The sequence below is a fragment of the Rhizobium sp. Root274 genome, from assembly GCF_001429245.1.
Classification (GTDB): domain Bacteria; phylum Pseudomonadota; class Alphaproteobacteria; order Rhizobiales; family Rhizobiaceae; genus Allorhizobium.
Genome location: NZ_LMJE01000007.1, coordinates 1,009,313 through 1,062,971, shown reverse-complemented (window position 1 = coordinate 1,062,971; position 53,659 = coordinate 1,009,313). Strand labels below are relative to the sequence as shown.

At 61.5% G+C, this 53,659-nt stretch carries 60 protein-coding genes and 1 pseudogene (2 of these 61 cut by a window edge); 33 read left to right on the top strand and 28 right to left on the bottom strand.

All coding sequences use genetic code 11. The features are described 5' to 3' along the window. From ASE36_RS22620 to ASE36_RS14055, 6 genes and pseudogenes are all read left to right on the top strand, one after another. A pseudogene (locus tag ASE36_RS22620) lies at positions 1 to 76 on the top strand (short-chain fatty acyl-CoA regulator family protein); its annotated part reaches 79 nt to the left of the window's first position; the annotation flags it as partial. Positions 77 to 261: 185 nt separating this feature from the next. After that, positions 262 to 486 (top strand): antitoxin MazE-like protein, encoded by a 225-nt coding sequence (locus ASE36_RS14075; RefSeq protein WP_082511079.1) that lies wholly within the window; start codon positions 262 to 264, stop codon positions 484 to 486. Further along, the gene (locus ASE36_RS14070; RefSeq protein ID WP_320410152.1) at positions 471 to 809 is read left to right on the top strand and encodes a type II toxin-antitoxin system PemK/MazF family toxin; all 339 of its coding nucleotides are present in this window, start codon (positions 471 to 473) and stop codon (positions 807 to 809) included. Before ASE36_RS14075 ends, ASE36_RS14070 begins: the two co-directional genes overlap by 16 nt. Positions 810 to 1,212: 403 nt before the next feature. Then, complete coding sequence (locus ASE36_RS14065; protein ID WP_062280537.1) at positions 1,213 to 1,542, top strand: ArsR/SmtB family transcription factor; 330 nt, start codon at positions 1,213 to 1,215, stop codon at positions 1,540 to 1,542. After that, on the top strand, positions 1,539 to 2,003 hold the full coding sequence (locus ASE36_RS14060; protein WP_062280534.1) for an SRPBCC family protein: 465 nt from the start codon (positions 1,539 to 1,541) through the stop codon (positions 2,001 to 2,003). The genes ASE36_RS14065 and ASE36_RS14060 overlap by 4 nt, the downstream gene beginning before the upstream one ends. Positions 2,004 to 2,048: 45 nt before the next feature. Continuing rightward, positions 2,049 to 2,465 carry a GFA family protein gene (locus tag ASE36_RS14055; RefSeq protein ID WP_062280532.1) on the top strand — a complete coding sequence of 139 codons (417 nt, stop codon included), beginning with the start codon at positions 2,049 to 2,051 and terminating at the stop codon, positions 2,463 to 2,465. A gap of 18 nt (positions 2,466 to 2,483) precedes the next feature. Here the strand turns inward: ASE36_RS14055 and ASE36_RS14050 are convergent, their stop codons facing one another. The 5 genes from ASE36_RS14050 to ASE36_RS14030 all read right to left on the bottom strand — a co-directional run bounded on the left by ASE36_RS14050 (position 2,484) and on the right by ASE36_RS14030 (position 6,241). Continuing rightward, positions 2,484 to 3,557, bottom strand: a complete 1,074-nt coding sequence (locus ASE36_RS14050; protein ID WP_062280529.1) for an enoyl-CoA hydratase/isomerase family protein — start codon at positions 3,555 to 3,557, stop codon at positions 2,484 to 2,486. Positions 3,558 to 3,628: 71 nt separating this feature from the next. Beyond that, complete coding sequence (locus ASE36_RS14045) at positions 3,629 to 4,585, bottom strand: D-2-hydroxyacid dehydrogenase (protein WP_062280526.1); 957 nt, start codon at positions 4,583 to 4,585, stop codon at positions 3,629 to 3,631. Between the two features lie 59 nt (positions 4,586 to 4,644). After that, positions 4,645 to 5,271 (bottom strand): glutathione S-transferase family protein, encoded by a 627-nt coding sequence (locus ASE36_RS14040; RefSeq protein WP_062280523.1) that lies wholly within the window; start codon positions 5,269 to 5,271, stop codon positions 4,645 to 4,647. Beyond that, positions 5,271 to 5,936 (bottom strand): Rieske (2Fe-2S) protein, encoded by a 666-nt coding sequence (locus ASE36_RS14035; RefSeq protein ID WP_062280520.1) that lies wholly within the window; start codon positions 5,934 to 5,936, stop codon positions 5,271 to 5,273. The genes ASE36_RS14040 and ASE36_RS14035 overlap by 1 nt, the downstream gene beginning before the upstream one ends. Next, positions 5,933 to 6,241, bottom strand: coding sequence for a hypothetical protein (locus ASE36_RS14030; protein ID WP_244474749.1), 309 nt, complete (start codon positions 6,239 to 6,241; stop codon positions 5,933 to 5,935). Before ASE36_RS14030 ends, ASE36_RS14035 begins: the two co-directional genes overlap by 4 nt. A gap of 89 nt (positions 6,242 to 6,330) precedes the next feature. Between ASE36_RS14030 and ASE36_RS14025 the strand changes: the two genes are divergently transcribed. Further along, positions 6,331 to 7,185, top strand: coding sequence for an aromatic ring-hydroxylating oxygenase subunit alpha (locus ASE36_RS14025; protein ID WP_062280517.1), 855 nt, complete (start codon positions 6,331 to 6,333; stop codon positions 7,183 to 7,185). 60 nt (positions 7,186 to 7,245) lie between these two features. Here ASE36_RS14025 and ASE36_RS14020 read toward each other — a convergent pair whose 3' ends face one another. Further along, a complete protein-coding gene (locus ASE36_RS14020; RefSeq protein WP_062280516.1) occupies positions 7,246 to 7,443 on the bottom strand; it encodes a CsbD family protein in 198 nt (65 codons plus the stop codon). A 251-nt stretch (positions 7,444 to 7,694) separates the two neighbouring features. Between ASE36_RS14020 and ASE36_RS14015 the strand changes: the two genes are divergently transcribed. Continuing rightward, positions 7,695 to 8,060, top strand: a complete 366-nt coding sequence (locus ASE36_RS14015) for a DUF883 family protein (RefSeq protein ID WP_062280512.1) — start codon at positions 7,695 to 7,697, stop codon at positions 8,058 to 8,060. Between the two features lie 2 nt (positions 8,061 to 8,062). Further along, positions 8,063 to 8,509, top strand: a complete 447-nt coding sequence (locus tag ASE36_RS14010; protein ID WP_062280509.1) for a hypothetical protein — start codon at positions 8,063 to 8,065, stop codon at positions 8,507 to 8,509. Positions 8,510 to 8,564: 55 nt separating this feature from the next. Here the strand turns inward: ASE36_RS14010 and ASE36_RS14005 are convergent, their stop codons facing one another. Next, complete coding sequence (locus tag ASE36_RS14005) at positions 8,565 to 8,756, bottom strand: NepR family anti-sigma factor (RefSeq protein ID WP_062280506.1); 192 nt, start codon at positions 8,754 to 8,756, stop codon at positions 8,565 to 8,567. Between the two features lie 159 nt (positions 8,757 to 8,915). Here ASE36_RS14005 and ASE36_RS14000 point away from each other — a divergent pair, with 159 nt between their 5' ends. The 5 genes from ASE36_RS14000 to ASE36_RS13980 all read left to right on the top strand — a co-directional run bounded on the left by ASE36_RS14000 (position 8,916) and on the right by ASE36_RS13980 (position 12,565). Further along, complete coding sequence (locus tag ASE36_RS14000; RefSeq protein ID WP_062280503.1) at positions 8,916 to 9,710, top strand: response regulator; 795 nt, start codon at positions 8,916 to 8,918, stop codon at positions 9,708 to 9,710. 99 nt (positions 9,711 to 9,809) lie between these two features. Further along, positions 9,810 to 10,790, top strand: coding sequence for a sensor histidine kinase (locus ASE36_RS13995; RefSeq protein ID WP_244474748.1), 981 nt, complete (start codon positions 9,810 to 9,812; stop codon positions 10,788 to 10,790). A 45-nt stretch (positions 10,791 to 10,835) separates the two neighbouring features. Continuing rightward, entirely contained in the window at positions 10,836 to 11,921 is a 1,086-nt protein-coding gene (locus ASE36_RS13990) for a putative zinc-binding metallopeptidase (RefSeq protein ID WP_062280497.1), read from the top strand. Between the two features lie 96 nt (positions 11,922 to 12,017). After that, a complete protein-coding gene (locus ASE36_RS13985; protein ID WP_244474747.1) occupies positions 12,018 to 12,344 on the top strand; it encodes a hypothetical protein in 327 nt (108 codons plus the stop codon). Next, entirely contained in the window at positions 12,341 to 12,565 is a 225-nt protein-coding gene (locus ASE36_RS13980; RefSeq protein WP_062280492.1) for a hypothetical protein, read from the top strand. The genes ASE36_RS13985 and ASE36_RS13980 overlap by 4 nt, the downstream gene beginning before the upstream one ends. A gap of 95 nt (positions 12,566 to 12,660) precedes the next feature. Here the strand turns inward: ASE36_RS13980 and ASE36_RS22250 are convergent, their stop codons facing one another. Then, a complete protein-coding gene (locus ASE36_RS22250; RefSeq protein ID WP_082511077.1) occupies positions 12,661 to 12,825 on the bottom strand; it encodes a DUF1328 domain-containing protein in 165 nt (54 codons plus the stop codon). Between the two features lie 217 nt (positions 12,826 to 13,042). On the opposite strand from ASE36_RS22250, the gene ASE36_RS13975 reads away from it, so the two are divergent. Continuing rightward, positions 13,043 to 13,204, top strand: coding sequence for a NepR family anti-sigma factor (locus tag ASE36_RS13975; RefSeq protein WP_244474746.1), 162 nt, complete (start codon positions 13,043 to 13,045; stop codon positions 13,202 to 13,204). Continuing rightward, positions 13,201 to 13,767 (top strand): RNA polymerase sigma factor, encoded by a 567-nt coding sequence (locus ASE36_RS13970; protein WP_062280489.1) that lies wholly within the window; start codon positions 13,201 to 13,203, stop codon positions 13,765 to 13,767. The genes ASE36_RS13975 and ASE36_RS13970 overlap by 4 nt, the downstream gene beginning before the upstream one ends. Here ASE36_RS13970 and ASE36_RS13965 read toward each other — a convergent pair. Then, positions 13,735 to 14,136 (bottom strand): response regulator transcription factor, encoded by a 402-nt coding sequence (locus tag ASE36_RS13965; protein ID WP_062280485.1) that lies wholly within the window; start codon positions 14,134 to 14,136, stop codon positions 13,735 to 13,737. The genes ASE36_RS13970 and ASE36_RS13965 overlap by 33 nt on opposite strands. A gap of 112 nt (positions 14,137 to 14,248) precedes the next feature. Here ASE36_RS13965 and ASE36_RS13960 point away from each other — a divergent pair, with 112 nt between their 5' ends. After that, positions 14,249 to 15,004 (top strand): Crp/Fnr family transcriptional regulator, encoded by a 756-nt coding sequence (locus ASE36_RS13960; RefSeq protein WP_062280482.1) that lies wholly within the window; start codon positions 14,249 to 14,251, stop codon positions 15,002 to 15,004. Between the two features lie 73 nt (positions 15,005 to 15,077). Here the strand turns inward: ASE36_RS13960 and ASE36_RS22245 are convergent, their stop codons facing one another. After that, entirely contained in the window at positions 15,078 to 15,242 is a 165-nt protein-coding gene (locus tag ASE36_RS22245) for a DUF1328 domain-containing protein (RefSeq protein WP_082511118.1), read from the bottom strand. A gap of 258 nt (positions 15,243 to 15,500) precedes the next feature. Between ASE36_RS22245 and ASE36_RS13955 the strand changes: the two genes are divergently transcribed. Both ASE36_RS13955 and ASE36_RS13950 read left to right on the top strand, forming a co-directional pair. Continuing rightward, a complete protein-coding gene (locus tag ASE36_RS13955; protein ID WP_062280480.1) occupies positions 15,501 to 17,072 on the top strand; it encodes a Re/Si-specific NAD(P)(+) transhydrogenase subunit alpha in 1,572 nt (523 codons plus the stop codon). Positions 17,073 to 17,093: 21 nt separating this feature from the next. Further along, complete coding sequence (locus tag ASE36_RS13950) at positions 17,094 to 18,593, top strand: NAD(P)(+) transhydrogenase (Re/Si-specific) subunit beta (RefSeq protein ID WP_062280476.1); 1,500 nt, start codon at positions 17,094 to 17,096, stop codon at positions 18,591 to 18,593. Positions 18,594 to 18,680: 87 nt separating this feature from the next. Here the strand turns inward: ASE36_RS13950 and ASE36_RS13945 are convergent, their stop codons facing one another. After that, complete coding sequence (locus tag ASE36_RS13945) at positions 18,681 to 19,844, bottom strand: serine hydrolase domain-containing protein (RefSeq protein ID WP_062280474.1); 1,164 nt, start codon at positions 19,842 to 19,844, stop codon at positions 18,681 to 18,683. A 163-nt stretch (positions 19,845 to 20,007) separates the two neighbouring features. Between ASE36_RS13945 and ASE36_RS13940 the strand changes: the two genes are divergently transcribed. Continuing rightward, positions 20,008 to 20,580: a TetR/AcrR family transcriptional regulator gene (locus tag ASE36_RS13940; protein ID WP_062280473.1), complete on the top strand. Its 573-nt coding sequence runs from the start codon at positions 20,008 to 20,010 to the stop codon at positions 20,578 to 20,580. A gap of 75 nt (positions 20,581 to 20,655) precedes the next feature. Here the strand turns inward: ASE36_RS13940 and ASE36_RS13935 are convergent, their stop codons facing one another. Further along, entirely contained in the window at positions 20,656 to 21,498 is an 843-nt protein-coding gene (locus ASE36_RS13935; protein ID WP_062280470.1) for a fumarylacetoacetate hydrolase family protein, read from the bottom strand. Positions 21,499 to 21,595: 97 nt separating this feature from the next. Beyond that, the gene (locus tag ASE36_RS13930) at positions 21,596 to 22,327 is read right to left on the bottom strand and encodes an SDR family oxidoreductase (RefSeq protein WP_062280467.1); all 732 of its coding nucleotides are present in this window, start codon (positions 22,325 to 22,327) and stop codon (positions 21,596 to 21,598) included. 212 nt (positions 22,328 to 22,539) lie between these two features. On the opposite strand from ASE36_RS13930, the gene ASE36_RS13925 reads away from it, so the two are divergent. Together ASE36_RS13925 and ASE36_RS13920 are read left to right on the top strand one after the other, a co-directional pair. Further along, positions 22,540 to 23,337: an IclR family transcriptional regulator gene (locus tag ASE36_RS13925; protein ID WP_062280461.1), complete on the top strand. Its 798-nt coding sequence runs from the start codon at positions 22,540 to 22,542 to the stop codon at positions 23,335 to 23,337. Positions 23,338 to 23,376: 39 nt separating this feature from the next. Beyond that, positions 23,377 to 24,216 carry an amidohydrolase family protein gene (locus ASE36_RS13920; RefSeq protein WP_062280452.1) on the top strand — a complete coding sequence of 280 codons (840 nt, stop codon included), beginning with the start codon at positions 23,377 to 23,379 and terminating at the stop codon, positions 24,214 to 24,216. On the opposite strand, the gene ASE36_RS13915 is transcribed toward ASE36_RS13920, so the two are convergent. From ASE36_RS13915 to ASE36_RS13880, 8 genes are all read right to left on the bottom strand, one after another. Continuing rightward, a complete protein-coding gene (locus tag ASE36_RS13915) occupies positions 24,213 to 24,890 on the bottom strand; it encodes a TetR/AcrR family transcriptional regulator (protein WP_082511073.1) in 678 nt (225 codons plus the stop codon). The genes ASE36_RS13920 and ASE36_RS13915 overlap by 4 nt on opposite strands. 5 nt (positions 24,891 to 24,895) lie before the next feature. Further along, positions 24,896 to 26,569, bottom strand: a complete 1,674-nt coding sequence (locus ASE36_RS13910; protein ID WP_062280447.1) for an amidohydrolase — start codon at positions 26,567 to 26,569, stop codon at positions 24,896 to 24,898. Between the two features lie 24 nt (positions 26,570 to 26,593). Further along, positions 26,594 to 28,276, bottom strand: a complete 1,683-nt coding sequence (locus tag ASE36_RS13905) for an amidohydrolase (RefSeq protein WP_062280444.1) — start codon at positions 28,274 to 28,276, stop codon at positions 26,594 to 26,596. A 24-nt stretch (positions 28,277 to 28,300) separates the two neighbouring features. After that, entirely contained in the window at positions 28,301 to 29,482 is a 1,182-nt protein-coding gene (locus ASE36_RS13900) for a serine hydrolase domain-containing protein (RefSeq protein WP_062280442.1), read from the bottom strand. Between the two features lie 72 nt (positions 29,483 to 29,554). Then, entirely contained in the window at positions 29,555 to 30,589 is a 1,035-nt protein-coding gene (locus tag ASE36_RS13895) for an extracellular solute-binding protein (RefSeq protein WP_062280435.1), read from the bottom strand. Positions 30,590 to 30,624: 35 nt separating this feature from the next. Next, a complete protein-coding gene (locus tag ASE36_RS13890; protein WP_156378651.1) occupies positions 30,625 to 31,434 on the bottom strand; it encodes an ABC transporter permease in 810 nt (269 codons plus the stop codon). Then, on the bottom strand, positions 31,427 to 32,350 hold the full coding sequence (locus ASE36_RS13885; protein ID WP_062280431.1) for an ABC transporter permease: 924 nt from the start codon (positions 32,348 to 32,350) through the stop codon (positions 31,427 to 31,429). Before ASE36_RS13885 ends, ASE36_RS13890 begins: the two co-directional genes overlap by 8 nt. 2 nt (positions 32,351 to 32,352) lie before the next feature. Next, a complete protein-coding gene (locus ASE36_RS13880; protein WP_062280430.1) occupies positions 32,353 to 33,453 on the bottom strand; it encodes an ABC transporter ATP-binding protein in 1,101 nt (366 codons plus the stop codon). 447 nt (positions 33,454 to 33,900) lie between these two features. Between ASE36_RS13880 and ASE36_RS13875 the strand changes: the two genes are divergently transcribed. The 7 genes from ASE36_RS13875 (at position 33,901) to ASE36_RS13845 (ending at position 41,796) form a co-directional block, all read left to right on the top strand. Beyond that, the gene (locus tag ASE36_RS13875; protein WP_082511071.1) at positions 33,901 to 35,340 is read left to right on the top strand and encodes an amidase; all 1,440 of its coding nucleotides are present in this window, start codon (positions 33,901 to 33,903) and stop codon (positions 35,338 to 35,340) included. Positions 35,341 to 35,481: 141 nt separating this feature from the next. Further along, positions 35,482 to 36,534: a dipeptidase gene (locus ASE36_RS13870; protein WP_062280425.1), complete on the top strand. Its 1,053-nt coding sequence runs from the start codon at positions 35,482 to 35,484 to the stop codon at positions 36,532 to 36,534. Positions 36,535 to 36,579: 45 nt separating this feature from the next. After that, positions 36,580 to 38,217, top strand: a complete 1,638-nt coding sequence (locus ASE36_RS13865) for an ABC transporter substrate-binding protein (RefSeq protein ID WP_062280421.1) — start codon at positions 36,580 to 36,582, stop codon at positions 38,215 to 38,217. A gap of 6 nt (positions 38,218 to 38,223) precedes the next feature. After that, a complete protein-coding gene (locus tag ASE36_RS13860) occupies positions 38,224 to 39,291 on the top strand; it encodes an ABC transporter permease (RefSeq protein WP_062280418.1) in 1,068 nt (355 codons plus the stop codon). Next, complete coding sequence (locus ASE36_RS13855; RefSeq protein WP_062280415.1) at positions 39,288 to 40,220, top strand: ABC transporter permease; 933 nt, start codon at positions 39,288 to 39,290, stop codon at positions 40,218 to 40,220. Before ASE36_RS13860 ends, ASE36_RS13855 begins: the two co-directional genes overlap by 4 nt. After that, entirely contained in the window at positions 40,217 to 41,050 is an 834-nt protein-coding gene (locus ASE36_RS13850) for an ABC transporter ATP-binding protein (RefSeq protein ID WP_062280414.1), read from the top strand. The genes ASE36_RS13855 and ASE36_RS13850 overlap by 4 nt, the downstream gene beginning before the upstream one ends. Further along, the gene (locus ASE36_RS13845; protein ID WP_062280411.1) at positions 41,047 to 41,796 is read left to right on the top strand and encodes an ABC transporter ATP-binding protein; all 750 of its coding nucleotides are present in this window, start codon (positions 41,047 to 41,049) and stop codon (positions 41,794 to 41,796) included. The genes ASE36_RS13850 and ASE36_RS13845 overlap by 4 nt, the downstream gene beginning before the upstream one ends. Positions 41,797 to 41,802: 6 nt before the next feature. On the opposite strand, the gene ASE36_RS13840 is transcribed toward ASE36_RS13845, so the two are convergent. The 4 genes from ASE36_RS13840 to ASE36_RS13825 form a co-directional block, all read right to left on the bottom strand. Beyond that, complete coding sequence (locus tag ASE36_RS13840) at positions 41,803 to 42,996, bottom strand: alpha-D-ribose 1-methylphosphonate 5-triphosphate diphosphatase (RefSeq protein ID WP_062280408.1); 1,194 nt, start codon at positions 42,994 to 42,996, stop codon at positions 41,803 to 41,805. A gap of 79 nt (positions 42,997 to 43,075) precedes the next feature. After that, entirely contained in the window at positions 43,076 to 44,251 is a 1,176-nt protein-coding gene (locus ASE36_RS13835) for an acetate/propionate family kinase (RefSeq protein WP_062280405.1), read from the bottom strand. Continuing rightward, complete coding sequence (locus ASE36_RS13830; protein ID WP_062281404.1) at positions 44,248 to 45,612, bottom strand: bifunctional enoyl-CoA hydratase/phosphate acetyltransferase; 1,365 nt, start codon at positions 45,610 to 45,612, stop codon at positions 44,248 to 44,250. Before ASE36_RS13830 ends, ASE36_RS13835 begins: the two co-directional genes overlap by 4 nt. A gap of 369 nt (positions 45,613 to 45,981) precedes the next feature. Next, positions 45,982 to 46,980 carry a P1 family peptidase gene (locus ASE36_RS13825; protein WP_062280401.1) on the bottom strand — a complete coding sequence of 333 codons (999 nt, stop codon included), beginning with the start codon at positions 46,978 to 46,980 and terminating at the stop codon, positions 45,982 to 45,984. Between the two features lie 384 nt (positions 46,981 to 47,364). Here ASE36_RS13825 and ASE36_RS13820 point away from each other — a divergent pair, with 384 nt between their 5' ends. Then, positions 47,365 to 48,054, top strand: a complete 690-nt coding sequence (locus ASE36_RS13820) for a phosphatase PAP2 family protein (protein WP_062280398.1) — start codon at positions 47,365 to 47,367, stop codon at positions 48,052 to 48,054. A gap of 99 nt (positions 48,055 to 48,153) precedes the next feature. On the opposite strand, the gene ASE36_RS13815 is transcribed toward ASE36_RS13820, so the two are convergent. Then, on the bottom strand, positions 48,154 to 48,636 hold the full coding sequence (locus tag ASE36_RS13815) for a hypothetical protein (protein ID WP_062280395.1): 483 nt from the start codon (positions 48,634 to 48,636) through the stop codon (positions 48,154 to 48,156). Positions 48,637 to 48,754: 118 nt separating this feature from the next. Then, positions 48,755 to 50,704 carry an AI-2E family transporter gene (locus ASE36_RS13810; protein WP_082511069.1) on the bottom strand — a complete coding sequence of 650 codons (1,950 nt, stop codon included), beginning with the start codon at positions 50,702 to 50,704 and terminating at the stop codon, positions 48,755 to 48,757. Between the two features lie 205 nt (positions 50,705 to 50,909). Here ASE36_RS13810 and ASE36_RS13805 point away from each other — a divergent pair, with 205 nt between their 5' ends. Beyond that, positions 50,910 to 51,698: a carbon-nitrogen hydrolase family protein gene (locus tag ASE36_RS13805; RefSeq protein ID WP_062280393.1), complete on the top strand. Its 789-nt coding sequence runs from the start codon at positions 50,910 to 50,912 to the stop codon at positions 51,696 to 51,698. A gap of 76 nt (positions 51,699 to 51,774) precedes the next feature. Then, positions 51,775 to 52,488, top strand: coding sequence for a sulfate transporter family protein (locus ASE36_RS13800; RefSeq protein ID WP_062280390.1), 714 nt, complete (start codon positions 51,775 to 51,777; stop codon positions 52,486 to 52,488). Here the strand turns inward: ASE36_RS13800 and nth are convergent. Further along, entirely contained in the window at positions 52,477 to 53,271 is a 795-nt protein-coding gene (nth, locus tag ASE36_RS13795) for an endonuclease III (RefSeq protein WP_062281398.1), read from the bottom strand. The genes ASE36_RS13800 and nth overlap by 12 nt on opposite strands. Before the next feature lie 25 nt (positions 53,272 to 53,296). Here nth and ASE36_RS13790 point away from each other — a divergent pair, with 25 nt between their 5' ends. Beyond that, on the top strand, positions 53,297 to 53,659 hold the 5' portion of the coding sequence (locus ASE36_RS13790) for a DUF2244 domain-containing protein (RefSeq protein WP_062280388.1). The gene runs 132 nt beyond the window's last position; 363 of the gene's 495 nt are visible here — the first part of the coding sequence; it begins with the start codon at positions 53,297 to 53,299; its stop codon lies beyond the right edge, outside the window.

Sequence of the window (53,659 nt, the reverse complement as noted above, 5' to 3'; positions counted from 1 at the left end):
GCGCCGTGCGCCGCTGAGGCGGAAGCTGGTGGTGGATCATCGGGTGAGGAACATGATGCCGTATGAGATTGAGTGAGGGGGTGGTTCTTTGATTGTTGTAGGACAAAATCTTCTTCTGCATTCGGCCCGAACCGGTCATCCCGCGCTCGGCGAAATGGCAGCGTGAATCCTAACATTCGCGCTGTTCGTAACCAGAGCCGGATTCATTAGGTAGCGCGCGACTAATGTGTTAGGGTTGCGCGCGACCTAATGGAGGATGCTATGCCGAGACCTAAGAGCGCCGATGACGGCCTGACCAAGTTTCAACGCTACCGGCAACAGCAGCAGCACCGGGGCATGAAGCAACTACGCATTTGGGTGCCGGATCCTCACAAGCCCGAATTTGCCGCTGAAGCCCAGCGGCAAGGTCTGCTCTTGCGCGGCCGCCCCGAGGAAGCCGAAGCCCTGGATTTCATCGCGGCGGCTACTGAATGGCCAGCACCGTGAAAAGAGGTGATCTCGTCACCGTTTCGGCACCGGGCGATTATGGAAAACCTCGCCCGGCGATCGTCATTCAATCTGATTTTCTCAATGCGGCAGACAGCGTGCTGGTCGTTTTGCTGACCAGCACGATAGCTGATGCTCCACTTTATCGGTTCACTATCGAGCCAACGACGGGGAACGGTCTCAATGTCGTTTCACAGGTCATGGTGGACAAGGTTATGGCCTATCCGCGCGCCAAATGCGGCCCGGTGATCGGTCATCTTTCCGGTGCCGACATGCTGGCTCTCAACAACATGCTTTCGGTGATGATAGGCCTTGCTGACTGAAATGTTTGTCGCACAAATCGGTCGCGAAACTCTGACTATAGCACCCGAGTTTCGCGACATCGTGTCGCCTTAAAATCCAGGGGCGACAGCCGCAATGGACGCTCCTGGCGTGAAACGGCAGAACCTTCACGGCTTATGGTAGGCCGCGATCGTCATTGTTGGTTGCAGCCAGTCGCTCGCGAACTCTCGCAATCTCCAACCCTACCCAAACAACCGCTCATCCCTTGCCGCAAAGAACGCCTCGACACGCTCCGGCGTCGAATGCTCCACTTCGCCGGCGCCGATTTCGGGGTCCTGTCCTTGTCGATGATCGCCGCGTGGTGCGTCGTCACGTCTTCGCGCAAAAGGCCAATCTAAAATCATTAGTGTTGACTGATCGAATAGTCCACGCTAATGATTTTCCATGATCGAAACAACAGCCGTCAACACCGTCATGCGCGCACTCGCCGATCCCACCCGGCGGGGCATCTATGAGCGCATTGCCGATACGAATGAAATCTCCGTCGTCGAGCTGACGCGGGGAAGCGGGGTCACGCAAGGCGCGATCTCCCAACATCTCAAGACGTTGAAGCAGGCCGGGCTCGTCGTCGAGCGTCCGGAAGGGCGGAGCACCTTTTACCGTATCCGCCCGGAGGGTCTCGAACCCCTGTTCGACTGGATGAGCCATTACGGCATCTTCTGGCGGGAACGCTTCGGCAATCTTCGCACCCTTCTCAAGGACATTGACCCATGACCGACGCCGCTCAAGTTTCTTCCCGACAGCAGATCGTCGTCGACGAGGTTTTTCCGCATGCGCCGGAAGTGATCTGGCGGGCGCTGACGACAGGTGAGATCATGGCGCGCTGGTTGATGGAGCCGAAAGGCTTCGAGCCGGTTGTCGGCAATCGCTTTACCTACCAGACCAAGCCGGCGGGTGCCTGGGACGGCACCATCCACTGCGAAGTGCTGGAGGTGGTCGAAAATCGGCGGTTTTCCCACGCTTGGCGCGGTGGCGATGCCTCCAACACGGGCTATGGATCGAAGCTTGATACGGTCGTGACCTGGGCGCTGGAACCAGTTGCAGAGGGCACGCGTGTCCGCCTCGTCCATTCTGGTTTCGAGCTCCCGAAGAACGAGGTCGCCTTCCGCAATATGGGAGATGGCTGGAAAGTGGTCGTGCCACGCCTTGAGGCGACAATCCGGCAACCCGATTAGGGCGCGCCGTTACTCAGACTGCGTCATCAAACAAGGAGTACAGCGATGTCCAAGCCCTTTCGTGGCGGATGCGCCTGTGAAGGCGTGCGTTATGAGGTGGTCGGGGAACCGGTCGCCATGGTCGATTGCCAGTGTCGGCAGTGTCAGATCGACAGCGGAACCGGCCATGCGTCGCATGTGGTCTTCGCTGGTGCCGAGGTAAAACTCGAAGGCGAGGCGCGGACCTGGGATCTGGTGGGGGATGCCGGAACGCGCAAACGCCGCGGCTTTTGCCCGGTCTGCGGATCACCGGTCTTTCTGGTATTCCCCGATGCTCCTCAGATCTTTTCCGTTAGAGCGGCAAGCCTCGACGAACCTGAGCGATATGCGCCACAGTTTGTCACCTGGACCGCCTCGGCCCAGCCATGGGATTGCATAGATCCGGCGCTTGAGCGTTTCGAGCGCATGCCTCCCGGCCAGTGAGACGTCTGCGGCTTGCGGTTATTCGAACAACCGCTCATCCCGTGCCGCAAAGAACGCCTCGACACTCTCCGGCGCCACATCCTCCAGCGTCGCCGGGGACCATTTCGGGTTCCTGTCCTTGTCGATGATCGCAGCACGTATGCCTTCGTAGAAGTCGGGGACTTTCACCACTTGGCAGGTGCCGGCGAATTCGCGTTCGAGGCAGGTTTCGAGGTCTTGGGAGAGGCGGGCCTCGCGCAGCATCCTGAGCGTCACCTTCAGGCTGGTCGGCGATTTCGCGCGCATGGCGATGAGCGTTCTGGCGGCGAGGTCGCCCTGTTCCTGTTCGAGGGCTGGGATGATCTCCTCCACCGTGTCGAAGGCGAAGCAGCGGTCGATCATGTCTCGGCCTTCGGAGAAGATGCCCTTCGGGCCGTCCACCGTATAGTCGCGGATCGTCGAGGCGATCGATTGGCCGAGCGCCGGGGCGGGGAGGGCGGCGATCCGCTCCAGGAGTTCTGCTACACGGTCCTGCGGAACGTACCAGTCGGCAAAGCCCGCGGTGATGGCGTCAGCGCCGTTCACCGCTTCGCCTGATAGCCCCATCCAGGTGCCCAGTTCGCCGGATGCGCGGGAGAGGAGCCAGGTGGCGCCGATATCGGGGAAGAAGCCGATGCCGGTTTCGGGCATGGCGAGCTTGGTCGTCTCGGTGACGATGCGATGGCTGCCATGGCTGGAGACACCGACACCGCCGCCCATGGTGATGCCGTCAATGACGACGACATAGGGCTTTTTGAAACCGGCGATGCGGGCATTCAGGCGGTATTCGGCCTTGAGGAATTCCGAAGCCTTGCCGTCGCCGGCCTTGCCGCTTTCATAAAACATCCTGATGTCGCCGCCGGCGCACAGCCCGCGTTCGCCCTCGCCGGTGACGAGCACGGCAGCGACTTCAGGGTCGGCCTCAAAGGCGTCGAGCGCCTTGCCGAAGGCGAGGACCATGTCGTGGGAGAGACTGTTCAGAACGCGGGGGCGATTGAGGGCGATCAGGCCGATTGCGCCCTTTTTCGCCGTCAGGATTTCCTCGCCCTGATAGTCCGCCTCAAGATACCGCATGCCGTCCTCCCTGTCTTTTGAGAGAGTTAGATATGCGTCGCTGAGAAAGGGCAAGGGCTGCGTTGGTTGGATCAGGTCACGAGATTGCGCGGCTTACCCGCGAGAAACAACTCGATATTCTCAATCAGCTGGTCGGCCAGGGCCTGGATTGCCTCGCGGCTTGCCCAGGCGACATGCGGGGTGAGGATGACGTTTTCGCGTGACGCGATCCGCATCATCGGGCTGTCATGGGCGGGTGGTTCGCCATCGGTGACGTCGAAGCCGGCGCCGGAGATCTGGCCGGCATCGAGGGCCTTTTCCAGCGCCAGTTCGTCGACGAGGCCGCCGCGGCCGGTGTTGATCAGCAGCGGTTTGCGTTCCATCAGGGCGAATTCGCGCGCACCGATCACGCCGCGCGTTTCCGGCGTCAGCGGGCAATGCAGGGTGATCACATCCGAGCGCCTCATGACATCGTCGAAAGCCGTCTGGCCGGGCTTGAGGTCTGTTGCGCCGCGACGACCGGCGGTCAGCACCGTCATGCCGAAGGCTTCGGCGATCTTGCCCACCGACTGGCCAAGCGTGCCATGGCCGATAATGCCGAGCGTCGAGCCGCCGAGATCGGCAATGGGATAATCGAAATAGCAGAATTGCGCCGCGTGCTGCCAGCGTCCCTCGATCACCGACTGGCGATAGGGCAGGATCGAGCGGCGCAACGCCAGCATCAGCGCGAAGGTGTGTTCGGGCACCGTGTGTTTTGCGTAGTTGCGGATGTTGCAAACCGTGACGCCGCGCGCCCTGGCTTCCGCGAGATCGACAATATCGGTGCCGGTGGCGGAGACGGCGATCAGCTTGAGTTTGGTGGCGCCGGCGAGTGCTTCGGCACGGACAGGGGCCTTGTTGGTAATTACCACATCTGCGTCGCGGATGCGCTCAGCCACTTCATGCGGGGCGGTGCGGGCATGGACCACCATTTCATGCGGCACGGAGGGCGCGCGAACAACGGTTTCCGGCGACAGCGTGTCGCGGTCGAGAAAGACGATGCGGATCATGGCGGATCTCCCTGCGTTGTCATCGACCTAGCCGCGCGGCTTTCGGCCAGCAAGGCAGGTCAGTGGTAATCTGGTACGCCCGGCATGGTGATGAAGCCTGGAAGGGCGCGAAAGCGGCGCAGCCAGCGGCGAAGGGCCGGGTATTCGTCGTGGTCGGTGCCGTAGTCGCGCGACAAAGCGAAGCTCGGCAGGAGGGCCAGATCGGCGAGTGTCGGGCTGGCGCCGACGAGCCAGTCCGCCCCTTCGATCTGCCGCAGCGTCATGTGGTCGTTCATGATGCGGAAGCCTTTGCGGGCGGCCTTCAGATCGCTGTCGCTGGCGCCCTCCGAGGTGAAGAGAGCCGCCTCGCGGGCGTCGATTGCGGGCTTCAGCTCGCGGGTGGAAAAGCCCAGCCATTGCTGGACGCGTCCGAAGTCTGCGGCATCGGCGGGCAGCCAGGGGCTCTCAGGCGCATAAGCGCGGACGAGAAAAGCGAGGATGGCGGTTGTGCCGAAGAGCCTGACATCGCCGTCTTCGAGGATCGGCAGCGTGCCGGTCGGATTGAGCGCCAGCATATGCGGCTTTTCCTGCTCGCGGCCTGGCGCCTTGTCGACGGCGACCGTCTCGAAGGACAGGCCGAGCATGGAGAGGAGAAGGCGGACGCGAAAGCCGTTTTCGTCGAGGTGGTAGTCGTAAAGCCTGATCATCACGCGGCCTCCGTCGTATGGGCTTCGAGGCGGTTGCGGAGATCAATGGCCCAGAGCGCGAGGGTGCGGCGAATGGCTGCGGATGCGTTTCCGACCACCGTGATGTGCAGGGCCGTCCGGCCGGCGTCGCGGGGCTGGGCTGCGATCAGGACAGTCACGTCGTTGCCTTGCAGGGTGAGTGTTGCGGCAGTGGTGGCGCTCACGCCGTAGCCTTCGGGCAGTGCTGTCTTTACCGCCGAGAGAGCCGCTTCTGCTGGCATGTCGAGGAAGAGGCTGCGAACTGGTTCAGCCGTCTCAGGAAGTGCCGAAAGCTCAGCTGCATCTGCCCCTTCCGGTGCCATCCAGATGATGCCGGCGCGTTCGGTTGCGGCGAAGGTCGGGACCTTGATCGTCTGGGGCACCTCGAGATCGGGGTGTGCCGGAATGTAGCGACATTGGCCGCCCGTGTCGTAGCGCCAGCCGTGATAGAGGCAGGCAATGTGGTCGCCGCGCACGAAGCCGAAGCTCATGCGCATGCCGCGATGCGGACAGCGATCTTCCCAGACATGGATCGCGCCCTTGTCGTCACGCCAGACGACGCGCTCCTCGCCGTTGACGAGCGTTCCGGCAGAGGTGCCGGCTTCGATGTCGGCCGAGAGAGCAACGGGGATCCAGGCTGGTGTCATGGTAGGGCCTTTTCCGGCAGGTCTTCGTTGGACTGAAATCGCGATACGTCGAGCACGATGCTGTCATAAGGACCGAGGCTGACGGCCATTTCGAAGGCGTCGATCAGGGCTTCCGGTCCCGACAGCGTCAGGCGGCAGCGCTCGTGGTCGCAGGCCGCAATCTTCAGGCCGAGTGACAGGCGCGCTGCACGATGTTCGGCGAACGCAATGAAGCCCTGCGGCTCCAGCCTTCCGGAAAAGGTGAAGCCGACGGTCCTATGGTCGGCCTTTGCCGTCATCGGATGGGGATCAGTGTTGCCTTGCAATTGTGCGCGCTCTAATTTTTGGGCAATCTAGCGGCGGGCGAGATCGGGTTTCAAGCGGTTTCTCCCATGCTCCAGAGGAAAGACAGACCATGCAGAACGGTATCGACAAGGCGTCGCTTCATCAGTGGTATGTGCTCGATACCGAGGCGGTGATCCCCGTGGGCCGATCGCAGAACCGCTTGCTGGGGACGGATCTCACCGTCCTCAAACAGGCGGATGGGGCGATTGAAGTCTTTGCCGAGGGGCGGGCCGAGCCGCTGCCGCTGCGCCATCGCTTCGGCTTTCTCTGGGCGACGCTCGGCCAGCCCGAGCGCGAGATTTTTCCGTTGCCGGAGGCCGACGAGCCTGATCGGCGCTACGTGCCCTGCGGTGTCGTGACCGTGAAGGCGTCAGGGCTTCGCATCGTCGAGAACTTTCTCGACATGGCGCATTTCCCCTTCGTGCATACGGATGTTCTGGGGGCTGAACCGCATACGGAAGTGCAGAGCTACGATGTTGAAATCCGGCGCGAGGAAGACGAGGTCTGGGCCACCAACTGCACCTTCTTCCAGCCGCAGGCGGCTCTGTCGGCGCAGGACGGGATCACCACGCAATACATGTACCGGGTGATGACGCCGTTCACGACGATCCTCTACAAGACCTGTCCGAACGCGGCCAATCGCTGGGATGTCATCGGGCTCTTCGTCCAGCCGCTCGATCCGGGCCGCTGCCGGGCGCATCCGATCATGTATCTGATCGACGATGTCTCGACGACGACGGAGCTCATTCATTTCCAGCAGATGATCTTCCTGCAGGACCGGATCATTCTGGAGAACCAGAGGCCGGTGCTTCTGCCGCTTGAGCCGCGCAAGGAAATCCCGACGCGCGCAGATGCGTCGTCGATCGCCTATCGGCGCTGGCTGAAGGAAAAAGGCGTGACCTACGGCGCAACGACGGCTGCCTGAGGCCAACAAAAAAACCCGGAAGCGGGTGCTTCCGGGTCTCTGCATCTACAAGTGAACTGCTCAGTTTCGGCTCATCCAGTCGTCGATCTCACGATCGGCTTCTTCCTGGGTCCGGCCGTAGGCAGCCTGGATCTTGCCCGAGAGTTCCTTGCGCTTGCCAGCGATCACGTCGAGATCGTCACCGGTGAGCTTGCCCCACTGGGTCTGGGCCTTGCCCTTGAACTGCTCCCAATTGCCTTCGATCTGATTCCAATTCATCGGATATCTCTCGTGTCTGGTGTTGGTCGAGGCTCGGTGTCCTCGGTCCGAAAACGAGAACTTGCATCGGAAGTTCCATCATCATCATCTTCTTCTTCCGCCTTGAGGTGAGCAGTGGCCAGGAGGCCGGACGAAGGGGAGCACTCCAGGGGAGTGGCTGCTTCCAAGAATTGAGACCCTGATGGAACACTCTCGACTGTCTGGCGTTCTGAAAGCGAACCCGACGATCAATTACTCAATGGAGAGCAATCATGGCTCAGGTACCGAGCGCTTCGAACAACAAGATCAAGAGCGGCGCAGACGAGATTGCCGATCGCATCGATGCTGCCGCTTCGGCGAACTCCAGCGCGAATTCGCCGGCAACCGGAAGCGATGTCCAGGCTGAGATTGCGAACCTCCGCAGCGACATTGCTGCCCTGACCCAGACGGTCGCTTCCTTCAGCAGCGGCAAGATCCGTCAGGCTGGCGAGACTTCGCAGCAGTATATGGATAGCGCCCGCGAGACGATTGCGAATGCGGAAGAGGATCTGGAAGCTTATGTCCGCGCCAAGCCGCTGCAGTCGCTGGCCATGGCCGCTGGCGTCGGCTACGTACTCGCCCTACTCAGCCGGCGCTGATCATGCTGCCATTGTTTCAGCAAATCGGCATCCTCGCCTTTGGTAAGGTCAAGCCGACCGCCCGCCGCTTCACTCGACTTCTTGTCGGTGGGGCGGTGGTCGCGGTCCTAGGCCTGACAGCCTATGTGGGGCTTCTCATTGCCGCTGGTCTCTATCTTGCGGAAATGCTTGGCGGACCCTTGGCTGCCCTCATCATTGCCGGCGTGACGGGTGTCTGTGCACTCATCGTTGTTGCCGTCATACAGGCCAAGAACCATCGGACCGAGTTGAAGGCGGAAGCTCGTCAAAGAGCAGCCAAGGCAAGGCTGCCCGATCCGATGACGCTTCAACTTCTGGCTGGCGTGCCGGCTTTGATCAAAGGGCGTTCGCTTCTCGGGGCGGCAACGATCGCGGCGCTCGTCTATGGCGTGACCCGCATGCAGAATTCCGGTCGCGACTACCGCGACTAAGCGTCAAAATCAGCAAGGATCAGACCCGGCGGTCTGGTCCTTTTCTCTTTGGGCCTTACTTCTTCGCTTTGGTTTCCGCCTCATGGAGGCGCTCAAGCAGGTCTAGCAGATGGGTGGGTGTGCCTTCTTCAATGATGCCGTCGTAGTAACCGCGGAGTTTCGTGGCGATGAGGGCATTGGCATTCTGGCGCTGGGTGTCGGAGCGTGTCTTCGATTTTTCCGGTTTGTCCGGAGGGTTGCCAGCCATGTTCTTCACGTTCCATTGTTTCTCGGTTCGAGATTGTGTCTATCAGGATTAGCCTGTTAAGTTTCATCATGCAAAAAAGTTCCGACAGGCGGAACTCTTTTTTGAATGGCGCGTTTTCAGCCGAGTCCGCACCTTATTCCACTTCGATTGGAGAACTGCATGTCCCTTACCGCCCGCGTCGCTGTCCACCTTCCTTACCTGCGGCGCTATGCTCGCGCCGTCACCGGTTCGCAGACATCCGGGGACGCTTATGTCGCAGCGGTGCTGGAGGCGTTGATCGCTGATATCTCCATCTTTCCGGACACGGGCGACGACCGTGTCGCGCTCTATCGGCTGTTCGTAACAATCTATGATTCCACCAAGGTCGAGCTGCCGCAGATTGTTTCGCCCTTCGCATGGGAAAAGCGGGCGGCAGCCAATCTGGCGACGGTGCCGACACGGGCGCGTCACGCCTTCCTGCTCATCACTGTCGAAGGTTTCTCGACGTCGGAAGCAGCCAGCGTGCTGCGCGTGACGGAAGCCGAATTCAACGCTCTGTTCAATGAGGCCTCCATGGAAATCTCCCGCCAGGTGGCGACGGATATCATGATCATCGAGGACGAGCCTCTGATCGCGCTCGATATCGAGCAGATGGTCGAAGACCTCGGCCACAGGGTCACCGGGATCGCCCGCACCCATGCCGAAGCGGTCGACCTCTACAAGCGGACAAATCCGAAAATGGTTCTCGCCGATATCCAGCTCGCCGATGGCAGCTCCGGGATCGACGCGGTCAATGACATCCTCAAAGTCGACACCATCCCGGTCATTTTCATCACGGCCTTCCCGGAACGGCTCCTGACGGGCGAACGGCCGGAGCCGGCCTTTCTCGTCACGAAGCCGTTCAACCCGGACATGGTCAAGGCACTCATCAGCCAGGCATTGTTTTTCAACGAACGGGTAGCAGAACAGGCATAAGGCGCGCGATCGCATAGAGTTCGGCCAATCTGCGGTTCATCCGAGCCGCAGGAAGCCGAAGTGCCGACAAACGGCGGAGCATTTCACTTGGTACATCGGTTGACATGGTTTGAACCTCAGCGCGGCGAGGACCAGCTGCGTGAGTTCTTCATAACCGCACTGATCGACATGGGTGCAAGCCTCATTCTGCAGGATCGCGATGGGACCTATGTCTGCATCACGACGCTGCCGCCGCGTTGGAAGCTGACGCCGGGCACGCAGCCCACAGACGATTCTGTCTTCGGCAAGGAGATCGGCGAGCGACTGGCCGAGATGAAGTCAGGCCTTTCCAGACCAGGCGACCGGGCGGAGCTGGAAATCGAAGCCGGTGACGACACCTTCTTCGAGTTTCGCTGCCGGTTGGTGGAGATGGATGATCACGACCTCCACCTGATCACCGTCGTTATCGACCGCACCGAAGACCGGCGCCGGGAGAGGCTACTCCGCGCCTTGTTGCGCGAGGTCAGCCACCGATCGAAAAACCTGCTCGCCATCATCCAGAGTATCGCGTCTCAAACGGCGCGGTATTCCGGGACTTTGCAGATGTTCCTCGGCAAGTTCCGGGGCCGGTTGCATGCGCTATCCCAGTCGCAGGATCTGATTACCGATTCCAGCTGGCGGGGTGCGTATTTCCGGGATCTGCTGAAGCAGCAGGTCGAGCGGTATGTCCAGGAAAATGCCGACCTCGTGCAGGTCTCAGGCGACGATGTTCTGCTCACGCCGAACGCGTCGCTTCACATCGGTTTGGCGCTGCACGAGCTGGTGGTGAATGCCGTCAGTCATGGCGACTTCCTGCAGCGGCGTTTGCCGATCGAGGTGTCATGCCGACGTCATGAGTTGCCGGATGGCCCGGTCGTCACCATCACCTGGAAGGAGCCGTTTGCCGGCCAGGACGATAGCAAGGATGTCAAGGCGAGCCGGTTCGGCAGCACAGTGCTTGAGCGGGTCGTGCCTTCATCGGTCAATGGCCAAGCCTGGCATGAGCTGAAGAATGGCCTTGTGCGTTACGAGCTGACCTTCCCGCTCGAGACCTTCGACTGACGTGCCCTTGCCCTCGCGGCGCCCTGCTCACCTGTGAGATCTGTCATGCGCCTGTTTACCTGCAGCAACTGCACGAATGTCGTCCACTTCGAAAACACAGGTTGCGTCACCTGTGGCGCCCGCCTTGCCTTCCGGCCAGCGGCACTTGAGATGATCGCGCTCGATCCCGAAGGCACGCCCATCTTGTCCTTTGGTCAGTCGGCAATCGGGGCTGTCATGCCTTGCTCCAACTCCGCCATTGGCGGCTGCAATTGGCTGGTCGATGACGGCGACCCATCTGGCTTCTGTGTGGCCTGCCGGCACAATGTCACCATTCCCGATCTCACGCTGTCCGATAACCAGTTCAACTGGCAGAAGATCGAGCTCGCGAAACGGGGCCTGTTCTATTCGCTGCTGCGCTTCCGGTTGCCATTGGTGACGCGAACGGAGGATCCGGAAAAGGGTCTTGGTTTCGCCTTTCTCGCCGATGATCCGGGCGCGGAGGGTGAGGAGGCGCATGTGCTGACCGGTCATGCCGAAGGGCTAATCACGCTCAACATCGCCGAGGCTTCTGATCCGGAGCGGGAAGCCCGGCGGGTGGCGCTTGGCGAGCCGTTCCGCACCCTGCTTGGTCACTTCCGCCATGAGGTTGCCCATTACTACTGGAACGTCCTCGTGCGCGACCGCGGTGCCTTCGAAGACTTTCGCCGCGTCTTCGGCGACGAACGGCTTGATTACGGCGAGGCGCTGGAGCGGCATTATGCCGAGGGCCCTGGTCTCGGCTGGGAGCAGAGCTTTATTTCCGCCTATGCGGCGAGCCATCCCTGGGAAGACTTCGCGGAGACGTTCGCGCATTATTTCCATATCGTGGACGCGCTCGATACGGCAGACGCATTCGGGTTGCGAACCAATCCGGATGTGGAGACGGATGCGGTCGGGATCGAACTGCGCCGCACTTTCGACAGTTACGGCAGCGGGACGATCGAATCGCTGATCCGCGCATGGGTGCCGTTGACGCTTGCCATCAACAGCATCAACCGCAGCATGGGCCAGCCGGACCTTTATCCCTTCGTGTTGTCAGAGCCGGTCTTCGACAAGCTTCGATATATCCACTCTCTGATCCGCTCCTCGGCGCTTGCCGTTCCTTCCTGAGCCTTAGATCTCAAGGCTAACCGGAACATTCGACCGTTATCTCGCGTTAACACTTCAGTAACGTGGAGACCGGTCATGAACAGTATGGCAGCCCTAATGATCATCGTTGCCTGCCACCCGCAGGATGCGACGTGTCTGGAAGAGCCGGTCGCCGTTATCTCTTACCAGAACGATGACGCTTGCTTTGCGGCTCTGAGCAAAGAACTCGCCCATGCGAGAACAATGGCCAAATTGGTCTATGGTGATTGCGTGCCGGTAAGTGCTGATCTGGTGGCCGGCAAGACGATCCGTCAGGAAATCGATCCTGCCAAGCTTGTTGCTCTTAATCAGACCGCCCCCATCGCGCGTCCTGTCGAGGCGCAGGCCTTGGTCATGCCGACGCGCATTCCGGTCCCAGTCGAGCGTTTTCAGGATATCCGATGAGTGACCTTGATCCGGCAGGGAATTCTGGTTCTGCGGGTGAGGACGATCAATCTCCCTCCTCGCGGAAAGTCGATGCACGCAACAGAGCGATCGCTCAAGACGCAGGCTTGGACCGCGATCTCGAATCTCAGGTCCCACCGGTCTACGGCCGTTTCACCACCCTTGTGATCGCGGCTCTGGCCGCCCTGGCGGTTGTGCTGCTGTTGTGGATCCTGATCTAGGCTGGAAGCCCACCTCACATTTTTCTTGCACCGAAAAGCGAAAGAGGAGGCCGTGCCTTGGGCAGCGGCCTCCTCTTTTCCCTCATGTCCTGCGGTCAGGCCTGCCGAAACAGACGCATTGCAAGCGAAACGAGGAAGAGAATGATAAAGATTGCGAAGAGGATCTTGGCAATACCGGCGGATGCGCCAGCAATACCACCAAATCCAAGTACGCCTGCGATCAGGGCGACGACGAGAAAGACAAGAGCGTAGTAGAGCATAGGGGTTTCTCCTGTTGCGACGTCGGCACAACGTTCCCACTCGACCTTTGTTCCATCTCGCTCGCATTCGTTCACATTTGCGAGGGTCGGCGAAATAATTGATTTTTGTCGGAACATTGTTGCGCAATACGCGTTCTCTGCCGACAATCGCTCAAACCCGTTGGACCACATGACAGATAACTCCAAGAAAGTGACAGTGTCGGAAGGGCTGCCTGGAATGGCTGCCTTTCATCCCGGCGTGTCGGCCCAGTTGCGCGAATTCTACCAGTCGGTCCAGGAAGAGGGGATCCCGCAACGGTTCCTCGAACTTCTTGAACGTCTGGACATGGCAGAGCGCCGTGCAGAGGAAGGCATCCAAAACAGGGAAGTCGCTCGATGACCGTTGACGCCAAGTCGACCGACCACTCGTTCAAGCGCGACCTTCTGGCGGCGCTGCCGAACCTGCGAGCCTTTGCGGTATCTTTGACCGGGCGCCACCACGTGGCCGATGACCTGGTTCAGGATACCATCATGAAAGCCTGGGCAAAGCAGGACCATTTCGAGCCGGGCACCAACATGAAGGCCTGGCTGTTCACCATTCTTCGTAACGAGTTCTATTCGCAAATGCGTAAGCGTGGCCGCGAAGTGTCCGATACGGATGGCATCTTCACGTCGCAGCTTTCGACGCATCCCCAGCAGTATGGCTCGCTTGACCTGCAGGATTTCAAGCGTGCTCTTGACCAGTTGCCGAGCGACCAGCGCGAAGCCATCATTCTGGTCGGGGCCTCGGGTTTCGCCTATGAAGAAGCGGCCGAGATCTGCGGCTGTGCTGTCGGCACCATCAAGAGCCGTATCAACCGCGCCCGCAACAAGCTTCAGGAGATCCTGGGCGTGAGCGGCGAGGGTGACTATGGGCCGGATGCGAACAGTTCAGCGGTTATCAAGAAGGCCTTTGCCGTCTGAGCCTCTACGGCTGGCTGCCAGCTCGACAGCGGCGGCCAGCGGCTCAGGCAGTGGCGGTTTTGGGACGATCGGATAGGAGGAGCCACTGGCGCTTTGCTCGTGGAAATCTCCGTATGACGACAAGAAGACGGGTTCTGCGCCTGTTGCCCGGATGAGTTCAGCTCGCGACAGATTGATTTCATCGCTGCCGGCGGCATCAAGAATAACAACGTCGAACGGGGTGGAAGAAAGTTCCTGCTCCCAGCGGGGAAGCGGTGAGATCGTCACTTCACAGGCGATCATCTCGCAGAGCATGCGCTCCACTTCCATGGCGATGAGGTACTGGTTTTCCGCGATCAGAATGCGGAGAGGTGATGCGGGCATGACCATTCCTTTTGTGGACCGCTTTATGGTCTGCGTCGGTCTGCACGTCATTTAAATAAGACATGTCGGTCATCAGAGTTCCAAAAGGGAACAAGGCGGCCATAACTTGAGGTCCCATATGGTATCGGAACCGCGCCAGAATCCGGTTCGTGTCAGTTGTTATGAGTGCCCCTTGCGCAGCATGGCCCAGTTTCGTCCCTTCACCAATGAAGAACTGGAATTCGTTGCACAGTTCAAGCGGGGGGAGCTTCAGGCGGATCCCGGCACCACGGTGCTGGTCGAGGGAGCTCGCAGCGCTCATCTGTATACGGTGCTGGCCGGCTGGGGCTTCCGCTACAAGATTCTGGAAGACGGGCGCAGGCAGATCCTGAACTACGTGGTGCCAGGCGACATGGTCGGGTTGCAGGGTGCGGTCATGGCCGAGATGCAGCATTCGGTCGAGGCGCTCACACCAATGACGCTCTGCGTGTTCGAGCGCAGCCGGCTGTTTTCTCTCTTTGAACGTCATGCCGGACTGGGCTTCGACCTCACATGGCTTGCGGCCCGGGAAGAGGTGATCCTCGACGAGCATCTGCTCAGCATCGGGAGACGCTCGGCACTTGAGAGGGCGTCCTATCTGCTGGCGTTTCTCTTTGACCGGGGCGTTCTCGCAGGACTGCTCGACGACAACCGCCGCCACATTCCGGTTACCCAGATGCATTTCGCCGATACGCTCGGCCTATCCATCGTTCACACCAATAAGACGTTGAAGAAGCTCGCGGATCGCGAACTCATTCGGTGGCGGGACCGAGGCTGTGAGGTGGTGGACCCCGAAGGGTTGCGTGCAATCGCTGGCTGGAGCCCGGGCGAGACCCGGATCCGTCCTTTCATCTGAAGGCTTACCCACGACGAAAATGGGCCCGCATCACAGTGCGAGCCCATTTGCTTTCTGCCTGCTTGCTGCGTTGTCAGGCGACGACAATCACGCCGGTGAACAAGGCGATGATGATGATCACCAGCACGACGAAGATGAGGATCTTCGCAATGCCCGCCGAGGCGCCTGCGACGCCACGAAAGCCGAGAAGACTGGCGACAGCGGCGATCAGCAAGAAAATCAGGATCCAGTGCAGCATGAGGTTCTCCATATGTTGTTCCGTCGGAGAAACAGGTGACCTGCGGTAATTGTTCCACGCTGGGATCTTGATGCCTCTGCGGCTGGATGCAGTGCAGCAAAAATCGTTTTAAGTTCTTTCGCGGCAGTAGAATGGGACACTTCGCATAGAAAGCGGACTGGACAGTCGCGCCTCCTTCTGCTCGTGTCCCCAATGGAGAGTCCTGCCACTTCGGTCGCGGGACTGAATGTCTTGGAGTGAGGATCGAGGGAGATGGGATTGAAGATCGGATCGCCTAAAGAGATTTATGCAGGTGAAGCGCGCGTCGGCATGACGCCGGACAGTGCCATTCAGCTGCAGAAGCTCGGTTATGAATGCGTCATAGAGGCGGGCGCCGGCAAAGGGGCCGGACTTTCGGACGATGCCTATCGCTCTGCCGGCGTGACGGTTGTCGAGACGGCCGCGGCCCTTTACGAGACGGCCGACATCATCGCCAAGGTGCGCCCGCCCGAGGCGCTCGAGGTGGACCGCCTGTCTCCCGGCAAAACGCTGATCTCCTTCTTCTATCCGGCGCAGAATTCGGCCCTGCTCGAACAGGCCAAAGACAAGGGCGCGACCGTTGTCGCCATGGACATGGTGCCGCGCATCAGCCGTGCCCAGAAGATGGATGCGCTGTCTTCCATGGCCAACATTGCCGGCTACCGCGCCGTCATCGAGGCCGGCAACAATTTCGGCCGCTTCTTCACCGGCCAGGTGACGGCCGCCGGCAAGGTTCCGCCGGCCAAGGTTCTGGTCATCGGCGCCGGCGTTGCGGGGCTTGCCGCCATCGGTACGGCGACTTCGCTCGGCGCCATTACCTATGCCTTCGACGTGCGGCCCGAAGTTGCCGAGCAGATCGAGAGCATGGGCGCGCAGTTCGTCTATCTCGAATTCGAAGCCACGCAGGACGGGGCTGCGACGGGTGGGTATGCGGCCCCGTCTTCGCCGGAATTCCGCGAAAAGCAGCTCGCCAAGTTCCGCGAACTGGCGCCCGAGATCGACATCGTCATCACCACGGCGCTGATCCCCGGTCGTGACGCGCCGAAGCTTTGGCTCGCCGATATGGTGGCTGCGATGAAGCCCGGTTCTGTCGTCGTCGATCTCGCAGCCGAGCGTGGCGGCAATTGCGACCTCACCGTTCCCGACCAGAAGATCGTGTCGGAAAACGGCGTCACCATTGTTGGCTACACAGATTTCCCGAGCCGCATGGCCGCCCAGTCCTCGACGCTCTATGCCACGAACATCCGCCACATGATGACGGATCTGACGCCGGCCAAAGACGGGGTCGTCGTGCACAATATGGAAGACGATGTTATCCGCGGTGCCACTGTCACCAAGGACGGCGAGATCACCTATCCACCACCGCCACCGAAGATCCAGGCGATCGCGGCTGCCAAGCCGAAGGAAAAGGTGAAGGAGCTGACGGCGGAAGAGAAGCGGGCGCAGGAAATCGCAGCCTTCAAGACGCAGACCCGCAACCAGGTGGCGATGCTTGCCGGTGGCGGTGCGCTGATCCTGCTCGCCGGTCTCTACGCGCCGGCGAGCTTCATGAGCCATTTCATCGTCTTCGTGCTGTCCTGCTTTGTCGGCTTTCAGGTCATCTGGAATGTCAGCCACTCGCTGCACACTCCGCTGATGGCGATCACCAATGCCATCTCCTCGATCATCATTCTGGGCGCCCTGATGCAGATCGGTTCGGGCAACTTCCTGGTGATCATCCTTGCCGCGCTCTCGGTGCTGATGGCCGGCATCAACATCTTCGGCGGCTTCATGGTGACACGGCGCATGCTCGCCATGTTCCAGAAGTCTTGAGTTAGGGGAGGGCACACACACATGGAATACGGATTCACCACAGCGGCCTATGTCGTCGCCGCCGTTCTCTTCATTCTCTCTCTCGGCGGGCTCTCCGGCCAGGAAAGCGCCAAGCGCGCTGTCTGGTATGGCATCGTTGGCATGGCGCTTGCTGTTGCCGCCACGCTTTATGGCCCGGGTGCGGGCAACTGGTTCGTCTCGGTCGTGATGATCGCCATTGGCGGCGCGATCGGTTGGGTGGTTGCCCAGCGGGTCCAGATGACCGAGATGCCGCAACTTGTTGCGGCCATGCATTCTCTGGTCGGTCTTGCCGCTGTCTTCATCGGCTTCAATGCCGAAATCGAGATGTGGCGCATCGCGAGCACGCTGTCCAATGCGGGCCTCGCCACCTGCGGGCCTTTGAGCGCCGTTGCGTGCGCGCTTCAATCCGGTCAGGCTTCGCTGTTCGGTGAGTTCTCAGGTTTTGCACTCAAGATCGCCGAAAAGACCGCAGTCGAAGTCGCCATTCTCAAGATTGAAGTGTTCCTCGGCGTCTTCATCGGTGCCGTCACCTTTACCGGATCGGTCGTTGCCTATGGCAAGCTTGCCGGCAAAGTCGACGGCAAGGCGAAGAAGCTGCCTGGCGGGCACCTGCTCAATGCCGCTGCCGCCATCGGTTCACTGATCCTGCTGGTCCTCTACTTCCAGGGTGCCGGCAGCTGGACGCTGATCCTGATGACGCTGCTCGCGCTCTTCATTGGCTATCACCTGATCATGGGCATCGGCGGCGCAGATATGCCGGTGGTCGTGTCCATGCTCAACAGCTATTCCGGTTGGGCGGCCGCAGCCATCGGCTTCTCGCTGTCGAACGATCTTCTGATCGTCGTCGGCGCCCTGGTCGGTTCTTCAGGTGCGATCCTCTCCTACATCATGTGCAAGGCGATGAACCGCAGCTTCATCTCGGTCATCCTCGGCGGCTTCGGCGGCACGACGGGACCGCAGATGGAAGTGACCGGCGAGCAGATCGCGATCGATGGCGAAGGTGTCGCCAATGCGCTCAACGATGCCGACTCGGTCATCATCATCCCGGGCTACGGCATGGCGGTCGCCCAGGCGCAGCAGTCGGTCTCGGAACTGACCCGCAAGCTGCGCGCTGCCGGCAAGACCGTGCGCTTCGCGATCCACCCGGTCGCCGGCCGCCTGCCGGGCCACATGAACGTTCTTCTTGCAGAAGCGAAGGTGCCGTACGACATCGTTCTGGAAATGGACGAGATCAACGAGGACTTCCCCGAAACGGATGTGGCGATCGTCATCGGCTCGAACGACATCGTCAACCCGGCCGCCCAGGAAGACCCCAATTCGCCGATCGCCGGCATGCCGGTTCTGGAAGTGTGGAAGGCCAAGCAGGTCTTCGTGTCCAAGCGCGGCCAAGGCACCGGCTATTCCGGCATCGAGAACCCGCTGTTCTACAAGGAGAATACGCGGATGTTCTATGGGGATGCAAAGAAGTCGATCGACAGCATCCTGCCGCTGATCAAGTAAGCGGACTGGGTTTTCAAGATGGAAAGCCGGGTGGTGACGCCCGGCTTTTTTGTGTAAATCATCTGCGTGACGGGCGGCCAGCCGGCGCTATTGCACCGTCCCAGCCACTTGTTCAGCAATACCCCGCACCAGGTCCAGGCCTTCGATCTGGCCATAATTGCCCGCCGTCGTGACGACGACGAGGTCGAGGCCGGGGACCATCACCATGGACTGTCCGCCATTGCCGACGGTGGCCGCAGCTTCCAGACTTTTACCGTGCCAGGATAGGGTCCGTGTCCAGAACTGGTACCCATAACCATCCCGAGGGACAGCCGATATTTGGGAACGGGTCGCGTCAGCGATCCAAGCTGCCGGGACGATCTGGTGCCCCTGCCAGCGGCCGCGATCGGTGAGCATGACGCCGATTTTCATCAGGTCGCGCGGTTTGAGACGCAAGCCTGCGGCAGCGAAAGGCTGGCCTCTCAGTGTGGCTGACCATTGCCAATCGGTGATGCCGAGCGGTTCGAAGAGCAGGTCCCCCGCCAGCGCGCGTAGGTCCTTGCCCGTCTGTCGAGTCATGATGTCGGCCAGCAGGGCCGTCGCGCCGCCGCTATACGTGAAGACCGTTCCCGGCGGCTCGGTCACCGGAAAGCTGAAGACATAAGGGAAGGGCTCCGCGCGCCAGAGCAGACCGAGCTCGTCGCTCATGCTCGCCAACTGGTGAACCGGAGAAGCTTCCTCCCACGCGAGGCCCAAGGACATGGTGAGGAGATCGCGGATCCGGATTTTGCGTTTTTGGTCCGCCTCGGAAATCTGCTCGTCCGGATAGAGCGAGGCAACAGACGTCTCGAGTGGCGGAACCTCGCCACGTGCGAGCAGAATCCCGTAAAGAAGGCCGACCATGCTTTTGCTCGTCGAGCGCATGTCGTGCAGCGTCTCTGCATCAAAGCGTCGTCGCGTGCCCCAGAGACTGTAAAGGGTGCGATCCACGCCCGGCTTGTAGAGTTCTGCGACGAGCTTTCCGTGTCGCAGGACAAGTAGGCTGTGCAGATTGTTGGGTTCGATCGTCACTCTCTGCAGAAGGGTGCAAAGCGCACTGCCGTCAAACCCTTCGGCTTCGGCATTGCCGACCGCCAGACCATCCGACATTGCGGCCGGGGGCGCACAGGACGGATCGGCGGCAAAGGTCCTGCCCGCACTTGCGATAAACATGCCGAATGCGATGAAGCCCAGTCTCACGAGATGCCCCGTCCGCAGAACCATGGCCGTCATTTCCCTGCTCATCATACAGTCCCTGATTGTTCCATTCGGCCAAGACTATGGGTAAAGCTCGTGGCCTGAAACTCGGATTCCCGATCGAGGTCGTGTTGTGGCGAAGGATGTCAAAACCTCTGTTTTTACGCGGAAAAAGCCCGTCCAGGAGCGTTCCTTGCGTATGGTCGAGACGATCCTGGAGGCCGCTGCTCGGATTTTGGAGAAGGACGGTTTCGACGGTCTTACGACCAATGCCATCGCTGACAGAGCCGGCATCAGCATTGGTTCGCTCTACGAGTATTTCCCCAACAAGGAGGCGATCCTCGTTGCCATGGCGCGCAACATGCTGACTGAAGATGAGGTGATCATGGCGAAAGCCATCGAGGCTGCGCTGGAGGAGCCCGGCAACGATGTGGTGCGCTCGGCCGTCCGGGCTCTGGTCGGGCTCTTCGAACACAAGCGGGAAGTCCGTCGCGTGATCATGTATGTGCATGTCAGGCTAGGCCTGGCGGAGGAACAGATCCTGCCGGTGCAGGCAATTGGCGGCCTCGTCGAGCGCTTGCAGGGCGCAATTTTCGGCGTTCCAGCGATCCCCGTCGACCCCGTGAAGATCTTCGTGCTGGTGCGGGCCGTGCTCGGCGTGGTCAGGAGCGCCTTCATCGAGCGATCGCCGCTGCTCACTTCGGATGCGCTGGAGGAAGAGCTCGTTATGCTGATAAGGCTTTATGCCGAACGGTTTGGTCCGTCAGGTTAAGACAGGCGCTCACAGCCCTGAAATGCAAGACCCCGCCACATGGGCGGGGTCCCACAACGGTCCTATCGGTTTCCCTCAGACATCCGCCTTGAACCTCTGCTTCTGCGTGCCAAGCCCTTCGATGCCGAGTTCCACCACGTCGCCGGCCTTGAGGAACTGCGGCGGCTTCATGCCCAGGCCAACGCCCGGAGGGGTGCCGGTGGAGATGACGTCGCCGGGGTGCAGGCTCATGAACTGCGAGAGGTAGGAGACGAGGTGGGCGACGCCGTAGACCATGGTCTTGGACGAGCCGTCCTGCATCATCTTGCCGTTGACCGAGAGCCACATCTTGAGGTTCTGCGGGTCTGCAATTTCGTCCTTGGTCACCAGCCAAGGGCCGATCGGGCCGAAGGTGTCGCAGGACTTGCCCTTGGTCCACTGGCCTGCGCGCTCGGTCTGGAAGGCGCGCTCGGAAACGTCGTGGGAGACGCAGTAGCCGGCGACATAGTCCATGGCGTCGGCTTCCGAGACGTATTTCGCAGTCTTGCCGATGACGACGCCGAGTTCAACTTCCCAGTCGGTCTTTTCCGAGGTGCGCGGGATCAGGACGTCATCGTTCGGGCCGCAGATGGCCGAGGTCGCCTTCATGAAGATAACCGGTTCCGGCGGAACGGCTGCACCTGTTTCGGCAGCGTGGTCCGAATAATTGAGGCCGATGCAGATGAATTTCCCGGTGCCGGCAACGCAGGCGCCGATGCGGTCGGCAGAAAGTTCCGGCAGCGAAGACGGATCGATTGCAGCAATCTTGGCCAGGCCTTCCGGCGAGATGGCGGCGCCGCCGATATCGGCGACATAGGCGGAAAGGTCACGGATATTGCCATCCTTGTCGAGAAGGGCGGGCTTTTCCTGGCCAAGCGGGCCGACGCGCATCAGTTTCATGGTCTTCTTCCTTTCCGAAAGGTCGCGGCTGAGCCGCTCAATGTTATGTGTTCGCGATGCTGGACGGGAAACCGCCTGACATTTTTCCTCGCATTGCTCAGATGGTCCAGCCGCCGTCGATGGCGAAAGCCTGGCCCGAGGTATAGGTCGCGCCGGCAATATAGACGGCGAGATCGGCGATTTCTTCCGGCGTTCCCAGTCGTCCCATGGGCTGGCGCGCGATGAAGGCGGCACGGGCGGCATCGTAGTCTCCCTGGGCGCGCATGCGGTCCTGCAGCGACGGGCTTTCGACGGTGCCTGGGCAAATGGCGTTGCAGCGAATGCCCTGCGTCACGTAGTCGGCAGCCACCGATTTGGTCAAGCCGATGACGGCGGCCTTGGTGACCGTATAGGCGAAACGGTTCGGCACACCTTTGACCGAGCTTGCCACGGATGCCATGTTGATGATCGAGCCATCGCCACGCTCCAGCATGGCGGGCAGAACCGCCCGGATGGTGCGGATCATGGCGCGGACATTGAGGTCAAAGGCAAAGTCGAGGTCTTTGTCGGCCATGTCGATGACCGTTCCGCTATGCACGACACCGGCGCAATTGAAGAGCACGTCGAAGGGGCCCGTCTCGGCGACCGTGGCCTTGACCGCATCGTCGTTCAGCACATCGAGCTTGCGGGTGATGATGCCTGCTTCGCCATCGAGCGTCGCCAAAGCCTCCGTGTTGATGTCGGTTGCGACAACCGTTGCACCGGCGCGGGCAAACGCGATCGCGCTCGCACGCCCGATACCCTGGCCGGCGGCGGTTACCAGCACATGCTTGTCTTTGAGGTTCATCATTCCCACTCCTCCAGTTCTGCAGTCGTTGCCGGCAAAAGCGTTCGACCAGTCTTACCGCTGACGACCGGCTGTCCCGTTGCGGCGACGACTTCATCCTTCGTCGCCACCTTGATCCTATGACTTGCATAAAAGCTGGCATAATGCGAGCATCATTCATATAGAAAATGATTATTCATATATCATCAGTTTGTGGCTGGTATGGAGATCAGAGAGTGACCGAAGCCGATCCGGATCGTTACCGCGCTCCAGCGCTCGACAAGGGGCTCGATATCCTTGAGCTGCTTGCCGGCGTGGACGGCGGGCTGACGCAGGCCGAAATTGCCAAACGGCTCGACCGCAGCCCGAACGAGTTTTACCGAATGCTCGACCGGCTGGTCCGGCGCAGTTACGTCTCCCGGCTGGAAGGCGACCGCTACATGCTGACGCTGAAGCTGTTCGGGCTTGCGCAGATGCATGCGCCAACACGAAGGCTTTCCTCGTTTGCCACGCCGCTGATGCGCGAACTCGGGGAAAAGACCCAGCAGGCCAACCACATCGTCGTTTATGACCGGGGCCATCCGGTGGTGATCGCCCAGCAGGAGGCACCGGGATATTGGGGCATCTCGATCCGTGTCGGATCTCGCATGGGTCTATTCGATACAGGCTCGGGCCATGTGCTTCTCGCCTTCCGCAGTCCGGAGTTGCGCGCGATGATGGTCGCCGAACATGTCGGAAGCGGCGGTCCGGATGGACGAATGACCGAGGCCTTCGAGGCTCGGCTGGAAGACATCCGTCAGCGCGGCTACGAGATGATGCCAAGCGCCCAGACGCCGGGTGTGATCAACCTTTCTGCGCCGATCGTCAGCGCCGATGGCAGCGCCATTGGAGCCCTGACGGTACCCTATATCGCGCTGATCAATACGCCTGGCGCCGCTGATGTCACCACCACCATCGCCAGGCTTTGCGATACCGCACGGCGTCTGTCAGATCTTGCCGGAGCGGGCCTTGGCGCCGATGCCGCGGCGGACTGAGCAGAGACTTCCACCTTACGGCCTTGGGAGGGGCCATTCATGATTATCGATACCCATCTTCACCTGATCTACCGTGACCGGCTGACCTATCCCTGGCTGAAGAGTGAACCGGCGCTCGATGCGGATTTCACCTATGAGCGCTACACTCGCGAGGCAAGGCGGCTCGGCATTTCCTCGGTTCTGCATATGGAGGTGGATGTCGCGGTCAAGGACATCTCAGCTGAAACAGAGATGATGCAAAATCTCTCACGCGAGCCGGGCAGTCTGCTTCGCGGCGTGATCGCCGCCTGCCGGCCCGAAGATCCGGGCTTCGCCGCTTATCTCGAAACGCAGCGGGCCAACCCCTTCGTCAAAGGCTTCCGCCGGGTGCTGCATGTCGTGCCCGACGACGTCTCGGAGGGTGCGTTGTTCCGTGAGAATATCAAGCGTCTTGCGGGCACCGGTCTCACCTTCGACCTCTGCATGTTTCCGCACCAGATCGACAAGGCAAAGGCGATGATCGATCTTGCGCCTGACGTTACCTTCATCCTCGATCACTGCGGTGTGCCGGATATCAAGGGTCATGGCTATGCGAAGTGGAAAACAGGCATTTCCGAGATTGCGGAACGAGACAATGTTCGTGTCAAAATCTCCGGCATTCCCGCCTATGGCGATCTCGACAACTGGACCCTGGAAGACCTGAAACCCTATTTCGAGCATACGATCGGAGCCTTTGGTTTCAACCGTGCGATCTGGGGCTCTGATTGGCCTGTCTGCACGCTGGGTGGTGGGCTTTCAACCTGGGTCGCGACGACGCAGGCGCTTCTTCATGGCTGCACCGTCGAGGAGAAGGAGACGCTCTTCTCGAAAAATGCCAAGCGCATCTGGCAGCTGGATTAGCGGCTCTTGTCGCGCTCGGCCTTCAGCCGGCGAAAGTAGCCGCGCATGGCAATGATCAGGGCTTCGATGTCGTCGTTTGAGGCAGAGAGATCCTGCAGCGCATAGCTCTGGAGGATGATGCCGTCGATGCCGATCAGCATCTGGCGGGCGACCGCGCGGCCGATGCGGCGCAGGTCTTCGTCCCTGTCATCCTCGAAGACGAGATGGCCGTAGAAATCGATATAGGCGTTGTACTGGCGCGCCGCGAGCCATTCGGAGCCCTTGGTGCGCAGCGCATAAAGTGTCAGTTCGGTCTGGGCGATCTGCTTGTCGCGGGTGCGCTGGATGTAGCGCCAGCTGGCCCTGATCAGCGCCTCCACCCGATCCTCAGGCGCCTCGGGCAGGGCCACGTCCTGGCGATAGGCTTCCTCCATGTCCGCAATCAGATCTTCGAGCACGGCCAGTAACAGGCCTTCCTTGCTGTCGAAATAATAGTGCAGCGTCGCCAGCTTGACCTCAGCAGAAGCGGCAATGCGGCGCGTCGTCAGCGCTTCCATTCCCCCTTGCTCCAAAGCTTCCCGCGCACCCTTGATGATGCGATTGCGCGTTTCCACACCCTTGCGGGTGGCGCCGGCCGCCAGCTTGACGCCGGCGGGCCTGGCTCTTTCATCGGTCTCTGTCTTCGTTGCGCCCATCGTCTCTATTGTATCTCGTGGGTGATCCTGCCGTCGCAGACGGTCAAAACAACGTTCAGGCGGGCGATAGCTTCGCTCTCGACAGACGCGATGTCACCCGAGAGCACAACGACGTCGGCGTAGTAACCCGCCTTCAGCATGCCCTTGCGATCTTCCATGAACTCCACCCAGGCACTAGTTTTCGTATAGGCGGCCAGTGTCTGATCGAGGCTCAGGCGATGATCGGGCATGTCCTCGGCCCAGGGCTTGCGGGTCATGGCGTCGTGTATGCAGTGGAGCGGCGGCAGCGGTGAGACCGGCCAGTCGGTGGCAAAGACGATCTTTGCGCCGGCATCCACCAGGATCTTCCAGGCAAAGGCATAAGGCCAGCGTTCGCGGCCGATGAAGGTGAGATAGGGTTCGAGCGGCAGGCCGGCGGAGCCTGGTGGATGGGTCGGCTGCATCGAGGCGACGGTGCCGGTCGTTGCAAAACGCTTGATGTCGTCGGGATGGACGACCTCGATATGCTCGATGCGGTTGCGATTGTCGCGTCGGCCGTTGGCGTCAATCGACGCCTGGTAACCATCGAGCACCATCCGCACCGCGCCGTCGCCGATGGCATGCACGGCGACGGGGAGGCCGAGTTTGTTGGCTTCAATGGCGACCTGATTGAAGTGCTCAGCGGAAAAGAGCGGTTCGCCCTTCCAGCCAGGCTTATGGGCATAGTCATCGACGAAGACGGCGGTCTCGCCTTCGGTGACGCCGTCCATGAACAGCTTGACGAAGTTGCAGCGCAGCTTGTCGCTGTCAAATCGTGCTCTCCATGCTGCGGCCTTGTCCGTGAGGTCGGAAAGCGGCATGAAGTTCTTCATGTGGAAGGGCATGCGCACGCGCACCGGCAGGCCTTCGGTCTCCTCGATCTCCTGCAACATCTCGAGCTGGTAGAGGTTGCCGTCCATATTCTGGAAAGAGGTGATGCCGAGCGAGGCGCAGTAAGCGAGGCCGTTCTTCAGGACGGCGATGTCGCGCGCGCGTTCCTCCGCCGTCACCTCATCCGGTTCACCGCCGGTGCCGACGCCCAGGCCTTCGCGCCCGCCGGTGATGCTCATGGTGGCGACGGGACGTATGGCGTTGGTCTCGCGCAGTTCGCCGGTCGCGAGACCATCCTCGCCCATGACAATTTCATTGCCGACGCCGACGTCACGGCCTTCCAGAATTCCGGCCATTTTCAGCGCGATGGTATTGGCCCAGCCGGTATGGCGATCTGGGGCGACAAGCAGCAAGGGACGGTCGGAGATGATTCGATCGAGATGGTGGCGGGTAACGCGCTCATCTTCGGACAGGATGGTGTAATCGGCCGATTGGCCGACAAGCAGCGGTAAATCCGGGTTCTCGGCGGCATAGGCTGTGACGGCGGCCGACAGTGCTTCGAAGCCCTTGACGCCGAAGAGCGAGAGTTCGCCGAGCGCCACCGAGCCGCCGAAGATATGCATGTGGGCTTCGTTGAAGCCCGGCATCACCGAGCCGCCCCTGGCATCTATGCGGCGGGTGGAGGGGCCGGCCAGATCGGCAATCTCGGCATCGGTGCCGACGGCCAGAATGCGGTTGCCCGCCAGCGCCACGGCCTGTGCCTCGGGGCGGCTGTCGTCCATGGTGCGGACGCGGCCATTGAAGATGATGATGTCTGCTGTCGTGGTCATCGACGTTTCCTCTGCTGCCGGCTCTCAGGCCTGGCCTTGTGCCTGATAGGTGATCTTGCCGTCGCAGATGGTCACTGCGGCGCGCACCGTCTCCATGATCTGGTCGGGTGCCACGGCTTCGATGTCGGTGTTGAGGATGACGATATCGGCGAGGAAACCGGGCTTCAGCTTGCCTTTGCGGTCTTCCATGAATTCTACCCAGGCACCAATTGATGTGTAGGCCTCCAGCGATTCCTGGAGCGTGAAGCGCTCGTCGGGCAGTCCGTCTTTCCACGGCTTACGGGTCACGGCGTCCTGGATGCACTGGAAGGGCGAGACGGGGGAGACCGGCCAGTCGGAGGCAAAGACGACGGTCGCGCCCGCGTTCTTCATCGTGCGCCAGGCATAGGAATAGGCCCAGCGATCTTCACCGATCTTGGCCGTCGTCGGCTCAGCCGGGAAGCAGGTGCCGCCGGGATAGTGGACCGGCTGCATGGAGGCGACCACGCCGAGGGTCGCAAAGCGCGGGATATCGTCGGGGTGGATGACTTCGATGTGCTCGATTCGGTGACGGTTGTCCTTCTTGCCATTGGACTTCAGGGCTGCCTCGTAGCCGTCGAGCGTCTGGCGGATCGCCGCACTGCCGATCGCATGCACGGCGACCTGCAGGCCTAGCGCATCCGCTTTTGTCGCAATAGCGTTGAAGGCTTCCGGCGTGAACAGCGGCTCATAGGTATAGCCGGGGCGGTCGCCATAACCGTCGAGCATGTAGGCCGTCTGGCTGTCGATGACGCCGTCCATGAAGACCTTGACGAAATCGCTGCGCAGCATGTCTGTCGCAAATTCCGTCTTCCAGCTGGCCGCCTTGTCGAGGTCGGAAAGCGCCATGAAATTCTTCATGTGATAGGGGATGCGGATGCGGCAGGAGAGTTCGCCCGAAAGCTCCAGATCGCGCATCAAACGAAGCTGGTAATGGTTGCCGTCGAAATTCTGGATGGAGGTCACGCCCCAGGAGGCGCAGTAGTCGAGGCCAGCCTTGAGGATGGCGCGGTCGAGCGCGAACTGCTCGGGTGTCACGTTTTCCGGGTCCATACCGGTGACCATGCCGAGTTCTTCGCGGCCGCCGGTGGAAGCGAGCGCCGAGACGGGGCCGAAGGCATTGCCTTCGCGCAGTTCGCCGTTGGCAAGGCCATCTTCTCCCATCACGATCTCGTTGCCGACGCCGACGTCCTTGCCCTGCAGGATACCGGCCTTCTCAAGCGCTGCCGTGTTGGCCCATGCCGTGTGGTGATCCGGTGCGAACATCATGAAGGGGCGGTCGGGCAGGATGGCGTCGAGGTGGTGACGCGTACAGGGTTCTGTCAGCGAGATGATCGAATAGTCGGCGGAGAAGCCCATCAGCAGAGGTTCGTCGGGGTTCTTGGCGGCATAGTCGAGGATCGCTGCCTTCAAGGGCTCAAACCCCTGAATGCCGTGCAGGTTCAACTGGCGCAGCGAGACCGAGCCGGGGAAGATATGCATATGGGCTTCGTTGAAGCCGGGCATGACGGTGGCGCCAGCCGCGTCCATCTTGCGGGTCGCAGCGGTTACCAAGGCTTCCACCTCGGATGTCGTACCGACTGCCAGAATGCGGTTGCCGGCCACAGCGACGGCTTCGGCCGTGGGGTGATCCTGGTCCATGGTGAGGACGCGGGCATTGGTGATGATCAGGTCTGCGGTCTGGGACATGGTCTTTTCCATCAGGAGAATGCGTCAGAGATCCAGCGCTGAGAGTGCGCGGAAGAAGGCGAAGTTGTCGTGTTTCAGCTCGTCATCGAGCGGATTGGGCTGCGAGGAAAGCTTGACGATCACAGTCTCGGTCGAGGGATCGACATAAAGCCACTGGCCGTGGATGCCGATCGCTGCGAATGCGCCGTCTGCTTCGCCGGACTGATACCACTGGCTGCGATAGCGGCCATTCGGGAAGAAGTTCGGTTCGCCATCGACCCAGGCCTGGTGGTCGCCCGCCGTCAGCATGTCGGCAATCCAGACCTTGGGGATGATCCTCTTGCCGTCCACCACGCCATCCTGGCGCAGCATGTCGCCGACACGGGCAAGGTCGCGGGCCGTCACCGAGATGCCGCCGGCCGCCCGCGCCGAGCCTTCGGCATCGACGGTAACGCTCGCATGATGACGGGCGCCGAGCGGTTTCCACAACCGCTCCGACATCACATCGACATAACGCTCACCGGTGGCGCGCTCGATCAGAATGCCAAGCAGGTCGGAATTCGGCGAGGCGTAGAAATGCGGGCCTCCATGAGCGTGGTCCGCCTTCTTGAGGGTGAGTAGGAAAGACAGGAGCGTCTCCGCCGGCTGGCCTGCGACGGCTGGGTTCCACAGAGTGGCGCGGCGATAGCGGGCATAGGCGCCGTCGGTGTTCAGATAGGCTTCGTCGAAGGCAAGACTGACGCGCATGTCGAGCACGTCGCGGATGGTGCAGTCGCCGTATGCGGAACCTGCGGCTTCTGGCAGCAAGCTGGTGACGGGGGCTTCGGGGTCGATCAGGCCGTCTGCTTCCAGCGTCGCGATGACAAGCGCGGTGAGCGACTTGCTGATGGAAAAGACGATGTGGCGCTGATCGATGCCGGACTGGGGGGCATAATGCTCGGCAACGACCGCGCCCTTCTTCATCAGCACGAAGGTATCGGTATGGGCATAATCGAGAAAGGCACCGATCGTCGGCTGGCCGGCAAGGCCATCACTCAGGCTACGCGACAAGAGATCCGTCTCGACCACCGGTCCCTCGGGTCTTTCGGCGCTTGCCGGGATGAGAGCACTCGGTACGATCTCGTCCGCATGGCCAAAGCTCCAGCGGCTATAGGGCGCCGTTCGCCAGGTGGCGAGCGTCACATCCGAGCGTTCAAAGCCGTAGGTCGCCTGGAAACGGGTGGTCATGGGAAAAGGCTCCAGTGCGGGAGAGCCGGTGTGGCTCTCCCGTTCATGTCAGGTCTTGCTGTCAGGTCGGCGTTACTTCTGAACTTCAGTCCAGATCTTCGAATACAGTTGCTGAACGTCCGGCTCGCAGGTGAGCAGGAATTCGCCGGCCTTTTCCAATTCAGGCGGAGCGACGAGCTCCGGCGCATCCTTCATCGCGGCGTCCATGAACGCTTCCGAGCCCTTGATGCCGTTCGCATATTTGGCGAAGTTCGACAGCATGGCGGCATTTTCCGGGGCCATGATGAAGTTCAGGAAAGCCTTGGCGTTGTCGACGTTCTTGGCGTCCTTGAGGATCGCGGCGCTATCCATGAAGACCGGATAGCCTTCCTTCGGATAACCGAACTTGACATCGGGGTTCTGAAGGCGCGAGCGCATGATGGCGCCGTTCCAGTAGTATACGCCGGCATAGTCGCCCGTGGGGAGCTTGTCGGTGACGCTGTAATCCATGGCGAGCCACTTGGCCTTGGCTTCGACCAGCTTGTCACGCACCTTGCGCAGCAGGTCCTTGTCGGTCGTGCACCAGCTGCCGCCGAAATACTTGATCGTGGCGAAGAGCACGTCGTTCATTTCCGGCGTCACGTTCAGCTTGCCGACCAGTTCTTCCGGCGGGTCGAGGAAGATGGCGGAGGTGTTGATGTCACCCTTGTAGAACTTGGTGTTGACGCCGATACCGGTCACGCCCCACTGCCACGGAACGGAATAGTGGCGGCCCGGATCCCACGCGACATCGACCCAGCGCGGATCGACGTTCTTGAAATTCTCCATCTGGTCCGGACGGGATTCGAGCAGCAGGCCCTCGTTGATCCAGATCGGCATATAGTTGGCGGAGGGAACGACGATGTCGAAGCCATGGCCGCCGGCGCGGACCTTGGCGAGGGCGGTGTCGTTCGAATCGTAGTCGGTGATCGTGACCTTGACGCCGAACTGCTCCTCGAACTTCTTAATCATTTCGGGGCTGGTATAGTCGCCCCAGTTGTAGATGTTGAGTTCACCTGCGGCCGAGGCGGCGCCGGCAAGGGTCAGCAGCGTGAGCGTGGCGATCGCCGTCGTGCTCATCCATTTCATTGTCATTCTCCGTTCCTCTCTGTTTTTGATTGATGTCAGGCTTGCGGCTTGCGCCGGTTGATGAAGAAGAAGACCACGATCAGCACGGTCGACAGCGCCAGGAAGATGCTGGCAATCGCATTGATCTCGGGTGTCGTTTCACGGCGGATCTGGCCGAGCATGTAGGTGGGCAGTGTGTCCTGCCCGCCGGATTTGACGAATTCGGTGATGACGACGTCATCCAGCGAGATGACGAAGGCGAGCATGAAGCCGGCGATGATGGCGGGACGCAGAAGCGGCAGTGTCACGAAGCGGAAGGCGCGCCAGGGCGTCGCATAGAGATCGGCCGCGGCTCTTTCGAGTGTGAGATCCATGCTCTCCAGCCGTGCCCGGATGGGGAGGTAAGCGAAGGGAATGCAGAAGGCCGTATGTGCCATGATCAGGTAACCGAGGCCGGAATAGCCGGTCCAGACCTTGATCCGCGAGAAGACGATCAAGAGCGCCACGGCGGTGACGATTTCAGGCACCATCAGCGGCTGGTTGATCGCTGCATATTTCAGCGTCAGGCCGCGATAGCCTTCCGTGCGGGTGGTGGCGAGGGCTGCCATCGTGGCGGTGATGGTGGCAAGGCCCGCTGCCCAGAGCGCGATGATCAGCGAGCGGATGGCGGCATCCTGGACGGCGAGATTGTGCGAGGCGGCGACGAACCAGCGGAACGAGAAGCCACCCCACACGGACAGGCTGTCGCTCGCATTGAAGGAATAGGCAACGAGAGCTGCGATTGGCAGGTAGAGCGCGAAGAAGGTGATCATCGCGATCACGCCGAAGCCGGGCTGGCTCTGAATATCGAAACGACGATTAGACATGACCGGCTCCCGACTTCGACGCATTGCGGACATAGAAGATCAAGGCGAGGGTCACGAGCACCATGAGGGTAATCGACATGGCAGCTCCCAGCGGCCAGTTGCGGCCGGCGCCGAACTGCATCTCGATCAGATTTCCAAGCATCATGTTCTTGCCGCCGCCCAGAACACGCGGAATGACATAGGCGCCAAGCGAGGGGATGAAGACGAGGATGGAGCCGGCGATCAGGCCGGGCTTTACCAGCGGGATGACGATCCGCCAGAGCACCTGGAAGCGGTTGGCGTAGAGATCATATCCGGCCTCGACCAGACGGAAATCGAGTTTCTCGATCGAGGCATAAAGCGGCAAGACCATCAGCGGTAGATAGACATAGGCCATGCCCAAGAGGGTCGCGGTGTCGGTGTAGATGATCTGCAGCGGGCTCTTGATGATGCCGAGCCACATCAAGAGATTGTTTACGATGCCTTCGTTGCGGATGACCTGCTGCATGGCAAAGGTGCGGATCAGCAGGTTGGTCCAGAACGGGATTGTGATGAGGAAGACCCAGATTTCCCGGGTCTTCTGCGGCCGCGTCGCGATGAAGTATGCGGTCGGGAAGCCAAGAATCAGGGTGAGGATGGTCGTGTAGAAGGAGAGCTTCAGCGACCGCCAGATGATCGAGAGGTGGGCGCTGGCCAGTCCGAACGTATCATCGAAGATGTCCCGCTCGAAGAAGACCGAAAACCAGCCTTCGGTGGAGAATTCCCAGGGTTTCACATCGCCGTAATCCCCCTTGGCAAGGAAGGAATAGACCAGCATCACGAAGAGCGGGCCAATGGCGGCGACGAAGATGATGAGGAGGGCCGGGAGGCTCAGGAGCCAGCGGTTTCGGACGTCGCGCGATTTGGCTTGTTCGGGGGCCGTCTGGATCGCGCTCATGGTCAATCCTTCAGGATCTGCGCGACGTCGTCGCTGACGAGAATGCCGACCGTCTGGCCCTCCGCATAGGACAAGGCGCCGCTGCGGCTGTTCTGCTGGCGGACGGTGAAGAGAGAGCCCCCCTCCAGGCGCACGTTGATGTTCGTATCCGTGCCGAGATAGACCACGCTCTCGATGGCTCCGGTGAGTGTCGCCTCCGGTGACGGCGCGACGATCTCGGCATGTTCCGGGCGGATCACGATGGTGACCTTGCCGGACGGCGTGGTCTTATCCGGGAAGGTGGCAGGGATTTCCCGGCCGGAGCGCAGGCGCACGCTCGCCCGGTCGCCGGTGACCGAGGCTACTTCCACCTCCAAGAAGTTCGTTTCACCGATAAAGTCGGCGACGAAGCGCTCAGCCGGACGGTCGTAGATATCCCAGGGGGAGCCGACCTGGCGCAGGCTCCCCGTCGACATGACCGCGATGCGGTCCGACATGGTGAGCGCTTCTTCCTGGTCGTGGGTGACGAAGATGAAGGTGATGCCGGTTTCGGCCTGAACCCGCTTCAGCTCGATCTGCATTTCCTTGCGCAGCTTATAGTCGAGGGCCGACAAGGGCTCGTCGAGCAAGAGCACCTTCGGCTTTGGTGCGAGCGCGCGGGCGAGCGCCACGCGCTGCTGCTGGCCGCCGGAAATCTGGCTGACCTGCCGGTCGCGCATCTTGGTCATGTGGACCAGTTCCAGCATCTCGTCGACACGCGCCTTGATCTCCGCCGCCGGCTTGCCGAGCATCTTCAGGCCGAAGCCGATGTTTTCGGCGACCGTCATGTGCGGGAAGAGCGCGTAGGACTGGAAGACCGTATTGACCGGCCGCTTGAAGGGCGGAAGGGGCGCGATATCCTCGCCGTAGAGCAGGATCTCGCCCGTCGTCGGGAAATCGAAGCCGGCGATCAACCGCAGCAGTGTGGTCTTGCCGCAGCCGGAGGGCCCGAGCAGCGTGAAGAACTCATTTTCCTTGATGGTGAGGAAGATCCCGTCGAGCGCGGTGACCTTGTCGTGTCCGGATCCGTAAATGCGGCTGACGCCGCGGATCTCGATGGCTGCCTTATCAGATGCGGAACTCAAGCGGTGCCCCCTGGCGTTCGGGTTATGCGCGATATGCTTCGGCTTGACCCGATGGCGGAAAGTCTCCCGGCCGATCGGACGGCGTCATCTCCGTCACGCAAGTCGTGTGCCAGCTCAATTGCATGTGAGACCTCCCCCTGTGGATCCCCGCAAAGCCGCCGGAAAATCCGGATTTCTCTGCCTGGGCTCGTCATTTCGACCGGTGTTCCCTTGTCTCAGGCGTCGCGCTCCGGTCGGTCCCGCGCACCTGATTTTGCGGCATGTTGCCTCTAAATTGGTCGGTTGACCATTTTTATTTTGCCCTCATCGCGAATTTCTTTTTTGCTGCATGGCAGGGCTGCGGCAGGCGCTTGGCCGCGCGCTTGACAGGCCTTGGGGCCGCGTCCCATCGTCGGTGGATGAGGTCGTGCACCTGTGCCGTCTCACCTGTTGCTCCGGAGTATTGCCGTGACCGATCCCACCCGCCTCGGCGCTGCCGCGCTGTCCGTCGCCCTTCGATCCGGCTCGCTTTCGGCAGAGGCGGTGATGGCGGCTTATCTCGCGCGCATCGCGCGCCTCAACCCCCAGGTCAATGCGCTCGTCAGTCTGCGCGCCGACGACGATCTGCTTGCCGAAGCGCGAATGCTGGACCGCGAGCGGGCGGAGGGGACGTTACGCGGCCCGCTGCATGGCGTGCCAATCGCAATCAAGGATCTGAGCGAGGCCAAGGGCCTTCGCTGCACCTATGGCTCGCCGCTCTACCGCGATTTCGTGCCGGACTTTGACGACATCCAGGTAGAGCGCATCCGGGCGGCAGGCGCGATCATCATCGGCAAGAGCAATACGCCGGAATGGGGTTTTGGCTCGCACAGCTACAATCCCGTCTTCGGCGTCACTCGCAATCCCTACGATCTCACGCGCTCGGCCGGCGGATCGAGCGGCGGGGCAGGGGCGGCCCTCGCGGCCCGACTGGTCCCGGTCGCCGATGGCAGCGACATGATGGGTTCGTTGCGCAATCCGGCCGCTTTCAACAATGTCGTCGGCTTTCGGCCGAGCTTCGGGCGCATTCCGGCACTCCCCGGACGCGATGCCTATCTCAACCAACTCGCGACACTTGGCCCAATGGGCCGCAGCGTTGAGGATGTGGTGCTGCTTCTCAACATCCAGTCGGGCTTCGATGCGCGGGATCCGACCTCGTTCGAAAGTGCACCCGTCGCCATCGACCGTGACCTCGCCGCCCGGGGCGGCCGGATTGGCTGGCTCGGCGACTTCTCCGGTCATTTGCCCTTTGAGCCGGGTGTTTTGGCGGTCACGGAAAAGGCGCTGGGCGTCTTCGAGCGCATGGGTTTTGTGGTCGAGCCGGTAGTGCCGGACTTCGACATGGAGCGGCTCTGGTGGGCGTGGACCACGCTGCGCAGTGTCTTCACCGCCGGCAGCATGCGTGACAGCTACGAGGATCCAGCCCGGCGCGGGTCGCTGAAGCCTGAGATCCTCTACGAGGTCCGCTCGGGCCTGCGCGTCACCTCGGCCGACGTCTATGAGGCATCGGCGGTGCGCACGGCCTGGTACCAGGAGATGCTGAAACTCTTCGAGCGCTTTGACTATCTGATCGCGCCGGCTGCCCAGGTTTTCCCCTTCGATGCCGATATCCCCTGGCCGCGCGAAATTGCCGGGCAGCACATGGTTACCTATCATCGCTGGATGGAGGTGGTGATCGGGCCGAGCATGGCGGGGCTTCCTGTCGCAGCCTTGCCGGCGGGCTTTTCAGACGGTGGCCTACCGAACGGATTTCAGCTGATCGGGCCGCCGCGCACGGATGCGCAGGTGCTCTCTGTGGCTGCCGCCTATGAGGCTGCGACCGATTGGCTTGGGCAGATGCCAGCCAGCGTGAAGGATGGCTTGGAGTAAATTTTTTTCACCCTTGAATGCAGGGGGGATTTGGTCCTACGATTTGAATGATTGGCCAAGCCACTGTTTATGCGATCCTGTCCCCGGTCACGGGGGTAGGGTGACCCTCCCTGACGAAACCGACTTACGGAATTCATTTTCATGGACCTGATCTTCGACGGCCACAACGACGTTCTCCTCCGCCTCTGGCGCGGGCGAAAGGACGGCACGGATCCGGTCCGCGAATTCATCAACGGCACCAGCAGTGGCCACATCGACGGCCCACGCGCACGGCGGGGCGGATTGGCGGGTGGTCTCTGCGCCGTCTACATCCCGTCGCCGCATGATTTCGTGCTGAAGGAGCCGGACGCGAACGGTCATTATCTGACGCCGCTCGATCCGCCGCTGGAGCGGCCGTTCTCGCTCGACATTGCCCTTGAGATGATCGCAATCGCACATCAGCTGGATCAGGCGCGCGCCTGGACACTTTGCCAGAGCACGGCGCAGATCCGTGAGGTCATGGCCGATGGCGGTTTTGCTGCCGTTCTGCATATGGAAGGCTGCGAGGCCATCGACGGCAATCTCGATGCGCTTGAGGTCTTTTACGCAGCGGGCCTGCGCTCGCTCGGCCCCGTGTGGAGCCGCCACAATATCTTCGGCCACGGCGTGCCCTTTGCCTTTCCCAGTTCCCCCGATACCGGGCCGGGTCTGACCGATCTCGGCCGCGAGCTCGTGCGCCGCTGCAACAAGCTCGGCATCCTGATCGATCTCGCTCATATCACCGAACAGGGCTTCTGGGACGTGGCAAAGCTGAGCGATCAGCCGCTGATCGCCAGCCATTCCAACGTGCATGCGCTGACACCCGTTGCGCGCAATCTGACCGACAAGCAGCTGGATGCGATCCGCGAGAGCCGGGGTCTCGTTGGGTTGAACTATGCCGTCACCATGTTGCGACCCGACGGGCGCGACAATGCGGATACGCCGATCTCTGCCATGGTCCAGCACATCGATTATCTGGTGGAGCGCATGGGCATCGATTGCGTAGCGCTCGGCTCCGACTTCGACGGCGCGACGATACCGGCTGCAATCTCCGATGCGAGCGGCAACCAGCGCCTTGTGGAAGGGCTGCGGGCCGCGGGCTACGGTGCAGACGACCTGCGCAAGATTTGCCGCGACAACTGGTTGCGGGTGCTGGCTTCCGCCTGGCACGAATAAGTCCATAATAGACTTCTCATAAAAACAAAGAAGGGAACCTTAGCGATGACAATCTTCGACAAACGCCTGAAACTTCTGACGACCAGCGCCATGCTGGTGCTCATGGCCGCGGCCGCGCCGCAGGCCTATGCCGCGACGCCGGCCGATACGCTCGTCCAGGCCTGGGCGATCGACGACATCATCTCGCTTGATCCGGGCGAAGCCTTCGAAATCTCCACGGCTGAAGTGACCGCCAACACCTATAGCAAGCTCGTGGCGCTCGATCCGGCCGATACCTCGAAGATCGTCAGCGACCTCGCTGAAAGCTGGGATGTGTCCGAGGACGGCCTCACCTATACCTTCAAGCTGAAGCCGAACCTCACTTTCGCATCTGGCAATCCGATCACCGCGGAAGACGTTGCCTTCTCGTTCGAACGCGTCATCAAGCTCGACAAGTCGCCGGCCTTTCTGCTGACCCAGTTCGGCCTGACCGGCGACAATGTCACGGAGAAGGCAAAGGCCGCCGATGAATCCACCTTCGTCCTGACCGTCGACAAGCCCTATGCGCCGAGCTTCGTGCTCAACGTGTTGACCGCAACCGTCGCCTCGGTCGTCGACAAGAAGGTCGTGATGGAGAATGCCAAGCCGGTCACGCCGAGCGAGGAATACAAATACGACACGGACTTCGGCAACGAGTTCCTGAAGACCGGTTATGCCGGCTCCGGCCCGTTCAAGATCCGCGAGTGGCGCGCCAATGAAGTCGTGGTTCTCGAGCGCAACGACAACTACTACGGCGAAAAGGCCAAGCTCGCCCGCGTCATCTACCGTTACATGAAGGAAAGCTCCGGCCAGCGCCTAGCGCTTGAGAATGGAGACATCGACGTCGCCCGTAACCTTGATCCGGGCGATTTCGACGCCGTTGCCAAGAAGGACGGCATCGCCACCACTTCGGCTCCGAAGGGCACCCTCTACTATTTCAGCCTGAACCAGAAGAACCCGAACCTCGCCAAGCCCGAAGTCATCGAGGCCTTCAAGTACCTCGTCGACTATGACGCGCTGGGTGAAACCCTGATCAAGGGCATCGGCTCGATCCACCAGACCTTCCTGCCGTCCGGCCAGCTCGGCGCGCTCGAAGACAACCCGTACAAGCTCGACGTCGCCAAGGCGAAGGAACTGCTGGCCAAGGCCGGTCTGCCCGACGGCTTCACCGTGACCATGGATGTGCGCAATACGCAGCCCGTCACCGGCATTGCCGAAAACGTGCAGCAGACGCTCGCCCAGGCCGGGATTAAGCTGGAAATCATCCCCGGCGACGGCAAGCAGACGCTGACCAAGTTCCGTGCCCGCCAGCACGACATCTATATCGGCCAGTGGGGTTCGGACTATTTCGACCCGAATTCGAATGCCGAGACCTTCACCTTCAACCCTGACAATTCCGACGAAGGCACGAACAAGACGCTCGCATGGCGCAATGCCTGGGACCCGAAGGAACTGTCGGCCAAGACGGCGGCTGCCCTTCTCGAAAAGGACACGGCCAAGCGCGCTGCGATCTATGAAGACCTGCAGAAGCAGGTGCTCGCGACCGGCCCGTTCGTCGTGATCTTCCAGCAGACGGAAATCGCCGGCTATTCGAGCAAGGTGCAGAACTACAAGCTCGGCCCGAGCTTCGACACCAACTATGTCAACACGGTCTCCAAGGAATAGTCGTCCTTGACCTCCGTTGATAATCAGGTCGACCGGAGGCGCGCTTCGCAGCGCGCCTCCGCGATCGCCATTGCCGTCGGCAAATTCCTGCTGACGGTGGTGACCACCTATCTCGGCCTTTTGGCCGTCACCTTCTTCATCGGCCGCGTCGTGCCGATCGATCCGGCGCTCGCGATCGTCGGCGACCGGGCGCCAGCGCATGTCGTTGAACGTGTGCGCGAACAGCTCGGGCTCAATCTGCCGCTTTGGGAGCAGTTCATCATCTATGTCCGGCAGGCCCTCTCCGGTGATTTCGGCGTATCGGTGCTGACCACCAATCCCGTCATGACGGATATCGCGCGCGTTTTCCCCGCGACCATCGAATTGGCCACTGTCGGCACGATCATCGGCGCCGTGCTGGGCGTGCCGCTCGGTGTGCTCGCTGCCGTCAAGCGCGGCTCGATTGCCGACCAGCTGGTGCGCGTTGTCGGCCTCATCGGCTATTCCGTTCCGATCTTCTGGCTCGGGCTTCTGGCGCTGCTGCTCTTCTATGCCAAGCTCAACTGGGTCGCCTATCCCGGCCGCGTCGACATCGTCTACGAATACAGCTTCACCCCCGTCACCGGCTTCTTCCTGCTGGACGCCGCCATGCAACGGCAATGGGATGTGTTGTGGGATCTCTTCCGCCACATCATCCTGCCAGGCGGTCTGCTCGGCTATTTCTCGATGGCCTATATCAGCCGCATGACGCGCTCCTTCATGCTCAATGAGCTGGCGCAGGAATACATCGTCGCTGCCCGTGCCAAGGGCTTGAGCGAGGCCCGGATCATCTGGTTCCATGCGCTGCGGAATGCAGCCGTCCCCTTGGTGACCGTCATCGCGCTCTCCTATGCCGGCCTGCTCGAAGGCTCGGTGCTCACCGAGACGATCTTCTCCTGGCCGGGGCTTGGCCTCTACATCACCAATTCGCTGCAAAATGCCGATTTGAACGCCGTGCTCGGCGGGACGATCGTGATCGGGTCCGTCTTTATCGGCATCAATCTTCTGTCGGATATTCTTTATCGTACGCTGGATCCGAGGACGCGCAGCCGATGACCACACCCGTCTCCGCTTCCGAACAATCGTGGAAAGGCTGGCTCACCTCTGACCGGCCGCAATCCCGCCTGCAGGCCCGCTGTGGGCGCGCCTATATCATCTGGCAGCGCTTTGCCGAAAACCGGCTGGCGCTCGCCGGGCTCGCCATCCTGCTTGCGCTGCTCTTCGTTGCTGCCTTCGCCGATGTGCTGGCGCCGCATTCGCCTGTTCAGGGTGACCTGCGCAATGCCCGCCTTCTGCCCCCCGGCAGTGCCGGATATCTGCTCGGCACCGACGATCAGGGGCGGGACATCCTCTCGCGCCTGATCCACGGCTCTCGGCTGACCCTGTTCGTCGTGGCGCTGGTCGCGATCATCGCAGCCCCTGTCGGCCTGATCGTCGGCACGATCGCCGGTTATGCCGGCGGCTGGGTCGATGGCGTCTTGATGCGCATCACCGACATTTTCCTCGCCTTTCCGAAGCTCGTCCTGGCGCTGGCCCTCGTTGCAGCCCTTGGCCCCGGCATCGAGAATGCGGTCCTTGCCATCGCGATTACCTCCTGGCCGCCATATGCCCGTATCGCACGGGCCGAGACGTTGACCTTCCGAAATTCGGATTTCATCGCCGCCGTGCAGCTGATGGGTGCCTCGCCGCTTCGGATCGTGCTGTCGCATATCGTGCCGCTTTGCCTGTCCTCGGTCATCGTACGCGTAACACTCGACATGGCCGGCATTATCCTGACGGCCGCCGGCCTCGGCTTCCTCGGTCTCGGCGCACAGCCGCCGCTGCCGGAATGGGGTGCAATGATCGCGTCGGGCCGTCGCTTCATACTCGACCAGTGGTGGGTCGCGGCCATGCCGGGTTTTGCCATCCTCGTTGTCTCGCTCGGCTTTAATTTGTTGGGTGACGGGTTGCGCGATGCGCTCGATCCGAAGGAGGCTGGTCAATGAGCGCGCTTCTGACCGTTGACAATCTCCGCGTCAGCTTCCCCACCCGTACCGGCCTTGTCGAGGCGGTGCGCGGCGTGTCGTTCACGCTCGGGCGCGAGCGGCTCGGCATTGTCGGCGAATCCGGTTCGGGCAAATCGCAGACCGGCCGGGCGATCATGGGGCTGACTTCGCCGCAGGCGAGGATCACGGCCGATCGGCTGCAGTTTGGCGACACGGATCTGCTCACCGCCAGCCCTGCGCGTCGTCGTTCCTTGCGCGGCAAGCAGCTGGCCATGATCCTGCAGGATCCGAAATATTCGCTGAACCCGGTCATGACCGTCGGGCGGCAGATCATGGAGACGCTTCGGACCCATGAGAAGGTATCCTCCGGCGAGGCGCGCAAACGGGCGATTGCCATGCTCGAAGGCGTGCAGATCCGTAATCCGGAACGCGTTTTCGATCTCTATCCGCACGAAGTTTCCGGCGGCATGGGGCAGCGCGTGATGATCGCGATGATGCTGATCTGCGGGCCTGAACTGCTGATTGCCGACGAGCCGACCTCGGCGCTCGACGTGACGGTGCAGCTCGAAGTGCTCGCAATCCTCGATGCGCTGGTGCGCGATCGCGGCATGGGCCTGATCTTCATCAGCCACGACCTCAGGCTCGTCTCCTCCTTCTGCGACCGGGTGCTCGTCATGTATGCGGGCCGGGTGGTCGAGGAAATCGAGGCGACCCGCCTTCGCGAGGCGCAACATCCCTATACCCGAGGACTGCTCGAATGCCTGCCGCAGATCGCCGCCGACCGGCATCCCTTGCCGGTGCTCTCGCGTCAGGCGGAGTGGAAGCTATGAGGCCGGTTCTTGCCATCAGAGACATGGTCGTCAGCTTCGACGGCTACCGGGCGCTCGACAGCGTCAGCCTGGATGTCGAAGACGGCGCCTCCTTCGGCATCGTTGGCGAATCCGGGTCCGGCAAATCGACGCTGCTCAGGGCTGTCGCTGGGTTGAACGCCTTCAGCAGTGGCATTCTTTCGGTCAATGGCCAGCTCTATGAAGGCCGCAAGCGCAACAAGGACTTCTATCGCCAGGTCCAGATGGTCTTCCAGGATCCCTATGGTTCGCTGCATCCGCGCCAGACGGTCGACCGGCTGCTGCGCGAGCCGCTGACGATCCACGGCTTTGCCGACGCGGAAACACGCATCGCTCGCGCCTTGGACGAGGTGGGCCTGGGCGCCGGCTTCCGCTTCCGTTTCTCGCACCAGCTGTCGGGCGGGCAGCGCCAGCGCATCGCGATTGCCCGTGCGTTGATCCTGGAGCCCAAGGTGCTGCTGCTCGACGAGCCGACCTCGGCGCTCGATGCCTCGATCCAGGCGGAAATCCTTAATCTGCTCGAACAGGTGCGCCGAGATCGCGGCCTGACTTTCGTCATGGTCAGCCACGACCTCGCGGTGATCAGCCACATGTGTGATGATCTTGCAGTGATGAAATCCGGCAAGGTCGTCGAGACGCTGAGTGTCGAGCAATTGCGCGGCGGGGAATTCTCGACCGATTACACCCGCCAGCTGATGACCGCGAGTGAAGGTTTCCGGCGCGTCTGACAGTGATCAGGCGACGCGGTGGCCAGAGCGCCAGGCGGATTTCACGAACGGGTGTCCATCCTGAAGGTCCACCCGGATGAGATCGGCTTTCAGCCCCGTCTGGATGGCGCCGCGATCCGGGAGATTACCGGCGAGCGCGGGGCTGCGGGTGACGAGGGTAACCGCGCTTGGCAGATCGTAGTCGAGACCGGGGTCGGCTGAAATCATGAAGGCGGCATCGAGCATCGATCGCGGCACGTAATCCGAAGCGAGAATGTCGACGAGCCTTGCCGCCAGCAGGTCGCGCACGGCGATGTTGCCGGACTGGGAGCCACCCCGCACGAGGTTCGGGGCGCCGGCGACGATCTTCATGCCGGCGTGGCGTGCGGCCTCTGCAGCCTCGATCGAACAGGGAAACTCGGAGATCGAAACGCCTTCCGCCAGTCCTTGCTCGATATGGTCGAGATCGGTGTCGTCATGGCTCATCAGGGGCATGGAACGGGCGTGGGCAAGCGCCACGATATCCGGCCGGGTCGTCGCGGCGATATGGCTCTTCTCGGCCACGAGTACCTTGATCTTCTCGCGCACCCGTTCCGGGCTTTCGCCTGTCGATTTGCAGGCTCTTACGACATAGGCCTCGATATCGCGGCTCTGGCGGATGCCGGGCAGATGCTCCATCACCGAGAGGACGCGGACGATGTCGCGATCGATATGTTCCGCGGTGAGTTGCGGCGTGACTGGATCGGTCAGTTCACAGCGCAGGTGTACGAGGTGTTCGGCCCTGAACATGCCAGCACCTTGCGCCTGTTCCAGTGCCTCGATCATCGGTTTCAGGATTTCGGCGCGTTCCGGATTATCAGTGGTGGCGCCGACGCAGAGGCTGTCGAACACGGTCGTTACCCCGCCGCCGATGATCTGGGCGTCGTGGGAAAGGGCGGCGCGCATGAAATCCCAGCGCACATGGGCGCGGGGATAGAGGTGTTTTTCGAAATGGTCGGTGTGGATGTCGACGAGGCCAGGCAGGAGGTAATCGCCCCGAAAATCCACTGCTTCCCGATGTCTTGAAGGTCCTTCGTGGATTTCAGCGATGCGGCCATCCTCGATCACGACCGAGCCATGCAGCACATGGTGCGGCGTGACGACACGGGCGTCGGAGAGGATGAGCCGGTTGCCGCCTGCCGCATCCTGGGCTTCTCCCGTCGCATCCGTCTGTCTCAGCATGGTCACGCCTCCATCCGCTTCGTCGAGGCGTCTCTAAGCCTGTTTCATGACGCTTTGGTGTCAGCGCTCGGGAATGGTGTCAGCCGACGAGCCTTACGCAGTCGTCTGCGATCACCTGCTCCTCGTCTGTGGCGATGACGCGGACCTTCACCCGGCTCTCCTCGGGCGAAATGACGGCGTCGTTCCGGTCGTTTTTATCGCCGTCCAGCAGCATCCCGAGGAAACGCAGGCGCTCGACCACCGAGCGGCGGATGGCTGGCTGGTTCTCGCCAATCCCGGCGGTGAAGACGAGGGTGTCGAGGCCACCGAGGGTGGCTGCGAGCCGCGCCACTTCGCCGGCGATCCTGAGTGTGAGGACATCCAGCGCTTCGCAGGCCTCTTTCACCGGCGTCTCCAGCAACACGCGGCTGTCGGCGCTGATGCCGGACAAGCCCAGCAGGCCGGACTGCTTGTAGATCATCTCCTCCACCGCTTTCACGCTCAGGCCATGCGCCTGGACGAGATGGAAGAGCACGCCGGGATCGATGGCACCGGAGCGGGTCGCCATCGGTACGCCGTCGATGGTGGAAAAGCCCATGGAGGTGTCGCGGCTCACGCCATGGTCGAGCGCGCAAAGGCTGGCGCCGGAACCAAGATGGGCAACGACCGCGCGGCCTCCAGCGGTTTCCGGTTCCAATGTTTGCAGGGCGCAGGCGATGTAAGTATAGGACAGTCCGTGAAAGCCGTAGCGCTTCACGCCCTTGTCGAACCAGTCGCGCGGGATGGCGAAGCGTCTGACGACATCGGACTGGGTGCGGTGAAAGGCGGTGTCGAAAGAGGCGGTCTGCGGCAGGCCCTGCTTTAGCTCCGCAATCGCCCTGATCAGGCGCAGGTTCTGCGGCTGGTGCAGCGGTGCCAGCGTCACGAGGCTTTTGATGCCTGAGAGGTTCGCGTCGTTGATGGGAACGGCATCGCCGAAGAGATCGCCGCCATGCACCACCCGATGGCCGACTGCCGAGACGGCGTCCAGGTCATAGTGTTCCCCGAGCCAGTCGAAGACCTCTTCCAGCACGTCGTGCAGCAGATCGTCGGTCTTTGCCACCAGCGGCACGTCGAAGATGGCGGGGCCTTCGACCAGGTGAAAGGTCAACGGCTCGGCCCGGAAGTCGATGACGCCCTTGCCGATGCGCCTGGCGCCTCCTTGCTCGCGGGCGAAGATGCCGATCTTCACGGTCGAAGAGCCGGCATTGAAGGTGAGCAGCAATTTCTGGCTCATGCCAGAGCTCCCAGGGATACCGCCTTCTTGGCTGCAACGAGTTTGGCAAGCGCTGCGGAGGCGATGCGCACGCGCAGGCTGTCCGAACGGCTGGTGAGGATGACAGGCACACGGGCGCCGAGAACCAGGCCTGCGGCATCGGCATTGGCAAAATAGAGGAGCTGCTTGGCGAGCATGTTGCCGGCCTCAAGATCCGGCACCAGCAGGATGTCGGCATCTCCTGCGACCGGCGAGATGATGCCCTTGGTGCGGGCGGCCTCCATGCTGATCGCGTTGTCGAAGGCAAGCGGGCCGTCGACCCTGGCACCCCGGATCTGGCCGCGGGCCGCCATGACGGTGAGTGCTGCAGCTTCCAGCGTTGCCGGCATTTTGTCATTGACCGTCTCGACGGCGGCAAGCACTGCGACCTTGGGCTCGGGTACGCCGAGCATGTGCATGAGATCGATGGCGTTCTGGCAAATGTCGCGTTTGTGTTCGAGCGTCGGCGCAATGTTGATTGCCGCATCCGTGACGATCAGGAGTTTGGAATAGGCCGGCACGTCCATGACATAGACATGGCTGACCCGGCGTTCGGTGCGCAGCCCTGAGCCGCTGCCGACGACGGCACCCAGCAGCTCGTCCGAATGCAGGCTGCCCTTCATCACCGAGCCGACCTTGCCGGCGACGGCGAGTTCGACGGCAAGGGCTGCTGCTGCATGGCTGTGTTCGGTGTGGAGGATTTCGAGGCCCGCGATGGAGATGCCGGCCAGATCGGCGGCCGCGCGGATCTTTGCCTCCGGGCCGATCAGGATCGGCTCCAGCAAACCTTCGTCGCGGATTTCGACAGCGGCTTCGATCGCTTCCGGCGAGCAGGGGTGGACAAGGGCGGTCTTCACGATCGGCAGGCTACGGGCCTCGGCGACGATGGCATCGAAGCGGTCGTGGCGCTGCAGGGAGACATCGGGGGGCAGGTTTTCCGACCAGCTGATGCGGGTCTCGGGTGCCCGCACGCGGGCCTTGCCCACGAGTACGGGCTCGCCGTGCTGGTTCACGCAGCGCGTGTCGAAGACCAGCGTGCGGCCGTCGCTTTCCTTCTTCATCAGCGTCACCGTCGCGGTGATCCGGTCGCCGGTCGCGATCTCCTTCCAGAATTCCAGATCCTGGCCGAGATAAACCGTGCCGGGGCCGGGCAGGCGGGTGTCGAGCACGGCCGAGATCATGCCGGCGGGGATCAGCGACTGGCCGAGCGGCACCGGATTGTTGTCGCCGGAAAGGGCGGCGAAGAGTTCGATATCATCGGGACCGATCACGCGGCTGAGGCTTGCCGCATCGCCGAGCTTCAGCTCGTCAAAGGTACGGTTGGTGAGAACGGGTCTTTCCATGTCGCTTTCGTCTTCCATTGTCGAACCGTCCTCCCCCGATCCGTATCATATTGCGGCGGGCCTCAATCCGAGACTGTCCACCTTGGCGGCCAATCTCTGTTGTGAAGGGGAGGCTGTCCTTGACTTGGGTCAAGGGGTGGTGGGGCGAAAGTTGGGTGGGTGTGTGTTCCTCTCCCCCTTGTGGGAGAGGATGGAAAATCGAAGGCTTAGGCGAGCGTAAGCCGCCTAAACTTCAGATTTTCCCGGTGAGGGGACTGGTGATGGTGGCACCATGAACGGACCCCCTCACTTGCGATTTCTGATGTTTAGGCGGCTTGCGCTCGCCTAATTCATCGACATCGCTTCTCCCCCACCAAGGGGAAGAATAGATCACCCCCAACGATCCCGCCAGGTTGGCAAGGCATCCGCATATGGCAGCGCCGCAGCCTCATAGACCCCGCGCGCAATCGCCCGTGCGGTCACCAACGTCGCCAGATAGCAAAGCTCCAGCAGATCGGCGGCCCCATTGCCCTGACGCCTGCCCGTCGAGGCGGCAAACATCGTGTCGCCATCAAGCGGCATATGGGCGGGCAGCACGGCGCGGGCGAGGCCGTCATGGGCCGACAGTGACAGGCGGTGCAGTTCGGGTTTCGACAAAACGCAATCGGTCACGACGGCACCGATAGTCGTCGCGGTCAGGCGCAGGCCTTTGATGCGCATGGCACGGTCATCAGCGCTTAAATGGCTCGGCTGACCCAAGCCGCCGAATTCCTGTCCCTCCTCGAAGGCGGTCGCCCAGAAATGTGGGCCGTCGCCGACGGTTACCGAACCCATGGCATTGACGGCCACGAGTGCTGCTATCGTGTGACCTGATGAGGATATGGCGCTGGCCGAGCCGAGCCCGCCCTTGAAATTGGCCGTGGTGGCGCCGGTCCCGGCACCGACCGTGCCAAGGGGGAAGGCGCCTTTGGCCGCGTTTTGGTAGGCCTGATAGCCGAGGTCGCGGTAGGGCGCATGTAGGCCCCAATCCTTGTCGCCGCCGTTCAGGAGATCCATGAGGATTGCCTGTGGCACGATCGGCACGCGCACCGAGCCAACGGCAAAGCCGCGCCCCGCGGCCCTTAAGCCCGACTGCACGCCGCCTGCCGCATCAAGCCCGAAGGCTGAGCCGCCCGAGAGCACGAAGGCGTCCACCTGCTGCACCGTCATCGAGGGATCGAGCAGCGTCACATCCCGCCCACCCGGCGCGCCGCCAAGCACGGTGCCTGAGGCTGTTGCCGGTTCGTCGAAGACGATGACGGATACGCCAGAGCCAAGTGCAAGATCGGTCGCATGGCCAACGGAGAGGCCTTCGATATCGGTGAGGAGGTTGAGAGTGCCGTGGGGCATGAAGCGTGTCTCCGGATGGGTGGGCGGAGAGTGGCGGGGGTGGAGGCGAAGATCAAGGTGGCTTTGGTCATGTCGTGGATAGACGGATTGCGCCGGCAAACTTTTGCCCCTCAGCCGCCTGCTGGCACCGTGTCCCCGCAGGCGAGGCGAATGCCGAGACGGTGAACGCACGTGCACCCCTCTCCCCGCCTGCGCCGAGAGTGTAAGGTGAGGGGCAACAGCCGCGCGCTCGCCCGACGCGGCACTTCACCTTCCTGCATAGAGAAAGGTTCGACAAGTACATGGAACAACTCCGATCCGCCCACATTTGACTTTTGCCCAGCGGTTGACGCCGCCGCTCTCCGACGCGATGTAGCCGACATAGTCTCGATCAGGAATTCGCCCATGCAGCGTATCAAGCACCATCTCACGCGTATCGCTTCTTCGACGGAAAGGCGGGTCTGGATGACGGCACTGGTTGCTGCGCTCGTCGCCTATTTCCTGTTCGAGCTGACGGGCGAGGTGCTGGAGGGCGAGACGCGGGCCTTCGACGAAGGCGTGCTTTTGATGCTGCGCGACACGACCGATCTTGGCATGCCCGTCGGCCCCGCCTGGCTCACCAAGATGATGGTCGATATTACCGCGCTCGGCGGTGTGACCGTGCTGACGCTGCTCGTGACCCTTGTCATCGTCTATCTGGCGCTGCGCCGCAAGTATCGCACGGCGGTTTTTGTCACCGTGTCCATTCTCGGCGGCTGGGGGGTGAGCAGCGCCATGAAGATCGGCATCGCAAGGCCGCGGCCGGAGGTGGTGCAGCATCTCGTCGAAGTCACCGACATGAGTTTCCCGAGCGGCCATGCGATGTTGTCGGCCATCACCTACCTGACGCTCGGCGCCATGCTGTCCCGCATCGAGGAGCAGCCGGCGCTGCGCTATTTCTTCCCCGTCGTTGCGGTGCTCCTGACGCTGCTGATCGGCCTCAGCCGCATCTATCTCGGCGTGCATTACCCGACTGATGTTGTTGGCGGCTGGGCGGCCGGCATGGTCTGGGCCTGCGGCAGCTGGTTTGCAGCGCGGTGGCTGCTCGGGCGGTAGGGTTTACTCGACTGTAGAGCTGGCATTGCTACCGCGACTGACGCGAAGGTGACTTGAGATATCGCCGCTATCAGCCCCCGGCTTGATGCCTGGACCGGCTCAGGAGGCAGGTCCGTTGCCGAATTCGAGCAAGGAGATCCGAGCGTTCCAATCATACTTCGTTGCATCAATGATGGCCGGTCGTGGATGGGCGAAGCCATGGAAGAGCAGGGCGTAACAACGGGTTACCGTCTGTCCTGACGGAACGATCTGGTCGTCTCTGAGGTATCCACGATAGGCAATTGTCGTCTGGCCTCGTGGCATGCCGATCAGGTCGAAAGAGAGCCGCGTAATTGCCTTGTCCGCCTTGTTGGTAAAGGTGACTGCGACGGGAAGGGCGGGATCGACGCAAGTCTTTGGGTCGGCTAGCGCCTGCACCGAGATGGCGGCAGCCTCATTCCTCTCACGTTCGGAGTTTTCCTCCGTGAAGAACCAGATGATGCCGAGGGCGATCGCGATCAAGACCGCCAATCCCATGGCGACAAGGCGGTTGCGCAGGAGAAGGATAGCGACCAGCGCCAGAGCGGCTGCGACCCAGACCATCAGGCGATTGCCGTCGAAAAAGGTGATGTCATGGGGTCAAAATAAGGTTCTTGCGCCGAAAGACAACGGAGACGCGGCGATTGCATCATCTCCGTTGTGCGAAATTCGAGCTTTGTCGTCAGACAGCTGCCTTGACGAGCCGCGCGCGTGGGCGAGACGCCTTGCGCGGCGGGATCTGCAGCAACACCGGAGGCGCTGGCGTGAGGGCCTGCTCGATGGTTCGAGACAAGGTCTCGCAGACGAAATCCGCGCCGATCTCGGCGGGTTCGATCCGGGGATTGTCTAGACCGTTGGCGAGCGGGATCATGATGCCGACCCTCAGGTCCGCTCTCAGGCGCTTGATCCGACGAACGCTCAGGCGCGCATGGGCCTTGGAATTGCCGTTGAGGAAGGTGACGACCACCGTGTCGACGCCTTCGATCTGGGGCGGCATGGTCGCCCGAGCAATGAGATCGCCATGGCTGCCGGTTCTGACGGCTGCGCCTTGGACTTCAAGCACTTGCCCCAGCATGGCGGCAGCGGCGTCGTCCATCTCGCCGCGTCCGCCCAGACATAGAACAGAGCGACCTTTTCCGCTTGGAAAATCCCCCGATCCGTCCACACCCGACTCATCCATGGAGGTAAGGCTCGGGGTGTCCTCGTTTTCCTCTTCCTCCGCAATGTCGGAAAGGTTGTCGACGAGTGCCCGGCAATTGGCAGAGAACATGTGCAACTGGCGGTCTGTCATCACGCCTCGCTGCCGGTCGAGTTCTGCCAGAAGCAGGGCGGGCAGCCCGACCTTTTCGTAGTAGTCTGCCAGGTACTCGTCCTCGAGATATTCCTCGGCATTGTCGGTGGCTTCGCTCGGATCGCCGGCAAGCAGGCGCTGGTAAAGCTTCTCGTGCGGTTCAAGCACGGCTTCATTGCCCAGCAAGACGTCGAGAAAGGCGAATTGCGGCACGTGTCGGCCAAGGACCACCAGGCATACCGTCAGTGGGGTCGACAGCATCAGGCCGAGCGGTCCCCACAGCCAGGACCAGAAGATCGCCGAAATGATGATCGCCAGCGGCGACAGGCCCGTGTGTGAGCCATAGAGCCAGGGCTCGATGACGTTGTTACTGATCAGCTCGATGGTGGCGAAGAGCACTGCCACCCACAGCACCAGCGACCAGCCGGGCGCAATGGCCAGCGCCAGGAACAGCGGCAGAACCATGCCCACGACAGGGCCGATATAGGGGACGAAGCGAAGGACCAGCGTGAGAAGACCCCAGAGGATGGCGTTGGGGATGCCGAGGATCCAGAGGCCGAGTGTGATGGGGATGGCATAAAGCGTGTTCACCACAAGCTGCATCAGCAGATATTTCCCGACGCGCCGGCCGGCATCCTGAAGCGCCGCCGTGGTGCGGTGCAGATCGCCGAGGCCGACCAGCCGGATGAAACGGTCACGCAGGTCCTCGCGCTCAAGCAGCATGAAAACCACCAGCACGATCACAAGGCCGGCCGTGGCAAACGGGCTGATCAGCGGCAGGATCAGATTGCCGAGGGTTCGGATCGGATTGGTCCGCGTGATGATTTCGACCGGCATGGGATCACGATCGACCGACGGCGGGACATTCGGGCTCTCCCTTTCCGCGGTAGCATTGATTTGCAGTTCGGAGCCGACACGTTCCGCCACACGGCTCAGATGTTCGATGACGCCACTTCCAGAGCCGGCGTCCCTAAGAGCCTGGACCTTCTCGACGATGTTGCGCTGGTAGGTCGGGATATTGGAGGCGAGGTTCGTCACCTGGGTGGCAACGATGAAACTGAATAGTGCGATGGCGGAGAATGCGGACACGACGGCGAATATTACCGCGACGATCTTTGGGACCGAGCGTTTGCGCAGGAAGGACACGATGGGGGCGAGCGCGAAGGTCAGCAGCAAGGCCAGCGCCAAGGGTACCAGGATCTCCTGACCCACCTTGAGGATGACGGCAACCCCGATCAGAATGAGGATCGTGCGACCGGTGAACTTTGTGTTTGTCGCCGGATCGGGCGCGCGGTTCGCAATGCCGAGCGATTCGAGGCTGCCCGCCTTTGTGTTGTCCATGATGTTCCGGTCCCCTTGCCCATCACCTGCCGGCCACGCGGCCAGGCAATGTCGATGCCTGCAAGATAACGGTTCCAAGCGATTTTTGATCCACCGGCATGATACCCTGCAGAAGCGGAGCCCAGCTTGCCTTGGAGTTGCCGTCAGTCTGGGCTATCGATGGGTGCAGATCTTGCAAAAGCCCCTCTGTCCAACAGGTGTCAGCATGTTGATATCCCTCTACCAAATGCAGCCGATCCCGGGTGACGTGCCTGGAAATATCGGAAAAATCGCACAGGCCGCAATGGCGGCAGCCGAGATGGGGGCGGAGCTGCTGGTGACGCCGGAACTCTGCACCAGTGGATACGCGCAAGGGGCAGCCTTCGAGGAGCTTGCCGAGGGGCGGGACGGGGCCATCGTCGGCGCCTTGACCGAGATCGCGGCCGATTGCGGACTTGCCATCTGTGCCGGCTTTCCGGAACGCGACGGCAATCGCGTGTTCAACTCCGCGGTGCTGGTTCGGCCGGATGGGACGGCCGAATTCTACCGCAAGAGCCATCTCTATGGCGACGGCGAACGCGCGGCCTTTGCCCCGGGAGACGAGGTGCCGCATGTGTTTGATATCGGTGGCATCAAGGCCGGCATGCTGATCTGCTATGATGTCGAATTTCCCGAAAACGTGCGCACGCTGGCGCTGGCGGGCGCTGAACTGGTGATCGTTCCGACTGCGCTGCCGGAAGGGATCATCAGCCGGCGGATCGCCGATACCGTGGTGCCGGCGCGAGCCTTTGAGAACGGTGTCTTCCTCGTCTATGCCGATCTCTGCGGCAAAGAGAACGATTTGTCTTATGGCGGACGCTCGGTGATCCTGGCACCCGATGGCGACGAATTGGCGCGCGCCGGCATGCACGAAACGCTGCTGGTTGCGGAGGTCGATACGTCAGCCTATGCCGAAGCCAAGGCGCAGAACCCTTATTTTGCCGATCGCCGACCGGCGCTCTACCAGCTCGGATAACTTCGACCGCGACCGCGCCGATTGCAGGGGGCACGCGTCGCCCCTACATCAAGGCCTCAAGTCGAAGGAGGCCCTGATGATACTTGATGCCGCTGCGCTCTCTGCGCGCAATCTCTTTGCGCCGGAAACGCGCTCCGTGTTCTGGAAGACGCTGGGACTCACGGTGCTCGTGCTGATCGGTCTGTGGTTCGGCTTGCGCGAGAGCTTCATCGCTTTCGTCATGCCCTTCATCGAAGGCTTTGTGCCCGATCTGCCAGCCTGGGCGGGGTGGCTGACCTTCGTCTTTGGAATTCTTGCCAGCATCGGGCTCGCGCTTGGCCTTGCGCTTTTGCTCTCGCCGGTGACCGCGATCATCGCCGGTCTTTTCCTCGACGACGTGGCCGAAGTGGTCGAGAAACGCGATTATCCGAACGACCCGCCGGGCCGGGCCATGCCGATGGGTGAGGCGATCCTCGCGTCGATCAAGTTCTTCGGCGTGGTCATCGTCGGCAACCTGATCGCGCTGATGCTGCTCTTCATTCCCGGCATCAACATTCTCGCCTTCTTCCTGGTGAACGGCTATCTGCTGGGACGCGAGTTCTTCGAGTTCGCCGCCATGCGCTTCCGCTCGGTGGAGGAGGCGAAGCTGCTGCGGTCAAGGCACTCGACGACGGTGTTCCTCGCAGGGCTGGTGATCGCTGCTTTCTTGGCGGTGCCGATCCTCAATCTGCTGACGCCGCTCTTTGCCGCCGGCCTGATGGTACATTTGCACAAGGCGCTCACCGCACGGGACGTGACTTTAAAGCGCTGATGTTTCCTCGGCAGTGCTGATGGCCTGCGGCGGAAGCTCGACCAGCGGAGCCGGCACATCCACCGTCTTTTCGGCTGACTTGCAGATGTCGGCGATGACGCAATGTTCGCATTCGGGGCGACGCGCCTTGCAACAGTAGCGGCCGTGCAGGATCAGCCAGTGATGGGCATGGAAGAGATATTGCTCGGGGATGATGCGCATCAGGATGTCCTCGATCTCGTCCGGCGTCTTGCCGGGTGCGAGCCTGATGCGGTTGCCGATGCGGAAGATATGCGTGTCGACGGCCATGGTCGGGATGCCGAAGGCCATGGATAAAACCACATTGGCGGTCTTGCGGCCGACGCCCGGCAGCGTCACCAGTTCCTCGCGGGTGCGCGGCACGACGCTTCCGAAGTCGTCCACCAGCTTCTGGCTGAGCGCGATGACATTCTTCGCCTTGTTGCGGTAAAGCCCGATGGTCTTGATGTAGTCGCGGACTTTTTCCTCTCCTAGAGCCAGCATCTTTTCCGGCGTATCGGCCACCTTGAAGAGGGCGCGTGTCGCCTTATTTACGCCGGCGTCGGTCGCTTGCGCCGAGAGCGCCACGGCCACCACCAGCGTGAACGGGTTGACGTGTTCCAGTTCGCCTTTGGGTTCGGGCCGCTGGATCGAGAAGCGGCGGAAGATCTCTTCCAGTTCGGCGCGGGAATATGCCGTGCGTCGGCGTGTCGCCGGCTTGCGACCGGTCGCCGGATTTGACTTTTTCCAGGTTTCGGTGCTGGATTTCGGCTTCGGATCGGTCATGCAAAATCTATAGTCGGGTGCGATCATGGAAGGCAATGTCGAGCAGGCGGCTGATCAGCCGATTTTCGCAGCGGAGCTGACGCCCTACCGCTCCCTCGGCCGCCAGGGGTTTCGCGTGCTGTTTGCGATCACCGGCACCGTCTGTCTGGTGCATGCGATGTTCTTCATGGCGACGGGGGCCTGGCCGATTGGCCTGTTTTTCGGTCTCGACTTTCTGCTGCTCTATGGTGCCTTCTGGCTGAATTATCGCGCGGCCCGCGCTCGCGAAGAGGTGACCGTTTCGCGCACCAGCCTGTCGATACGCAAATTCACGCCTGCCGGGCGGATGACCGAGCACCGCTTCAAGACGCTCTGGGCGCGCTTCTTTGTGCACCGGCATGAGGAATTC

Excerpts from the sequence above, each read along its gene's own strand:
- ASE36_RS14075 (WP_082511079.1), top strand. The coding sequence starts at position 262 with ATGCCGAGACCTAAGAGCGCCGATGACGGCCTGACCAAGTTTCAACGC.
- ASE36_RS14070 (WP_320410152.1), top strand. The coding sequence starts at position 471 with ATGGCCAGCACCGTGAAAAGAGGTGATCTCGTCACCGTTTCGGCACCG.
- ASE36_RS14065 (WP_062280537.1), top strand. The coding sequence starts at position 1,213 with ATGATCGAAACAACAGCCGTCAACACCGTCATGCGCGCACTCGCCGAT.
- ASE36_RS14060 (WP_062280534.1), top strand. The coding sequence starts at position 1,539 with ATGACCGACGCCGCTCAAGTTTCTTCCCGACAGCAGATCGTCGTCGAC.
- ASE36_RS14055 (WP_062280532.1), top strand. The coding sequence starts at position 2,049 with ATGTCCAAGCCCTTTCGTGGCGGATGCGCCTGTGAAGGCGTGCGTTAT.
- ASE36_RS14050 (WP_062280529.1), bottom strand. The coding sequence starts at position 3,557 with ATGCGGTATCTTGAGGCGGACTATCAGGGCGAGGAAATCCTGACGGCG.
- ASE36_RS14045 (WP_062280526.1), bottom strand. The coding sequence starts at position 4,585 with ATGATCCGCATCGTCTTTCTCGACCGCGACACGCTGTCGCCGGAAACC.
- ASE36_RS14040 (WP_062280523.1), bottom strand. The coding sequence starts at position 5,271 with ATGATCAGGCTTTACGACTACCACCTCGACGAAAACGGCTTTCGCGTC.
- ASE36_RS14035 (WP_062280520.1), bottom strand. The coding sequence starts at position 5,936 with ATGACACCAGCCTGGATCCCCGTTGCTCTCTCGGCCGACATCGAAGCC.
- ASE36_RS14025 (WP_062280517.1), top strand. The coding sequence starts at position 6,331 with ATGCAGAACGGTATCGACAAGGCGTCGCTTCATCAGTGGTATGTGCTC.
- ASE36_RS14020 (WP_062280516.1), bottom strand. The coding sequence starts at position 7,443 with ATGAATTGGAATCAGATCGAAGGCAATTGGGAGCAGTTCAAGGGCAAG.
- ASE36_RS14015 (WP_062280512.1), top strand. The coding sequence starts at position 7,695 with ATGGCTCAGGTACCGAGCGCTTCGAACAACAAGATCAAGAGCGGCGCA.
- ASE36_RS14010 (WP_062280509.1), top strand. The coding sequence starts at position 8,063 with ATGCTGCCATTGTTTCAGCAAATCGGCATCCTCGCCTTTGGTAAGGTC.
- ASE36_RS14005 (WP_062280506.1), bottom strand. The coding sequence starts at position 8,756 with ATGGCTGGCAACCCTCCGGACAAACCGGAAAAATCGAAGACACGCTCC.
- ASE36_RS14000 (WP_062280503.1), top strand. The coding sequence starts at position 8,916 with ATGTCCCTTACCGCCCGCGTCGCTGTCCACCTTCCTTACCTGCGGCGC.
- ASE36_RS13990 (WP_062280497.1), top strand. The coding sequence starts at position 10,836 with ATGCGCCTGTTTACCTGCAGCAACTGCACGAATGTCGTCCACTTCGAA.
- ASE36_RS13985 (WP_244474747.1), top strand. The coding sequence starts at position 12,018 with ATGATCATCGTTGCCTGCCACCCGCAGGATGCGACGTGTCTGGAAGAG.
- ASE36_RS13980 (WP_062280492.1), top strand. The coding sequence starts at position 12,341 with ATGAGTGACCTTGATCCGGCAGGGAATTCTGGTTCTGCGGGTGAGGAC.
- ASE36_RS22250 (WP_082511077.1), bottom strand. The coding sequence starts at position 12,825 with ATGCTCTACTACGCTCTTGTCTTTCTCGTCGTCGCCCTGATCGCAGGC.
- ASE36_RS13975 (WP_244474746.1), top strand. The coding sequence starts at position 13,043 with ATGGCTGCCTTTCATCCCGGCGTGTCGGCCCAGTTGCGCGAATTCTAC.
- ASE36_RS13970 (WP_062280489.1), top strand. The coding sequence starts at position 13,201 with ATGACCGTTGACGCCAAGTCGACCGACCACTCGTTCAAGCGCGACCTT.
- ASE36_RS13965 (WP_062280485.1), bottom strand. The coding sequence starts at position 14,136 with ATGGTCATGCCCGCATCACCTCTCCGCATTCTGATCGCGGAAAACCAG.
- ASE36_RS13960 (WP_062280482.1), top strand. The coding sequence starts at position 14,249 with ATGGTATCGGAACCGCGCCAGAATCCGGTTCGTGTCAGTTGTTATGAG.
- ASE36_RS22245 (WP_082511118.1), bottom strand. The coding sequence starts at position 15,242 with ATGCTGCACTGGATCCTGATTTTCTTGCTGATCGCCGCTGTCGCCAGT.
- ASE36_RS13950 (WP_062280476.1), top strand. The coding sequence starts at position 17,094 with ATGGAATACGGATTCACCACAGCGGCCTATGTCGTCGCCGCCGTTCTC.
- ASE36_RS13945 (WP_062280474.1), bottom strand. The coding sequence starts at position 19,844 with ATGACGGCCATGGTTCTGCGGACGGGGCATCTCGTGAGACTGGGCTTC.
- ASE36_RS13940 (WP_062280473.1), top strand. The coding sequence starts at position 20,008 with ATGGTCGAGACGATCCTGGAGGCCGCTGCTCGGATTTTGGAGAAGGAC.
- ASE36_RS13935 (WP_062280470.1), bottom strand. The coding sequence starts at position 21,498 with ATGAAACTGATGCGCGTCGGCCCGCTTGGCCAGGAAAAGCCCGCCCTT.
- ASE36_RS13930 (WP_062280467.1), bottom strand. The coding sequence starts at position 22,327 with ATGATGAACCTCAAAGACAAGCATGTGCTGGTAACCGCCGCCGGCCAG.
- ASE36_RS13920 (WP_062280452.1), top strand. The coding sequence starts at position 23,377 with ATGATTATCGATACCCATCTTCACCTGATCTACCGTGACCGGCTGACC.
- ASE36_RS13915 (WP_082511073.1), bottom strand. The coding sequence starts at position 24,890 with ATGGGCGCAACGAAGACAGAGACCGATGAAAGAGCCAGGCCCGCCGGC.
- ASE36_RS13910 (WP_062280447.1), bottom strand. The coding sequence starts at position 26,569 with ATGACCACGACAGCAGACATCATCATCTTCAATGGCCGCGTCCGCACC.
- ASE36_RS13905 (WP_062280444.1), bottom strand. The coding sequence starts at position 28,276 with ATGTCCCAGACCGCAGACCTGATCATCACCAATGCCCGCGTCCTCACC.
- ASE36_RS13900 (WP_062280442.1), bottom strand. The coding sequence starts at position 29,482 with ATGACCACCCGTTTCCAGGCGACCTACGGCTTTGAACGCTCGGATGTG.
- ASE36_RS13895 (WP_062280435.1), bottom strand. The coding sequence starts at position 30,589 with ATGAAATGGATGAGCACGACGGCGATCGCCACGCTCACGCTGCTGACC.
- ASE36_RS13890 (WP_156378651.1), bottom strand. The coding sequence starts at position 31,434 with ATGTCTAATCGTCGTTTCGATATTCAGAGCCAGCCCGGCTTCGGCGTG.
- ASE36_RS13885 (WP_062280431.1), bottom strand. The coding sequence starts at position 32,350 with ATGAGCGCGATCCAGACGGCCCCCGAACAAGCCAAATCGCGCGACGTC.
- ASE36_RS13870 (WP_062280425.1), top strand. The coding sequence starts at position 35,482 with ATGGACCTGATCTTCGACGGCCACAACGACGTTCTCCTCCGCCTCTGG.
- ASE36_RS13865 (WP_062280421.1), top strand. The coding sequence starts at position 36,580 with ATGACAATCTTCGACAAACGCCTGAAACTTCTGACGACCAGCGCCATG.
- ASE36_RS13855 (WP_062280415.1), top strand. The coding sequence starts at position 39,288 with ATGACCACACCCGTCTCCGCTTCCGAACAATCGTGGAAAGGCTGGCTC.
- ASE36_RS13850 (WP_062280414.1), top strand. The coding sequence starts at position 40,217 with ATGAGCGCGCTTCTGACCGTTGACAATCTCCGCGTCAGCTTCCCCACC.
- ASE36_RS13845 (WP_062280411.1), top strand. The coding sequence starts at position 41,047 with ATGAGGCCGGTTCTTGCCATCAGAGACATGGTCGTCAGCTTCGACGGC.
- ASE36_RS13840 (WP_062280408.1), bottom strand. The coding sequence starts at position 42,996 with ATGCTGAGACAGACGGATGCGACGGGAGAAGCCCAGGATGCGGCAGGC.
- ASE36_RS13835 (WP_062280405.1), bottom strand. The coding sequence starts at position 44,251 with ATGAGCCAGAAATTGCTGCTCACCTTCAATGCCGGCTCTTCGACCGTG.
- ASE36_RS13830 (WP_062281404.1), bottom strand. The coding sequence starts at position 45,612 with ATGGAAAGACCCGTTCTCACCAACCGTACCTTTGACGAGCTGAAGCTC.
- ASE36_RS13825 (WP_062280401.1), bottom strand. The coding sequence starts at position 46,980 with ATGCCCCACGGCACTCTCAACCTCCTCACCGATATCGAAGGCCTCTCC.
- ASE36_RS13820 (WP_062280398.1), top strand. The coding sequence starts at position 47,365 with ATGCAGCGTATCAAGCACCATCTCACGCGTATCGCTTCTTCGACGGAA.
- ASE36_RS13815 (WP_062280395.1), bottom strand. The coding sequence starts at position 48,636 with ATGGTCTGGGTCGCAGCCGCTCTGGCGCTGGTCGCTATCCTTCTCCTG.
- ASE36_RS13810 (WP_082511069.1), bottom strand. The coding sequence starts at position 50,704 with ATGGACAACACAAAGGCGGGCAGCCTCGAATCGCTCGGCATTGCGAAC.
- ASE36_RS13805 (WP_062280393.1), top strand. The coding sequence starts at position 50,910 with ATGTTGATATCCCTCTACCAAATGCAGCCGATCCCGGGTGACGTGCCT.
- ASE36_RS13800 (WP_062280390.1), top strand. The coding sequence starts at position 51,775 with ATGATACTTGATGCCGCTGCGCTCTCTGCGCGCAATCTCTTTGCGCCG.
- nth (WP_062281398.1), bottom strand. The coding sequence starts at position 53,271 with ATGACCGATCCGAAGCCGAAATCCAGCACCGAAACCTGGAAAAAGTCA.